Source organism: Pseudomonas typographi, assembly GCF_014694385.1.
GTDB classification, from domain to species: Bacteria; Pseudomonadota; Gammaproteobacteria; order Pseudomonadales; family Pseudomonadaceae; genus Aquipseudomonas; species Aquipseudomonas typographi.
In genome coordinates, this window is record NZ_JAAOCA010000026.1 from 1 (window position 1) to 52,254 (window position 52,254).

Consider the following 52,254-nt stretch of genomic DNA (forward strand, 5'->3'; position numbering starts at 1 on the left):
CGATGGATTGGCCCACGTCCAGCCAGTAATCCGCGTTAGGCGGCGGGGTTTCCTCGGGCACGTCCTGGGTGGCCTGGTAGATCCTGTTCCCGGCCACCACCATGTCGCCAGTGGTGTAGGTCTGGTCTTCCTTGTAGGCCGACAGGCCATCGAGCGCGGCAACTTGGTCGGCAAGATCGGTGATCTTTTCGTTCAACTCCTGGCTCAGTTCGGTTTCGCTGATCTGGCCGGCCAGGTAATCGAGGATAGGGCTAGCATCAGAGCTGGATTGCCCCATCACGCCAGTGCCCGCCGGGTACCAGGGGCCCACATTGCCGGTGCGGTCCACCAGGCGAGCCCAGAAGAAGAACGTCACGCCGGCGGCGAGGCCCTGCAGGGTGTACTCAGCCTGCGGGTAGGCCAGATCGCTAAGCTTGGTCGCATCGTCCAGGCTGTTGGTGGTGCCGTACCAAAGCTCGGTGCGCTGGGTATCTTCGGCGCCGGCCGGGAAAGCCCAGGCGGTACGGATGCCGAAAACCAAGCTGGTCGTAGTGAGGCTGGCGACTGCCGGGGGCTCGCCTTCCTTGCCATTGAGCTGGGTGAGGTCAGAGGTTCGCCAAATCGATGACACATCGTAAGCGCTCACCGCGCGCACGCGAGCCAGGTAGGCGCCCGCGTAGATGCCGGTGATGTCCACGCTGGTGGTACCGGTGCGCTGTACCTTGATCCAATTGCCGCTGTCTTTGCGCTACTCGACGTCGTAACCCACCGCGCCCGCCACCGCAGGCCAGGTAATGGTCATGGTGCTGATCGCGAGGCCCTGGTCGATGGCATAGTTCGAGGTCAGCGTGACACTGGCCGGCGCTGCTACCGTGGTGATCGGAATCACGCTTATCGGGCGATCTTCCAGGCGTGCACCGCTGTCGATGTTGGCGTATTTGCTCGGCTCGTACTGCAGGGCGGTGATATCGAACCTGGCCGCCGTCGTGCCGCTCGCGGCATTTCGTTTCACCGTCAGAACACGGTACAGCGGAATAGCCAGGTCGTCGGAGTCCAGCGCCCACACCAGCTGCGCCCCTGGCGCCTCACTGTAGGCGGTGGTCACGGTGATCACGCGCCCGGCGACGCTTTTCACGGTACGGGCTTGGGCTTGGCCGCTGGGCAAGTTAATGATCAGCCGGTCACCGGCCTTGGCCTGAGTGTCACGGTCCAGCGTCACTGTAGTGGATGTGGCCGCTGAGATTCGCCCGCCCACCGGCCGACCCGCCAGTAGGGAGTCGGCGATGGGAATGACGTACCCAGGAAGCGGAATTTCCCCCTCCATCCCCGTCGAGAACGAAACGGTGCGGTCCTGGTTGTTGCTCAGCACCACCCATTTTCCGCGCCGCTGGGCCTCGGATGCGCGCGTACAGCCAATCGCACTGATCTCGGTTGGCTTGTCGCCGTAGCGCCGCTGCAGCGCCAGGTCGGCGTAGGGAATGACGTCGGTATCGTAGTTGTTATCTGGGTTGTCGTAGCTCACCAGTGCCCGGGTATAGCGGGTCTTCGCCGAGGCGCTGCCGTAGGTGAACTTGCCATCGATGACGTTCGCCCGGGTGAATACATAGTCCATGTCCTGGGCGCGCGGCATGTCGGCCTGCATCACCAGTTGCCCTTGGGCCCAATAGGTCATGCCGCGGTATATCGCCGAGATGTCGCGCAGCAGGCTCCAGGCATCGGCCTTGCCCTGGATGTTCATGTCGCAGAGGAATCGCGGCTCTTGGGCGCCCAGGCCGTTGTCCACCAACTGGTCGCAGTACTGCGCAATGCGGTACAGCTCCCACTTATCGACCATCCACGATTTGATGCGCTTGCCCAGGCCAAAGCGGTCTTGGGTGCAGATACCGTAGGTGATCCAGGCTGCGTTATTGGTCCAGGCCTCTTTGAGCGTGCCGTCCCACGTGCCGGTGTAGGCACGGGCAACAGGGTCATAATTGCTCGGCACCATCCAGCGGCGGCCTTCGGTGTCTACCGTCACCGCCGGGATATTCGTGAACTGTTCGGCATCGAACTCGATGTACAGCAACGCGGTATTCGGATAACGCAGCTTGGCGTCGATCACCTCGGTGATGCCGGCCACCAGCATGGTGTCGGCGATGCGGTTGCTGTTCTGGTTGGCGGTCAGCCGACGCAGGCGGAGCTGCCAGCCGCTGGTGGCCGTGGGCAGATCAATGCGGCGCGAGCGCTCGTAACGCGTTGTGGTCTTGCCATCCACCGCTTCGTTCAGCACCTCCTGATAGGCGCCGCCGTCGGTGGCCACGTCGATGGCGTACTGGATGCGGTAACCGCCAACGTTGCCTTCATCGTCCTGGGATTGCAGCGCCGGCCAGGCCATGCGCACGCGTACCGCCGATAATTGGGTATTGGTGATCGAGCGCGACCACGGCGTGTCGCTGCGTAGCTCAACGTTGACCGTGGTTTCGTTCTCGACCGAGGGGATGCCGGGAATGTAGCTCTGCTCGACGCTGCCCGGCCGCCAGTCCCAATTGACGTTCGGGAAGTTGACGTTGCCGCTGGCGTCCTCGATCGGGGTGTTGTCGAGATAGATATCCCGAGCGGTGGGCGTGCCGTCGAACTCGCCCTCACCCACGGCAATCAGGATCTTGGCCAGGTTAGTGGAGCGCAGGCTGTCGGAGGCCTCCACGGGAGTCTTGGCCTTGCTGCTGCCGCCTTTGGCGCCGCGGATGTCGATGTGCTCTGCTGCGCCCATGCTTTCCTCCGGGCATAAAAAATGACCGCTGTCAAGTCTTCTTCGAGATCAGGCAGTGGCATGAAAGGTCTTACGGGGCAACAGGTTAGGCCAAATTTCGGCCATCGAGTGCTCTTGCTACCTTCCTGGCTAGGTGCCGCATAGGCGCTTCGCGGTAGCAAGCCAAAGGGCGGCACAGCGGGCAAGGTAGTACCGTCATGATAGCCCTGGCTTGTCGCAAGGGACCTCTCAAATCAAAAGCGCAGCCGGTGGGCTGCTTTCGACTTCCGGACGGTGGTGGGATGCGTCCACATCATCAATTTGACTTCGGCGGCGGCGCCTTGCTCACCCCTCCCTTCCTGAATCCCCGATCCCCAGCCATGAACGCCTCCAGCATGTGCGGGATTAGCGTCACGGCATCAACTGCCTCGCCATACGCCTGCGCGTGTACTGCGGCGTACCGGCCGGATCGGCCCCGACCAGGTTGTCGAGCGTGAGCGAAGACGCGTCGGGCAGGATGATCCGATTCCACACCACCTGCACGCGGCTCTGCCCGTAGCTCACCTGGCTGTTGTAGCGGCCCAGAATGCGCGAACCCTGCGGGATCAGCAAAAAGCGCACGGTAACCGTGTCATAGACCGGCTCCGTTACCGTGGCGATCACATCGCCCGGCAAATCCGACTTGATGTCCGTCACCAGTGCCCCGGCGATGACTGTCCCGGCCATCACCTGATACGGCGAAGCAGGCATTTGCAGATTGCCGGAATTACGGGTTTCCGCAGTTCCGGCTTTCTGGAACGCCTCTTTCTGGTCTTGCCGGTTCTGCACCGCCGTCGGGTCGGTAGGCTGCGCCGCCGTCGAGGCCGGTCCGGCCGCCATCGGGTCGAACGCCGCATTGGCGGCGAAGCCCGGCGCGGCAGCGGAGGCCTGCGACTGCGCCACCGGCGCGGTCTTCTGCGTGCCAGAGCGGAAGAACACCGATGATGCCGCGGCCGCTTCGGCTTACTTGCGCAGCGCGTCGTTCGGGTCGTTGCCAGGGGCCGCGTAGGCGGCCGTCAGCGGCTGCTGCGACTTCGTAGCCTCGGCCACTTGATCGCAGACTTTGACGTGATTTCCACTCGAACTGGTGCCCGTAGGTTTTTGCCGACGGATCAATGTTCAACCGTATTACGGGTAGCATTTAAGCAAACGAAAATTCAATTTATAGTTGGCGGATACACTAGAATCGTCTTCGGTTACGAATCCGCCCGGAGCAGACGCGCGCAATCCACTGTGACGCAGAAATTATAGTTATAAGAATATGAGATAAAGACATGGAAAGCGACCGGAAAATTTCTTATGCTGCTCAATTTCACACCTCCCTAAAAGCGATAATACGTGGTGTAGAAGATATTCGTATTCCTACCTCACTGGATTGGCCTGCTGCGAAACTAAGCCTTGCAGACAACGATGGACGGTGGAAGTTTTCTGCAGTTTTGGTGGCGATCGTGGCACGGAATGAGCCATCTATTCTGCTTACACGGCGTTCGTCGGGGCTAAGTGAGTATTCGTCGCATGTCAGTTTCCCAGGTGGACGGCCGGAGGAGTCCGACGGCAATGTTGGCATGACGGCTCTGCGCGAAGCTTTCGAAGAAATCCGCCTTGAGCCCGGTGCGGTCCAACTCGTCGGGTGTTTGCCAATTCACAAAACAAGAAAGCGCAATCACGCTGTTTTTCCTGTTGTCGGCATAGTGACGGATAAAGCCGCCTGGGAGGCATCGCCTGCGGAAGTCGCAGAGATATTCGAGATCCCGTTCACAACGCTACTGAACCCGGAGCTTCCAAGGCAATACACCGATGGAGAGCGCACGGGCTCTTGGTACTGGGCAGATCAAGAGCATGACATTTGGGGAGTGACCGCGGTCATACTCAAATCACTTGCAGGATTAGCCCATCCTTCCATTTCCGGCGCGGATCTGCGTCAGGACCGAACTCACCGAACCATCCTTCGATAGGCTAAGCCGCTTCATGACAACTACAGCCGAAGCCAATGAAGAAGGATTCGAAATACCGCGGCGTTATTTTGCAGCGGCCGCGATTCTGATCGGCGTGCTAATGTCGTCCCTGGATAGCTCTATTGTCAATATTGCGCTGCCGACCATCGCAGCCGATCTTGAGGTCAGTTCAGCCTCTGTCATCTGGGTCGCGAATGGGTACCAGGTAGCCAGTGCCGCGACCATGCTTATCTGTGCATCTCTCGGCTCAAGAATCGGTGAAAGACGCTTTTACACTATAGGGCTGGTGTTGTTTACGCTTGCATCACTTGGTTGCGCACTGGCCTCCACTTTCACTGCTTTGGTGACGATGCGAGTCATCCAGGGGCTCAGCTATGCTGTGCTGATTAGCGTCGGTTATGGCCTCTACCGCGTGATCTTCCCAGCAAGTTCTTTGGGGACGGTTTTTGGCCTGAATGCGCTCACATTTGCTGTAGGAACTGCCCTTGGCCCAGCATTGGGCGGGCTGATCGTCTCTTACGCATCGTGGCCGTGGTTGTTCTACATCAATATCCCTTTTGGGATAGCGGCTATCGCATTTTCAGTCGTGTCCTTGGGAGAGGACACGCACAAGGCGCATGGCTTTGACGTGTTCGGTGCGGTGACCTCCGCTGCGGCGCTTGGTCTCTTTGTGCTCGCCGTCGACCAAATAGGACGATGGGGCAATTACACCGTTCTCCTGCTCGTTGTCGTATCGGTGGTGCTGATGTATTTATTTGGCATCGGTCAAACCAGGGCCAAGAATCCACTTTTACCCTTGGATATTTTTAGATCCCGCCGGTACACATTCGCAGTACTGACATCTATCACGATGTTTATTTCACAGGGAATGGCGCTGGTTGCACTGCCTTTCGTCCTGCAGCACACATATGCCTACAGCGTCCTGGATTCCGCGTTCATATTTACGCCTTGGCCAATGACGGTGGCACTGTGCGCCCCGCTTGCCGGGAGATTGACGAATCGTTTTAATGCGACTCACGTATCGAGCATCGGCGTATTGATTTTTTGTCTGGGAATGGGGTCTCTCGTCTTTTTGTCGGAAAATCCGACTGCTGGAGACTTCCTATGGCGCGTCGCGCTATGCGGTATGGGATACGGTTTTTTCCTCCCTCCAAATAACAAGGAAATGTTCGAAAACACGGCAAAAAACAGAACTGCCACTGCTTCGGGCGTGCTCTCGACGGCGAGAACGACAGGCCAATCCATTGGGGCTGCTCTGGTCGCGGTGGTGATTGCACTTATGGGCGGATTGAGCGGAAGTGCCGAGGGGCAATTCTCGGTATATGTATTTTCTTTGGCCTGCGCCATATCTGCGCTCTCATTGCTCGCCAGCATGGCGCGCATTTACAACGGCATGACCAAGATTTAGCGCACTTCTAAATTGACAGGATCAGAACTTCGGTGGCGTCTCGGAACGCGTATAAGGCACCTTGCCGTCACCGAAGAAGCGCCGGTTCGTGGCCTCGGCAGCTCGATTGCGCAGCACGTCGCCAAGCATGGCGCGATCGGTCTTGCATTGCTGGCGCACCTCTTTCAACCACGCCGGATTGGTAGCGAGATGACGTAGTCGCCCCTGCAAAACCCGTTCGGGATGACACGAACTCCCGGTTTTGGTATCTGGACGGGATGTTTTCTGGAGTTCGCAGCCCGATGTCTAGGCCCGATTTCTTCCGTTCCCGGCTCGATGCGATGGTCGACGTTCGTCCCCGAGTCTCTGCTCAAAACTTACAAGCGCTCCTTGAAGTTAGGGGATTGCGGTCTCGTGACCTCAGGCTTGTCCCGTCGTCTGAATCCTCGATCCCCCGCCATGAACGCCTCCAGCATATGCGGGATCAGTGTCACGGCATCGACCGCCTCGCCATACGCCTGCGCGTGTACTGCGGCGTAGCGGTCGAGGTCAGCTTTCAAGCCGATCGGGCATGAGAATGTGACCTTGGTACTCTCGGTCTTGGGCAGCGGGCCGAGCCGCAGCTTGCGCGTCGTCATCGTCAAGTCCCCTTGTTGAAGAACAACGGCTGGTAGGGCAGCAGCACCAAGTCGCGGTTGGCGATGATGCGAACCGGCAGGCCCGGCCGCTCGGTCAGCGTCGGCTGGATGTTCATGTTGCGACGGGTCATCTCCTGCCCGACCTGATTGATGCTGTCCTGCGCGCTATCGCGCCCGGCAATGATGATGCGGTCGCCATCCTGGCGGTTCTCCGGCGCGGCCAGCTCGGCACCGACGCCCAGTAGCGTGGTCAACGCGGCGCCAGCGAAGATGCGGCCCCAGTGGTAGTCCACGTCGTCTTCCAGTCCGGCATAGCCGGCCGGGTCGGCTCCGACCAGGTTGTCGAGCGTGAGTGAAGACGTGTCGGGCAGGATGATCCGGTTCCACACCACCTGCACGCGGCTCTGCCCGTAGCTGACCTGGCTGGTGTAGCGGCCCAGGATGCGCGAACCCTGCGGGATCAGCAGAAAGCGCCCAGTCGCTGTGTCATAGACCGGCTCCGTCACCGTGGCGATCACATCGCCTGGCAAATCCGACTTGATGCCCGTCACCAGCGCCCCGGCGATAACCGTCCCGGCCATCACCTGATACGGCGAGGCCGGCATTTGCAGATTGCCGGAATTACGGGTTTCCGCAGTTCCGGCTTTCTGGAACGCCTCTTTCTGGTCTTGCCGGTTCTGTACCGCCGTCGGGCTGGCAGGTTGCGCCGCCGTGGAGGCCGGCCCGGCCGCCATCGGGTCGAACGCCGCATTGGCGGCGAAGCCCGGCGCGGCGACGGCCTGCGACTGCGCCACCGGCGCGGCCTTCTGCGTGCCAGAGCGGAAGAACACGGACGATGCCGCGGCCGCTTCGGCTTCCTTGCGTAGCGCATCGTTGGGGTCGTGGCCGGGTGCCGCATAGGCGGCCGTCACCGGCTGCTGCGACTTGACGATGGCCGGGCCAAGATCGCCCGGCAGCGGCGGCCCCAGCTCGGGCACCTTGGGCGGCAGCTTGGAGTAGTCCGCCGGCAGCGCATCCAGTCCTTCGGACTTGGAGACGCGATCGACGTTGTAAAGCTCGGTCTGCTCGCTGGCCCCGCGCCGCTGCGGTTGCAGCGACCACATCAGCGCGCCGAGTACGGCGACCGACAGGCCGCCGGCGAGGATGGCCAGCGTGCGCCGGTTCAGGCGCGTGACCGGGCGCGGCTGGGCGCGCAGCGCCACCGCCTCGAGCGCGATCTTGCCCGCCGCCTGCGGCGCGGCGAGGTCGGGAGTGTCGTCCTGGCTCATTGTCAGTTCCTCCGCGCCACGCCGTCAGTGCGCTCGATCCGCACCACGTCACCACCATCGCCGCCCAGGCGCAGTTCGGCCGCGCCAAAGAGGCGATCCACGATGTAGTACGGCGAACGGAAACGGTAGTTGACGAGCTGGCCGTCACCCTGCGCGCCGATGACGAACAGCGGCGGCAGTTCGCCCTGGGCGATACCCGGCGGAAACTGGATATAGACCTTCTCGCCATCATCGAAGGCCCGCTGCGGCTTCCACGGCGGATTGCTGCCGCTGATCGCGTAGCGGAAGCGGATCTTCTCCAGCGCCAGGCCGGTATCGACCGGCGCGGCGGCGCTGGCCGCCTGCGACTGGCGCTCCAAGGCCAGCATCCGGTCTTTCGGGTAGTCCCAGGACACCGAGGCCATCCATGCCTTCTCGGTCGAGGTCAGTTCCAGCAGGTACGTCCGGCGGCTGGTGGTGATGACCAGATTGGTTTTCAGGCCCGAGCGAGTGGGCTTGACCAGCACGTTGACGCGCAGCGCCTCGCCGCTGCCGCTGGACGTGTCGCCGACGATCCAGCGCACGGTATCGCCAGCGGCGACAGTCACCAGTTCCTCGCCGGGCTGGAGCGAAACCACGGTGACGCGCCCCGGCGCGGCATAGACTTGATACAACGCGCCGTCGCTGTACGGCCACACCTGAATCGCGTTGACGTAGCCCTCGCGGGTCGGCGCGATACGCGCCTCGGCATTGGCGCGCGAGACGCGCACCTTCTCGTCGGCCGGCTCCGGCACGGTCACTGCCTCGTCCAGCTCCGGCAGCGGCTTCAACTGCGCCGGCAGCGCCAGCGGCTCGGGCACGGCGACGACTTCGACCGGCTTGGGCGGCTCGGGTAGCGGCTGCGCCTGCACCGGCTCATCGAGCGAGGTGGACGGCGGTGGATTTCCCTGCGAGGCGCAGCCCAGCAATGACGACGTGGTGGCCGCGAACACCAGCACGAAAGCGTAAAAGCGGAAAGGCAGGTTCATGGCTTGGCTCCTTCGGAGGAATCCAGTTCGCGGCTCCACGACAGGCCATTGACGTAGATCCCCAGTGGGTTCTTGCGCAGGCGCTGTTCGGTGCGCGGGGTTTGCAGGACAGTGGAAAGCACGGCGTTCCAGCGTTCGGTGCCAGCGGGCGCGCCATTGACGAACCGCTGCTCCGTCCAGCGGACGTTGAACGAGGCATCGCTGGCGCGCGTGACGCTGGTGATCTGCACCGTCACCGACTCGCTGCCGACGCGGGCGAACGGATCGTTCTTGCTGGCGTAGTCGTTGAGCACGGCCGCGCCGCGGTCGGTGGTGTAGTCGTAGGCATCGAGCCAGTTCTGCCGCACCACGATGGGGTCAATCGACAGCGAGCGCACCAGCGTCACGAAGCGCGCCAGGTGATGCGCGATCTGCGCATCGGCAGGCCGGTACGGCGTGGCCGCTTCACCCACGGCGCGCACCTGGCCGGACTGATCGACTTCGATGACGTAGGGCGTCACGATGGACTGCGCCGAGCGCCACACCAGGCCGCCGGCCATCAGTAAAGCCAGCACCAGGCAGCCGAAGGCCATCAGCCGCCAATTCTTCGCCTGCACGCGGGCCGAGCCGATACGCTCGTCCCACACCTGCGCGGCGGCTTGATACGGGGTGGCAGGCTGCGGCGTATCGGCATAGCGCACCTGCGGTCGTTTGAATCGCATGGTCAGTTCTCCTTGTGAATCGCTTTAGTCGTCGGAGCCGCGCAGGCTCGGGCCTTGCCCGGAGCCGCCGCCATCGCCGCCGCGCAGCGTGTGTGCGGCAGTGGTCGCGGCATGGGTGATCTGCTGGCGGCGGTGCATCCGCTTGGCCCAGGCAGGCTGCTCTTGCTTCTGCGAGTTGGCGGCGCTGTTTGCGGCTTCGCCTGCGGCCGCCTGGCCGGAGCCAGCCGCACCGGGCGCAGCGCCGCTACCGGCCTCTGTGCCGTTCCATCCAGCTCGGAAAGAGCTGGTCATCTTCTGCGCAGCGCCGGACGCGCCGGATGCGGCGCTGCGCCCGGCAGCCTGCGCGCCGCTCTTGGCGACATTGCCCAAGCCGGCCATCGCGCCCTTGGCCCCTCCGCCCGCAGCGGCGGAACCGGCCTGGAACGCCGAGCGTGCGCTACCGGCCGCCGAGGTGGCGGCACGCGCACCGACGCCGGCCAGCTTCGCGGCTGCCGGCGCCATGCGTGCCCCGGCCACGACCGCACCGCCCACGCCCGTCGCGGCAGCACCAATGGCAACGGCCGTGCCGGTGGCGCCAATGGCAGCACCGGCCATCGCGCCTGCGCCAAGCTGCGGCGCACCGGACACCAGGCCGGTTGCGATGCCCGGCCCATAGATGCCCAGCGCCAGCAGCGCAAGCGAGGCCAGCATCACGACAAGGGCGTGGTCGATGGAGGGTTCGGCGGGGTGAACCTGGAACTCCGCGAATAGGCCCGAACCGATGCCGACGATGACGGCCAGCACCAAGACCTTGATGCCCGACGACACCACATTGCCGAGCACTTTTTCCGCGAGAAACGAGGTCTTGTTCCAGAGCGCGAACGGCACCAGCACGAAGCCGGCGAGCGTGGTCAGCTTGAACTCGATCAGCGTGATGAAAAGCTGGATCGCCAGCACGAAGAAACACAGGATGACGGTGAGCCAGGCGATAAACATCACCACGATGGGGTCGATGTTCACGAAGACTTCGGGGAAGCCCGCCATGCCGCCGATCTGGTCGAGGATCGGCGCGCCGGCGTCGATGCCGGTCTTGGCCAGACGCCCCGGTTGCAGGAAGTTCTCCATCGTCATGGTCGAGCCGGTGGCCGTCAGGCCCAGCCCGGCGAACGAGCGGAAGACGATGCCGGCCAGCCAGTTGAAGTTGCCGATGATGTAGCCGAAGGCACCGACGTAGAGCACCTTGCGCAGCAGCTTGGCGATCACGTCCTCGCCCTGGCCGGTGGCGTGGCTCATGGCCCAATACAAGCCGGCGATGGTCATGTCGATGACGATCAGCGTGGCGGTCAGGAACGCCACTTCACCTTGCAGCAGACCGAAACCCGAGTCGATGTAGCGCGAGAACGTATCGAGGAAGCGGTCGATGATGGTCACGTCGTTCATGGCGTGTCCTCTCCAATGGGTTCATCGAAGCTCGCCGGAATCGGCGGCAGCTCGGCCAGCGTCCGGTATTCATCCGGCCCGGCTTGGCCGGAGAAGAAGCGCCGCCGGAAGGCTTCGGCGGCGGCGCGGCAGTCGTCTTCGTCCACGGCCTGCCGGTCGGCCGCGCACTGCGCACGCAACGCCTTGAGCCGCACAGGGTCTGCGGTCAACGCGTCGGCCAGACTCTCGGCCGACTGCTGGCCGCAAGCGGCAAGCAGCACGGCCAGCAGCGAAACCGACAAGACAGGAGCGCATCGCATGGCCGCCTCCGTCAGTTGTTGTAGAAATTGATGGACTGCGGCGTGTACGGCGTGCCGGTGCCCATGAAGCGCCGGCGCACTTCGCGGGCGCGCTCGGTGGCCGCCGCCTGCCGCGCCAGTTCCAGCGACGCCGCGCGGTCTTGCGTGATCTGGAGCTGCTGGGACTGGATGGACTGCTTGGCCTGCAAGGCAAGAAGCTGGTTGGTCGCCTGCTGCGCCTGCAAGGCGCCGGTGGCCGATTGGCTCTGGCTCACGAGGTCGGCCAGCGCACTTTCGTCTTGGGCCAGGTTCTGCGACACCTGCGCCTGCATCCGCATCGCGGTATGCAAACCATCGAGCGTGTTCTTCCAGCGTTCGCGGGCGTCTTGCGCCATGCGGTCGCCGCTGATGGTCGCGGCGTACTGCTCCGGGTACAGACGGGCGAACGTGGCATCCATGCTCTGCACGTCGTAGGCCAGTCCCTGCGCCTCGGCGATCAAGCGTTCGGTGGTGGCGAGCGTGGAGCGCAGGCGGTTGACGATGTTGAAATCGAGGCTCGTCAGATTGCGGGCCTGGTTTATCAACATCTGCGCCTCGTTTTGCAGTTGATTGATCTGGTTGTTGATCTGCTCCATCGTGCGGATGGCCGTCAGCGTGTTCTGCACAAGGTTGGCGGGGTCGATGAACGTGAGCGCTGACGCGGGCTGCGCGGTCAGCAGCGTCACCGACAGCACGGCAGTCAGGGATACGGAAAGAGCACGGGTCTTCATGGCGAAACCTCCAGTGGTTGAGAAGCGTGGAAAGAAGTCGCCGCCGGTGAAGACGGCAGCAAGTCGGCGGCCCAGTCGAGGCCGCGATGGCGTAGCCACGCGCCGGCCTGCGTCAGTACGCGGTCAATGTCGCGTTGGTCTTGCGGTGTGGACGCGCCCGCGAAGGCGAGCGCGGCCGGCCCCAGGTCGAGGTCGAACAGGCGATTGCCGAGACGCGATTGGTAGTAGTAGTCGCGCTTGGGCTGGGCGGTGGCGACGATCTCGATCTGCCGGCTGTTGAGGCCGAAGCCCTCGTAGATCGTGCGAATCTGCGGTTCGGTCGCCTGCGGGTTGGGTAAGAAAATCCGACTCGGGCAGCTCTCGATGATCGCGGGCGCAATGCTCGAATCCTTGATGTCGGCGAGCGACTGCGTGGCGAAGATCACCGACACGTTTTTCTTGCGCAGCGTCTTCAACCATTGGCGAATGCGCGCGGCGAAAGACGGCTCATCGAGGAACAGCCACGCCTCATCCAGAATCAGCAGCGTCGGCGCACCGTCGAAACGCTCATCGAAGCGGGCGAACAGGTAGCGCAGCACCGCCTGCACGGCGGCGGGGCTGTGCATCAGTTCTTCCATCTCGAAGCCCTGCACGTCACCGAAGCCGAGACGATCGGTGTCCGCGTCCAGCAGCTTGCCGTGCGCGCCACCGAGCACATAGGGCGCGAGTGCCTGCCGTAGCGCGTTCGATTGCAGCAGCACCGAGAACCCGGTCAACGTGCGCTGCTCAACGGGCGCCCCGGCCAAGCTGCCCAGCGCCGACCAGATGACCGCCTTCTCGTCCGGGCCGACCGTCACGCCCTCATGCAGCAGGCGGCCTTCCACCCATTCCCCCGCCCAGGAGCGATAGCTTTCCCGGTCGATGCGCGCGAGCGGCTGGAAGGCAATGCCGCCATCGGCACCCAGGTCGTAGTGCTCGCCGCCCAGGCCCAGGATGGTGGCGCGCATCGAGCGGCCCATATCGAAGGCGAACACGCGCGAGCCGCGATAGCGGCGGAATTGCTGCACCAGAATCGCAAGCAACACCGACTTGCCCATGCCGGTCGGGCCGGCGACCAGCGTGTGGCCTACGTCGCCGATGTGCGTCACCAGCCGGAACGGTGTGGCGCCATCGGTGCGGGTAACGATCAACGGCGGACCGTCCAGGTGGTCGTTCTTCTCCGGTCCGGCCCATACGGCGGACAGCGGCATCATGTGCGCCAGGTTCAGCGTCGAGACGATGGGCTGGCGCACGTTGGCGTAAGCGTTGCCGGGGATGGACGACAGCCACGCATCCACGGCGTTGAGGGTTTCGGGGATGGTCACGAAACCCCGGCCCTGGATGACGCGCTCCACCATGCGCAGCTTCTCGTCGGCCGCGGCCGGATCGGCATCGAGCACCGTCACCGTGGCAGTGAAGTGGCCGAAGGCGACTTGATCGCCGCCCAGCTCCTGCATGGCGGCATCCGCGTCGGCCGCCTTGTTGCTGGCATCGGTATCCACCAGAGGCGATTCCTGCTGGAAGATGGTTTCGCGCAGCAGCGCCACCACGTTCTTGCGTTTGGCGAACCATTGGCGGCGCAGGCGGCCGAGTTCCTTTTCCGCTTCGGCTTTGTCCAGGCAGAGAAAGCGCGTGCTCCGGCGGTAGGCGAAGCCCAGGCGGTTGAGGTCGTCCAGCAGGCCCGGCCAGGTCGAGGTCGGAAAGCCGCGCACCGACACCACGCGCAGGTGCTGGTCGCCCAGCGTCGGCGCAAGGCCGCCGACCAGCGCGGAGTCGGTCAGCAGCGTGTCGATGTGGAACGGCACTTCGGGCACGCTCACGCGGTAGCGCCGCGTGGACACTGTGGAGTGCAGGTAGGTCAGCGTCTCGGCGTCATCGAGCCAGGCGATTTCCGGCATCACACCATCGAGCAAGTCGAAGACACGATCGGTTTCCGCCACGAAGGCATCGAGCCGGCCGCGCCAGTCCACGCCGTCGCCCGGCGAGTTCTCGTAGAGCAGCTTGGCCGCGCGAGCGCGGGATTCCTCCGGTGGCAGGTAAGCCAGTGTCAGGTGATAGCCGCTTTCGAAGTGATGCCCCGATTCCTCGAAGGCCGCGCGGCGTTCCTCGTCCACGAGCCAGGACAGCGGTTCGGGAAAGTCGGAGTGTGGGTAGTCCGCTGCCGACCGGCGGTCGGCCTCGATGAACAAGGCCCAGCCCGAACCCAGCCGGCGCAGCGCGTTGTTGAGCCGCGCCGATGTGGCGATCAACTCGCCGTGCGTGGCACTGTCCAGGTCGGGCCCGCGAAAGCGCGCCGTGCGCTGGAAACTGCCGTCCTTGTTCAAGACGACACCCGACGCGATCAGGCCGGCCCAGGGCAGCCAGTCGGCCAGCAGCGCCGGGCGCTGGCGGTATTCGGCAAGGTTCAGCATGGCGGCATCCCCTCACACGTCCAGCAGCGGTTTGTGCTTGATGTGCCGGGCGAAGACCTGCATGAACTGCGGATCGACGCGCGCACCCCACACCGCCAGCGAATGGCCGACGATCCAGAGCACCGCACCGGGAATCCACAGTTGCAGGCCCAGCCCAACAGCGGCGGCCAGCGTGCCGTTGGCAATCGCCACGGTGCGCGGCGCACCGCCCAGCAGGATCGGCTCGGTCAGCGAGCGATGCAGCGGCACTTCAAAGCCCGGAAGATCGGTGGCCGTGCTCATACGACGGCCCCGCCGGAGAACGAGAAGAACGACAGGAAGAACGAGGACGCGGCGAACGCGATGGACAGGCCGAAGACGATCTGGATCAGCTTGCGGAAGCCGCCGCTGGTATCGCCGAAGGCCAGCGCCAGGCCGGTGGAAATGATGATGATGACCGCGACGATGCGTGCCACCGGCCCCTGGATGGATTCGAGGATCGAGGTCAGCGGGCCTTCCCAGGGCATCGAGGAACCGGAGGCTTTCGCCGTGCCGGCCGTCATCAGCATGATGGCGGCCAGCAGCAGGCCGTGCTGCGCCGGCGCGGCCAGGCGCCGCAGGCGCGCGAAGGCCGAAGCCGGATCAACGGAAATGCGGAAAGCATGGATATGCATCTGCGTCATGGCAGTTCTCCAGAGGGTTCAGGGGACGGGGAAGAAACTGGCGGCAGCTCGGGAAACGGTGTTTCCAGCGCATCCGCCATGCGATAGCCCACGCCGTCGAAGCCGACGACGCGGGCGATGCTTTCGACGTGGCGCTTGCGGCCACGCCCGGCGATGTGGATGACGACGTTGATGGCCTCGGCGATCAAAGCGCGCGGCAGATTCACCGCCACTTCAAGAATCAGTTGCTCCAGGCGCAGCAATGCACCGAGTGCGGAACCCGCATGGATGGTGGCGATGCCACCCGGATGGCCTGTGCCCCACACCTTCACCAAGTCCAGGGCTTCGCCGCCGCGCACCTCGCCGACGATCACGCGATCAGGGCGCAGACGCATCGTGGCGCGCACCAGCTCCTGCATCGACACGACGCCGGCGCGCGTGCGCAGCGGCACATGGTCGCGGGCGGCGCATTGCAGCTCGATGGTGTCTTCGAGCACGAGCACGCGATCACCAGTAGCGGCGATCTCTGCAAGCAAGGCGTTGGCCAGCGTGGTCTTGCCGGTACTGGTGCCGCCGGCGATCAGGATGTTCTGCCGCTCGCGCGCGGCGCGGCGCAGGAAGTCCGCCTGCCCAGCGGTCAGGATGCCGTCGGCCACATAGCGATCCAGGCCGATGATGCTCACGGCCCGCTTGCGCAGCGCGAAGGCTGGCCCCGGTGCGGCGGGCGGCAAGATGCCCTCGAAACGCTCGCCCGTCTCGGGCAATTCGGCGGTCAAGAGCGGCTGGCCGCGATGCACTTCCGCGCCGACGTGGGCGGCGACAAGGCGGATGATGCGTTCGCCGTCGGCTTCGGGCAGTTCGACGCCCAACGGCGCACGGCCCATTGAGAGCCGATCGACCCATAGGGTGCGATCAGGGTTGAGCATGATTTCCACTACGTCCGGGTCTTCCAGCGCGGCGGCGATCAACGGCCCCATTGCCGTGCGCAGCATCTGGATGCGGCGATCCTGTGAAGTAGTGGCCGACGAGCGTGGTTCGGGCGGGATCTGTGGAACGGCGCTCATGAGGCACGCTCCGCAGCACGTTCATGGGCTTCGGCCAGCGCCGCCGCGTCATCCATGCGTGCGGTGTCCGGGTGCAGTTCCTCCACCACGTCGCGCACGAGACTGCGGCCGCGCAGCAGGTGCCTGCCGAGCTGTTCGATGAACTGCTCGAAACGTGCCTTGCCCTGCGCGCGGGCCGCGTCCTGATGCGCCTCGGGCACCGGCGTGCTGACGGTCAGGAAGTAGCGGATGAACAGCGCCAGCGTTTCGATCTGGATGTTCTGGTCGCGCTCCAGTCGTTCGGCCTGCCGCGACAGGCGATCCAGTCGCTTGGCGATGGCGGCCTCGCGCTGGTCGCCCGCGTCCGGCGACAGCCAGGACGCCAGCGCTGCCGCGACGATGGACGACTTGGACACGCCTTTCTTGGCGGCGAGTTCTTCCAGACGCTTGGCGTGCTCGTGCTGGATGAACAGGTTGAGGCGGTATTGGCTCATAGGTCGATTCCGTCGTTAGGGTCGAGAGAGGCCAGCCGGGCCGTGCGCTGCATGGCCGGATCGAGCTGGCCGGGAAGCGGCAGCGGCAGGTCGTAGTCGTCATCGAGCAGCGCGAGGTCATCGGGCGCACCCAGCTCGGGGTCGTACGCGACGGATTCGGAGAGTTCGGGTTGGCGGCGCGGGCCGCCGTCGTCGGTGCCGCCCGGCTCATCGGCGGATGCCGTGACTGATGCGGCGAGGACGGCCGGAATCGCCAGGCCGCTCCAGTCGTCGGCGCGGGCCGGTGGCACGTCGGCGTACTGCCCAGTCGCAAGCGCGGGCGGTGGCAGCACGCGCTGCTTGAAATTGGCGTCGGCGTAGTAGCGCAGCTTCTTGGCCTTGATCGGCGCGACGCTGGACACCATCACCACCGATTCATCGGGCGGGAGTTGCATCACTTCGCCCGGCGTCAGCAGCGGCCGAGCCGTTTCCTGCCGCGACACCATCAGATGCCCGAGCCACGGCGCGAGCCGGTGACCGGCATAGTTGCGCTGCGCGCGCAGTTCGGTGGCGGTGCCCAACGTCTCGGAGATCCGTTTGGCCGTGCGCTCGTCGTTGGTAGCGAACGTCACCCGGACATGGCAGTTGTCCAGAATCGAATGGTTCTGGCCGTAGGCTTTGTCGATCTGGTTGAGCGACTGCGCGATGAGGAAACTGCGGATGCCGTAGCCGGCCATGAAGGCAAGCGCCGTCTCGAAGAAGTCGAGCCGGCCCAGCGCCGGAAACTCATCGAGCATCAGCAACAGCTTGTGGCGGCGTTCGATGCCATCGCTGCCATCGAGCGATTCGGTGAGGCGTCGCCCGATCTGGTTCAAGATGAGCCGGATCAACGGCTTGGTGCGGCTGATGTCCGAAGGTGGCACCATCAGGTACAGCGAAACGGGATGCTCGGACGCAATCAGGTCGGCGATGCGCCAGTCGCAGCGCGACGTGACCTCGGCCACAGTGGGGTCGCGGTACAAGCCCAAGAAGCTCATCGCGGTGGAGAGCACGCCCGACCGCTCGTTGTCCGACTTGTTGAGCACTTCACGCGCGGCGGACGCGACAACAGGATGCGGCGCGTCACCGAGATGGCGCGTGGTCATCATCCGGTGCAGCGTCAGCTCGAACGGGCAAGCTGGGTCGGAGAGGAAGTTGGCGACGCCGCGCAGCGTCTTGTCCTCGCCCGCATACAGCACATGCAGGATGGCGCCGACCAGCAGCGCATGGCTGGTCTTCTCCCAATGATTGCGCTTCTCCAACGCACCTTCGGGGTCAACGAGAATGTCCGCGATGTTCTGCACGTCGCGCACTTCATGCGCTCCGCGCCTCACTTCCAGCAGCGGGTTGTATGCGGCTGACTTCGCATCGGTGGGGTTGAACAGCAGACAATGCGAGAAGCGCGAACGCCAGCCGGCGGTGATCTGCCAGTTCTCGCCCTTGATGTCGTGGATCACTGCCGATGCAGGCCAGGACAGCAAAGTCGGCACAACCAGGCCCACGCCTTTGCCAGAGCGCGTGGGCGCGAAGGTCAGGACGTGTTCCGGGCCTTCATGGCGCAGGTACTGTTCGTCATGCAGGCCGAGAAAGACGCCGGCCGACTGCATCAGCCCGGCCTTGCGAATGTCGGCGGTGTTGGCCCAACGCGCCGAGCCATAGGTCGTGACCAGACGAGATTGCCGCGAGCGCCACACTGACATGGCGATGGCAACCACTACGGCGACCAAGCCGCTGCCGCCCGCAATGGCGCCGCCTATGTCGAAAACGTGCGGCGCGTAGGCATCGAAGAAGAACCACCACTCGAACAGCCGCCACGGGTGATATACCGGCGTACCGAAGAAATCGAACCAGGGCGAGCCAAGGCGTAGTTGGTAGGCCAGAGCGGCGGCTGTCCATTGCGTTGCACTCCACACACCCGCGATCACGATGCTGAAAACAATCGCGATCTGCCCGAATAGCACACCCTGAGCTTGCATTGACTGGCCTCCGATTTCCTCTGCGCTGATTCCTCGTTCACACGCAGCACAAGGACGTGCCGCATGACGCGACGATCGGTGCCGAGTCGGTGCCGGTCAAAGACCGTTATCGGGAGAAAGCTCTAGAAAAAAGAAAGAATTCGCGCAGCGTCGAGCCAAAGAAAAACGCCGCAAGCGAAGGCGCATTGCGGCGTGTATGGCGAGAAAACAGAATATTTTTGGGAATCGCCCGCAATCAGAACTTGGGCGGTTCTTTCGGCGGTGTGTATGGGGTCTTGCCATCGCCATAGAACCGCTTGCGCGTGGCTTCAGCGACTCGATTGCACAACACGTCGCCCAGCCTGGCGCGATCGGTCTTGCACTGCTGGCGCAGTTCTTTCAGGCGCTCGGGATTGGATACCAGTTCCGCAATGGTCGGCACGTCTTTCTGTTGCTGCGTTTCGGATGGACCGCAGGCCGTCAGCGCTACGGCCAGCAGAAACGGGATGGTCTTCTTCATGGCTTGGGTTCCTCCGCACTATCGGGATGACCGCCCGACGCCGGCCTGTTGGCTTCGGGAGATTCGATGGCCTGCACCCGTTCGATGAAGTGCGCCAGCGTCTCCGACGGCTCGCCTATCGGACGCAGCAAATAGGTAGTGAGCAGCGGCGAACGTCCCGCCAGAGGCCGGGCCACCACGCCCGACTCCCGGCTGGCGGCGATGTGGGCCGCGCCAGTGAAACCGAGAGCGAAACCCGCTGATACCAGCGCCATCATCAGGTCGCATGAGGCCACCCGCTCGGCCACCAGTGGCTCCATGTCCACTTGGCGCAACACGCGCTCGATTTGCCGTGCATGGCCCTCACACACCTGCGGGTCGCACAGTACCAGCGGAAAGCGCAGCACTTCCTCCAGTGGAATCCGCTTGTACTTGAGCAAGTCATGCCGTGCTGGCACCGCCACCATCAATAGATCGCTCCAAACCGCTTCTACCACGATGCCATCGCCGACCTCATCAGACTGGGCGAAGCCCACGTCGTAAAGGTCGTCGTGCAGCCCCTTGATCTGCTGCGACAGCGGCACCTCGAATAACCGGATCTCGACTTCCGGCTCCTCCTGCCGACACAGCGCCAGCAAGGCCGGCAGGCGCGATGGCGTGATTCCGTCAGACAATGCAACGCGCAACTGGCGGTGAAAGCCTTTGGCGGCTGCCTTCACGCTGTCGCGGGCCTGCTGCAGGGCGGCGAAGACACGGGGGACGTGCTCCAGAAAGAGTGCGCCCGCGCGAGTCAGCCGTGTGCTGCGCGTGGTGCGGGCGAACAGCACTACGCCCAGTTCTTCTTCAAGTTCCTTGATGGCGCGCGACAGCGGCGATTGCTCGACGTGCAGTTTCTCCGCCGCACGGGCAAAGTGCAGTTCTTCGGCGACGGCCAGGAAGCAGCGAAGATGCCGAAGTTCCATATGTCAGTCCTTGGCGATTCCAGAGTGAAGCGCCGTCAGAAGATCGACCAACGCTTGCACATCCTCGTCACGGGTACGCCAGGACGACACGCTGATACGCATCGCGGGTCGCTCCTGCCAGAGCGTGCCACCGAACCACGCCTCGCCACTTGCCTGTACTGCCGCACACACCGCTAGCGTCTGCGCATCGGTTTTGCAGCGGAACAGCACCTGATTGAGCACTACCTGGTTGAGCACATTGAAGCCGGCCCGAGCCAGGCCATCACCGATGCGGCGTGCCTGTGCGCAGTGCCGCTCGACCAGTTCGGCAATGCCATCACGGCCCAGGCTGCGCAGCGCGGCCCACACCGGGATGCCGCGCGGTCGGCGCGAGAATTCAAGCGTGAGGTTCTTCTGCGCATACGCACTGGCGCTGGAATAGACCGCATCGCTGTTCATGGCCTCTGCCAGCGTCTGCGCATCGCGGCAGATGGTCATTGCGCAGTCGTAGGGCGTGTTCAGCCACTTGTGCGCATCAGTCGTCCAGCTATCGGCCAGTTCGATGCCTTGGGTCAGATGGGCTAGTGAGGACGCCCGCGCCCACAAACCAAAAGCGCCATCCACATGCACCCACGCTCCGGATTCTCTAGCAAGTGGAATGATTCCGGCGAACGGATCGAAGGCGCCGGTATTCACCTCGCCCGCTTGCAAGCAGAGGATGGTGCGATCATCCAGTCGTGGAAGCCGGGCAGCATCAACCCGGCCTTGAACATCGACCGGAGCATGGATGATCCGGTTCAGCCCAAAGCCTAGCACGCGCAATGCCTTCTTGACCGTGATATGGGCCAGCTCGGATACCACGACCCTGATTTCCGGCGCACCAAGCAGGCCATCGCGGTCGAAATCCCAGCCTTGCCGTGCCAGCAGGGTGCGCCGTGCAGCCACCAGTGCGGCTAGCGTGCAAGCCGTGGCGCTGGTGCCGAAGCCCACGGCGCTATCACCTGGCAGATCCAGTACATCAAGTACCCAGCGTGCGGCGACGCGCTCCAGCGTGGCCGATACCGGCGAATTGTCGAAGGTCGAGGCGCATTGATCCCACGCCAGCATCAGCCGCTCCACCGCCGCTGCGGCGGGCAATGCCGCACCGATCACGAAACCGAAGTAGCGTGGGCCGTTGGATGCCGTGGTGGCGGGTGATCCCACTTCGTCCAGCAGCGCCAGCGTGTCTTCGGCCGGCGGACCATGATCGGGCAGCGGCTCGTCAAAGGCCGCCAATGCGGCAATGGCTTCGTCCGACGGGAACACCCGGCGACGTTCATTCGCTTCGGTATAGCACCGACCGCGTGCATCTGCGTGGGCCAGCAGTTCCAGTTCATCCATTCCATACTCTCCCATTCGCGTTTCAAGCCTGAGTTGCCGCAGCGGGTATGCAGCTTTTCGTCATCCACCAGAACAGCAGCGCCAGCAGGCTGACCGTTGCGCCCAGCAAGCACACGCCCTGCCAGCCGGCGTGGGCATACGTGACGGTGGTACTGATCGCACCAAGCCCGCTTCCGACTGCGTAGAACAGCATGTAGAGGCCGACCAGCCGGCTATGCGCTTCGGGGCGGGTGCGGAAGATCAGGCTCTGGTTGGTGACGTGCAGCGCCTGTCCGCCCAGGTCGAGCAGCACGATGCCGATCACCAATGCCCAGAGCGACCATCCCATCAACGACAGCGGCCACCAGGCCAACAGCAGCAGCACAAGCGCCGCCGCGCTGGTGCGCTGGCCGTGCCCGCGATCGGCCCATTGCCCGGCACGCGCGGCGGCTAGCGCACCGACCACGCCGACCAGCCCGAAGGCGCCGATGACGGTGTGCGAGAAGCCATAGGGCGGCGCGCTCAACGGCAGCACCAGTGCGCTCCAGAAGATGTTGAACGCCGCGAACATCAGCAGCGCCAGAACGCCACGTACTTGCAGCACCTTTTCCTGACGCAGCAGCGTCAACATGGATGCGATCAGGCGCGGGTAGCCCATTGGGTTCGGGGCTGCGGGCAACGCCGGCAGCCGCCTCCATAGCGGTAGCGCGATCGCCAGCATCAGCACGGCGGCGCAGAAATAAACGCCCCGCCAACCCACCAGGTCACTGACGCCACCGGCGAACACTCGCGCTAGCAGTAGGCCGATGAACACACCGCTCTGCGCCGCGCCCACAACACGCCCTTGCTCATGGGGCGCGGCCGCACTGGCCGCATAAGCGATCAGCCCCTGCGTCATTGCCGTGCCCAGCAGGCCCACGGCAAGCATGCCCGCCAGCAGGGCCGGCGCGGACTGCGCCATGCCGACCGCCGCCAGTGCGGCCGCCAGCGCCAGAAGTTGCACGGCCATCAGGCGGCGGCGATCCACCCGGTCGCCCAGCGGCACCAGCAGCAGCAAGGCCAACGCGCAGCCGACCTGCGTGGCCGTGACCACGCCGCCGACAGCCGCATGGCTGATGCCAAAGTCCCGCGCCAATGCGTCCAACAAGGGCTGCGCGTAATAGACGTTCGCCACGCTCAACCCGCTGGCCGTGGCAAACAGCCACACCAGACTGCGCGGCAATGCTGTCGAAATGGAAGAAGCCTTCATTACCCGACACCCATCCAATCTAGTTGCAAAACAAAACTGATTGAATGCTAGGCCATGTAGTTTTAAAATGCAACCAAATACTTTCCCCTTGTTGGCCCGCCAGGAGATGCCATGCCGCCCCGCAAACCCGTGAATGAAGAACCTTGTCCCGTTGCGCGCTCCGTCGATCTGATCGGGGATCGCTGGTCGCTTCTCGTCGTACGCGATGCCTTCGATGGCATGCGCCGCTTCGGTGATTTCCAGCGCAGCCTGGGCGTAGCTCGGAACATCCTCTCCGACCGGCTGCACAAGCTTGTCGATGCCGGTATCCTTGAAACGCAGGCAGCCTCGGATGGCACCTCCTATCAGGAGTATGTGCTGACGGCCAAGGGGGGAAGTCTGTTCCCTATCGTGGTGGCATTGCGGCAATGGGGCGAACAGCATCTGTTCGAGCGTGGTGAACGCCACTCGGTGCTGATCGACAAGCGCACCGGAAAGCCGATTCCGCGCATGGTGCCGCAAGCCAAAGATGGCTCTGTGCTGCTGCCCGCCGCTACTGAAGTACGGAAAGTGCCGTAAGGCGATACGCGGCTGGCTATGCAAGCCAGCCGCACGAGCGAAGTGGAGTTCTTCGGCAACCGCGTGAGAACGATGCAAATGCCGAAGCTCCATCATTTACCTATCCATGAAGTCTTGCGCCCAGGAACGCGGGACACCGCATCTGCCAGAGCATCCACACAATCCCCAGGCCCACGGCCACGGCACCGACCCAGGCCGTGCTGGTCAGGCCCATCGCCTCCAGGCTGGCACCGCCCAACAGCGAACCCAGCGCGATACCGCCATTGAAGCCGGCGATGTTCAGCCCAGCCGCCACCGCCGGCGCCTGCGGCGCGTGGACGTGCGACAGCCCGATCACCCGCGCCTGCAAGGCCGGCACCGCCGCATAGGTCAGCGCACCCAGCAGGCCCGTCAGCAACACCATCAATGGCAACGACGGTGCCGATGCCCAGATCGCCAACAGCACCACAGCCAGGCCGACCAGTACGGTCATCACCGCGAAGTCCGCGCCCTTGCGGTCGGTCAGGCGTCCGCCCCAGATGTTGCCGATGGCGGCCATCACGCCGTAGCCCAGCATCAGCAGGCTGCTGGTGCTTTCGCTGATCCGCGTGACCTGCAACAGGAGCGGCGAGATATAGGTGTAGAGCGTGAAGGACCCCGCATAGGCCAGCACCGTGATGCCAGCGCCGGCCAGCAGGCGCGGATTGAACATCGCTTTCAGGCCATCCATCGCATTGGCCTGCGCCGAGGCGTCCTCCCGATCCGTCGGCATCAGGACCAGCAGGCCCAGGAAGCCTACGCCGCCGCTTGCGGCCACCGCCATGAAGATGATCTGCCAGCTCAACACGCTGCCCAGGTAGGTGCCGAGCGGAACGCCCAGCGCCAGGGCCAGCGTCAGGCCGCCGAAGACCACAGCCACCGCCGCGCCGGCCCGATGCCGGCCCGCCAGTTGCGTAGCGACGCTGGAAGCCACGGCGAGAAATACTCCATGGCCCAGGCCCGAGGCAAAGCGGGCAATCAGCATCGGCGTCAGTGCATCGGACAGGCTGACCACCGCATTGCCCAGCGTGAACAGCCCCATCGCCACGAGCAACAGGCGCTTGCGCGGCCAGCGGGTCGCCAGCGCGGTCAGGCCCGGCGCACCGATCACAGCGCCCAGCGCATAAGCTGTGACCGCCGTGCCTACCTGCGCGACGCTGGCATGCAGGTGAGCGGAAATGGTGGACACCAGCCCGATGGTGACGAACTCGGTAAAGCCCAGGGCAAACGCGCAAAGCGCGAAGACGTAGATGACGAAAGGCATGCGCTCGTTCATGGCTCAGGCCCGATCCACGATTGCGGTTGCCGCCGCCAGCAGCGGCAGTATTGCTTCGGCCACGCCCTTGGCCGAAGCCGGGTTCTGGCCCGTCACCAGCCTGTCGCTGACCACCACCTGCGCCTGGAAGTTCGGTGCTGGCAAATGACGGGCACCGCGATCCTGCAAGGCATCGGCCAGCAGGAACGGCACCGTGTCGTACAGGCCGACTGCGCGTTCCTCGTCGTTGGTGAAGGCCGATACGTCCTTGCCCGCGACCAGATAGCCGCCATTGGACAGCGTGAGGTTCACTAGCCCGGCCGGGCCGTGGCACACCGCCGCGACCACACCGCCGCGCTCGTAGATGTGCCCCCCGATTGCGGCCAGTTCGGTGTTGTCCGGAAAGTCCCACATCGTCGCGTGGCCGCCGGCGTAGAAGATCGCGGCGTAGGCATCGGGATCGACCTGCGCGGGTGCCAAGGTGTTCTCGGTGGCACCGCGCAGTGCCGCATCGTTCCAGAACGCGGCATTGATCGGATCGTCCAGGTCGAGTCCATCGACGTGCGTCTTGCCGCCCTTGGGGCTGACGAAATCGACCGCATGGCCGGCGTCGGCCAGGACGCGGTGCGGATGTGTGACCTCGGAGAGATAGAAACCGCTGGGCGCGGCGTCGGCGGCGCCGGCCGGTCCCTTGCGGTCGTGGCTGGTCAAGACGAAAAGAATGCGTTGGGTCATCGGAGGCTCCTGCAAGCGAGTCGAGCACACCGCCGAGCGCCTCCGGCGGAGGCGTGCGCGTTGCGGCATGCGAAGTAAGGAACCTCATTTTGGTGAATCCGGTATATCCTTTAAATGACCAAAATAGACAAACACTTTCCCCGGAATGACCCAAATGGCCCTGCGCAACCTCGATGACCTGGCGGTGTTCGTGCATGTGGTGGAGCGCCAAAGCTTTTCCGCCGCCGCACGCGACCTGCACCTCGCACCCAAGACGGTCAGCAAGCAGATCGCCCGGCTGGAGCAGGCCTTGGGCACCACGCTGTTCGAGCGCAACACCCGCAACCTGCGCATCACAGGCGAAGGCCGCGCCATCGCCGAGCGCGCGCGGGTGGCCCTGGCGGTGCTGGAAGAAGTGCAGGAACTGGCGACTGGCGGCAACCAGGAACTGAGCGGCACCATCCGCTTGACCGCGCCCACGCCGTTCGGGCGCAAGTTCGTGGCCCCGGCGATCCACGATTTCTGCCGCCTGCATCCCCGCGTCGGCTTCGACCTGCGCCTGTCCGACCAGGTGCAGGATCTGTATAGCGGCGACCTCGACTTGGCGATCCGCATGGGCGAGTTGGCCGATTCGCGTCTGGTGGCGCGGCGCGTGGCCGATAACCGGCGCATCCTGGCGGCGTCTCCCGCCTACCTGAAAGCGCATGGCAGTCCCGCGCAGCCGGAAGAACTGGAGCGGCACAACTGCCTGGTGTTCGCCTATCCGGGCCTGCTGCAAAGCATCTGGCCGCTGCGTAAAGGCCGCCGGGAGAAGCCTGTTGCAGTCAGCGGCACGCTGTGCAGCGACAGCGGTGACGTGCTGCACGCATGGTGTCTGGCCGGGCTGGGCATCTCGCTGCGTGAAACCTGGGACATTCACGAGGAGCTGCGCGACGGGCTACTGGTGCGTGTGCTGCCGGAATGGGAAGCCACGCCCTCGAAGATCAGCATCGTGCGGGCACGGCGAGAGCCGGTGCCGCGCCGACTGACGGCGTTCAGTGATTTTTTGTTTGATCGCTGGCAGGAGGCGCCGTGGGATCGTTGACGCTGTTCGCCGCCACCACAAATAGGTGTCAGCGAATATGAGTTGTTCATGTCGAAAATTCATGCCCAACTACCTCGCTGATCGTTCAGTTCACGCGCCCACGTCCGTGGCGCGTTCCGGGGCGATGCGGTTGACCAGCACCATGCCGATGATGGTCCACCATTCGCCGGCTGCCGGGTCCGTCATCCGTGCCTCGTCCTCGGTGATCGCTTTGTGTTCCGGGCTGCGCAGAAAGTCCTCCAGGTCGTTGATGCTGGCACAGCCCATCAGCGTCACTCCGTCGATGCCGCTGGCCTGCGGGTGATACAGTGGCTGCCCTGGCTCCGTCGGGCCGATGTTGTGAAGCTGCACGTAGCGCCTGACCCAGCCCTTGGATTGCGCCACCGCGAGCGGTGCATGCTCGCGCAGCCACCACTGCTGGAAGGCTTCGCGACCGACCGCCGGGTTGCGTACATGGAGCTTGACCAGCGTGACGGCCTCGTTGCCGTTGGTGCTGGGCACGATGACGTACTGGCGCGAGAGCACCGGTGCAATGTCGCGGAAGATCGCCTGGTCTTCGGGTAGGATTTTCTCGCGCACACGGGCATTGCCCAGCACCACGGTAATGTCCTCGGGACCGGCGAAGTTCAGGTAGGCAATACCGTCCCAGCGCGGGCGTCGGTAGGCTTCGATGTGGCCGACGACGGTGGGCCACAACTTGCCCTCGTCATCGACCGGCGCGCGGTACGGCGGCGCGTCGGTGTGGGTCGGCCCCGGCGCGAAGCGATGCAATTGGTCGTAGCGCAACAGCCGCTCCAAGCTGCGGTCGTCCGGCTCCTCGGCATGGATGAAGCGCACGCCATGCACCTTGCGCCAGTACTCGCACCAGTGCTCGAAGTTGAGATTCGGATTGCCCTCGAAGGCGTTGGCGGCAGCATCGGCGGCCGGGTCGTCGATGACGTTCCCGGCATGGTCGAGCACGTGTCCGTCGGCGCGCCGGCGCTCGGCCAATGGCGTGTTGTCGGCGCGCGAGAGCAACGAGCACAACACGGTGAGCGGTCGGTCGCTGCCGGGCTCGGGTTGCAGGTACGGAGCGCGGAACAACCGTTCCTCGATAGTCTTAGTCATGAGAATGATCTCCAAGTGGATGGTGAAGAAAGGACACGGCCAGCGCCGCCAGCGCCGCTGCTGCGGCGAAACCGTAGAGGCCCAGCGTGCCGGTATGTGCCCACACGAAGCTGCCGATGGCGGCACCGGCCGCCATGCCGGCCATGGCGCCGGTCATCAGCAGGCCGTTGAGGCGGCTGCGGGCCTGCGGGTCCAGTCCGTTGACGATGGCTTGGTGCGAGACCAGCGGGATTACCTTGAGCGAGTTCGTGCCTTGCTCATGAAGCAGCCAGGCTTTAAGCCCATCCTTTTCTTGCTCGCGGTAGGTCGCCCATCCGCCTGGCGTCAGTACCCGCACCTGGGGAATAAACTTAGTACCGAACTCGCCGTCATCTTCCTCGATCAACTCCAGGTACCGGAACTGGGTCAAGACGTGCTCACCGTTGTTGCTGGTCGACCTCCAGCCCAGTACTTGTTGTGGGCGGATCAGGATGGCGTATGGTCGAACGTTCGTAGCCTTTTCGTCCGCCTTGGTCCGCACTATCACGTTACCCTGCTCATCCACGGTCTTCGGATAGTCGATCAGCACGTGGCACAGGCCATAGGCCAATGCAGTACTGAAGAACGTCTGTGCCCAGACCTGCAGATTGTTGTTCTGGCGGTCGAAGTTCTCCGCGTAGGCCTTGATGTCCTCGGGAATGTCGTCACCGAGCGTCAACGGCTCAGCGAACACACGCCCGGTCATGTTCTTGACCGTCTCGCTGTAGGCTGGCAGCAACGTGGATTGCTTCAGACGGTTGTCGTAGTCCTCACGCTCTTCCTTAGGCCATTTTGGTAGCAATGCCGTACTGGCGGCGCGCATAGCCCGGGTGCCGCCCATGAGCGGATCGACAACGGCCCAGTCCTGGCGCATATCGTTCACGGCGGCCAGGGTTTTGCTCGGGTCGTTGCTCATGGGTCAGATTCTCAGTGTCTCGGTAGAGGCGGTGCGAACTTTGATCGGATAGCGCTTGGCGATGAAGTAGCCGGCCGCGTCGTTCATGTGGTCGTGCCCTTTCTTCGGGTCTTTGTCCGGCTCGCCCTTGTCGGTATAGGTCTGCCGCTCCAGGCACTGCGTAAGCTGCGGGCACTGGTCTATGTTGACCTTCAGCCGGCGTTCGCCATAGGTGTTCAGGAACATGGCATTGAGCGCGTTCACACGGTCTTTCACGCCAGGGTTGGTCGAGTCCACCACCACGGTGAACCCTGCCTTCCTGAGCAGCGACAGATCGGACTCGCTTGCGTTTTTGCTGCTGGTGCTCTGGCCGCTGGCGTCTGGGTATACCGCAACGCTATGTCCCGGGAAGCGCGCCTTGATCTTCTCGATCATCTCCGGCGTGTCGCGCACTGCGTGGAACTCGTCCAGGGCCAGCGGCAGGTCATCGCGCACCACGTACACCACGGCGCTCATCTTCATGACGTTGAAGTCCATGCCGATGTGCAGCGCTTCGCCGGGCTTGATGCGCTCGGTGGTGCGGCACTCGTCGCGGTTGAACGTGTAGTAGACGACGCCTGCATAGTTCTCGAAGCTGGCTTCGTACTCTTGGCGGAACGTCCGCGGGTCCATCTTGCGACGGGCCGCTTCCAGTTCTTCGGGCGGAACGTTGCCGCCATCGAGCGAGGTGTAGAGCCAGCTCTTATGGTCAGGCTCATGGCCTGGGCGACCGTCCTGGAACGTGTCGTAGCAGTGGTTGAAGCCCTTGGGTGTCCCGATGCGCAGCGCATGGCCACCCTTGCGCGTCTCGCCACCAGGAAGCACGTACTGGCAGGTCGAGAGCATCGGCCGCAGGACTTCCTCCCACGCTTCCCACGGGCAGTCGGCCCATTCGTCCACCAGGACGAAGAACAGGCCAGAGCCGCGCAGGTTGTCGTAATTATCCAGCCCGACCACGCGCATGACGTGGCCGCTTTTGAGCGTGATGGAGCACTCTGTCTCGTTCGGCCGGTGCGCGCGCCAGGCTTCCGGTATGGATTGCTTCATCCGGCGCCAGAACACACGCTTTGCCTGCTTGAACGTCGGCGCGCCATACCAGATCTCATCCTCGACGCTGACGCCCCACTCCGCAGCCAGCCGGGCCGCGCGGCGCATCTCTGCCTTGCCGAGGAAGGTCTTGCCGAACCGGCGGCCGCAGACCGCGTCACGGAAGCGCGCCTCGGGCTGGAACCCCCAAACGTAGATGTTCGCCTGCTTGGGCGTCAGCTTTACCGGCGGGTCATAGGTACGGGGTAGCCGGGACATTCTCATCAGGCTCCAGGGTGTACTCGGCGGTGGCGTGCTGCTGGTCCGCCCGGGAGCCCAAAGGTTTTTCAGGATCGAGGCGGCGGTTCACGTAGACATCGCCTACCTCTTTGGCGGCCTGCTCCAGCAACTGGGCAGTCAACGCCATGTTCTTCATGTGCTCGGCTCGCTCTGCCATCCGGCCAAGCGTCCTGAGCCGGTGTGCCCGGTTGGCAATGGGTATATCCATCGTCTCTTCACGAAAGCGCTTGCGGGAGGCGTGGAACAGGTCCGCCCGATTCTTCCCGAGCTTCTGGCCGGCGTACTTCGTGGGGTCGTGAGACTCGCACTGCTGGCGGGTGATATCGATACCGAATTCGGTCTTGACCGCGGCTACCACTTGAGAAGGCGTGTCGAAACAGGCCAGGGCCTGCACGATGAAGGCTTTGACCTCGCTTCGTAGCACTGCCATAAGTTTGCCATCCGTCAAATCCTGTCACTGAATCAGGCCGACTTGAGCAGACAGGTTCCGCAGGCCCTCGAAATGTTGATTTTCGCCACCTCTGGCGGCCTGCTGGCAGCATCGATCAGCTGCTGTACGTCCTGGCCGGGGCCATACCTGCGGACCACACCGACGAACTCTTCCACGTCGTGGCCCTGCAGTTTGAGCTTAGGGCTTCCGTCCTTGGTGAAGGCCGGTGCACCGTATTGATCGGTCGCTTGGGCGATGTGATAAAGTTCGTGCTCGATCAGAGCGCAGAACTCGGCATCGCTGCACTGGGCGCAATAGTCGGCGGCCAGGGTGATGATGAATGCCGGCACTTCGCCGAACCATTCGAACATCTGTTGTTCCATCCGGGCCTTCTGCCAGCCTCCCGCACGGAAACCCACCTGCTCGGCCTGGCCAAGAACTTCGCGACCAGCCTTCTCGAAGCTGGACGATGCCCACATGACCTTGACGTCCGCATCGATCAGGTGCGCGTGGTCTTCGTTGTGGATGCTGCCGGTATCGGCGAGGATCTCGGCCTGAATCCATCTCCAGACATCAGAAGCGGGGGTCAGGCTAATACCGAAGCCGGACAGTTCCGACAGCTTAAGCAAAGACGGTGGAGGGTACGGTCTGCGCATGAAAGCTCTAAGGCCTCTTGGCTGTTCTAGCAGAGAATCAATCAACTTGTGAGCGCCCCAAAGCGAAGCGACAAGCGGCAGCGATTAGAAACGAACTTTTTCTGTAACCCAAAGCTCAATCCATCTCAACTCATCCATAACGGAGTTAGTAATGGTACGAAAGCTAGCAGTGAACGAGAACGTTTCCCAGGCTAAAGACCTTGGTTACGAGCAGCTTCAGAAGCTTCTGAACGAAGCCAATGACTTACTCTCCGATGGAGAATCATTTGTGGGAGACAAGGCTGACGCTGCGCGCAAGAAGCTTGAGGGTATCCTAGACAAAGCAAATAGCGTAATTCCGAAAAATGCTGAGGAAGCCGTTGAGAAAGGCAAAGAAGCGCTCGGTACGGCAGCGAACCATGTAAAAGAAAAACCCTGGCACACCGCGGCGATCATAAGTGGCCTCGCCGTTGGACTCTGGCTTTTGCTGCGAAGATAAGGTGATGCCGTTGAACGCCGCCAAATTCAGCGTTGAACAATACACCATATGCCTACGTGAGCAAGGAAATGGCACATGAACATATTTGAAGCGCTTAGAGAGAGCCATGACAGGCAAAGGGAAATGGCTGACGCCGTCATTCAAACCATCGGTAACTCACCTGATCGCGTTTCTCGGTTTAAAGCCTTGAAGGACGAGTTGCACGCCCATTCAATAGCAGAAGAAAGACACTTTTACATTCCGTTGATGAGTGACGACAACGGTGTAGATTTGAGCCGACATGCAATCGCTGAGCATCACGAAATGGATGAGCTCATTGAGAAGCTAGAGGAAGCCGACCTGTCCAGCCCTGGATGGCTACCGTTAGCCAAGTCGCTCAAGGAAACAGTACTGCACCACCTGAAGGAAGAAGAACAGAAGTTCTTTCAGATGGCGGGAAAGATTTTATCCGATAAAGATAAGACATCTCTGGCTAAGAAGTACCAGGCCGAATACGAAAAGCTGTTAGCGGATGGAAGTTAGCGACCTGCACAGCACATGGGACATTGTGCCGCACTAACCCTGCGGCATACCTACCTTGCGGCCATCTTCGCTGTCTCGCTATGCACGCCCGGCAACACGATCAGTGTGCGCACCTTACCGCCCGTGCTGGTATCACGTTTCTTAGCCATTTCCACCGCTTCAGCCGCGGTAGCGCCCATATCCATTGCCGTGATCGCGTGATCACCACCGCTGCCCATCACATACGGCCGCTCGGCCCAGATCGGCGTCTTGCACAGGCCTTGCTGCGGGCTTGCGCCGACATACCATAGGCTCTCACCGTCGTAGGCCAGGGCCGCGCACTCAAGCTCGACCGTAACCGGGCCGCCGAACCATGCGTCAATAAGCTTCGGGTAGTCGCAGACCTTGCCCGACAGCACAAACTGCACGCCCTTTACTTCATGGCGCTTGTCGTAATCGTCGTGAATGATGAAGCTACCGTCACTGATGCGCGAGTCGTAGGCGATCACGCCGTCCTTGTAGGCGATCGTCGTCATGGGCCCCCTCTCAGGCGGCCTTCTTGGCCAACGCCACCAGATGCTCCCACTCGGCCTCGATGTCGTGGCCCAGGGTGATCAACAGCGCCTTCAGCTTGTCGGTGTCGATTGCTGTGGTTTCAACGATGGCTGCGGTTTCGGGGACGGCTGTGGTAGATGCGGTATCGGCCATGGTTGGCTCCTCAGTGGTTTTGGTGAAAAACGATTTGATCTTGGTCAGAATGCTCATGAGCAGGCCTTCTCCAGCCACGCGTTGATGATGCTTTGCAATACGGGCTCGGTCAGGACGGAGCTGGGCTTCTGGCCCCGTATTACCGCTTGCAGGAGCAACACCGGGATGACATGCACCCCATCTGCGGCTTCGAGTGCCACATGCGGCGTGTGATCTGCGAACTCAGCGACATTGCTCATGGGTATCCCTCCAATGGCTCGCGATCCCCACCCCACTGCTCAGGCAGCGCGCAGCGGGTCACCTGCAGGGCATAGAGCTTTTCCGGGAGCGTTCCGGCCAGGGCCTCATAGCCGGGGGCGGCGACGTAGACCCGCACCTCATCGCTCTGACACAGGTAGGTCCGGCCCACATAGCCGATGCCGTTGCCCGTGAGGAATATGATCAGCCCACCGACTGCCCAGCGGGCCAGGCCCTTGGCATATCTCATTCGACCGGCCTCCGAACGCGGCGCTCGGTTCCATCGTCTTCAGCGCGGCGGAATTGTTTGCGCCGCTCACGTCCGTTGATCAACGCACCGATGCGTCGGAAGAAGTAACCAGCGTTAAAAATGGTAAAGCCCACGAAGATGGTGCTGGCCGGCGTGTTTGCCGTCAGCTTCCAGGGTTCGTACATCCATAGGCACACGAACGACATCACGTAGCAGAACGAGGCGGCCATGATGAACGCTACCTCGCAGCTATCGGCTTGGCGGTGGTGCCCGGCCTGGACCGCGAACACCGCGCCATGGATGAACACCATCAGGAAGCTGATCAAGGCCAGGATGGACACGATAAGCATCACGGCGGACCTCTTGGGTTGTAGTTCTCAACCCAGCCCTTCACCTTGACTTCGAGTACTGCCAGGACCGGATAGGCGAAAAAGCCGAGCAACATCACGTAGCCCGACTTGTAGGTGTTGGCGTCGGGGATGAATTCGCCGGCCACCTTGCCGACGAAGAACGCCAGGACCAGCTTCGAAATGAACATGCGCGCAGTGAAGCGCGGATCAGTGGAGCCGCTGTAGAAGTAGCTGGCAATGCCGCCAACCACGCCCAGGACGCCGAACTGGGTCCAGGCGATAGGCTGGATCAGGTAATCGGGCACTGGTCGATCCTCTACTTCGCCTCCTAAAGGGGCCGGGCTTTTAAAGGCGCCAAATGCGCGAATGGTAACGTGCGTGTCTTCCCACGCTGCCCACCGAATCAGCCCCTGGAGTCTTGAGAGCAAGAGCCTTCGGCTGCCGACGTTTTCTGCAATCGCCACACTGATCGGCTAGCGGCGTCCTGGCTCTCCCCGAAGGGTCCACCCAGGCAGTGGCAAACCACAAAGTAAAAACCCCGCACTTGGCGGGGTCGGCCTGCATCACACAGGGGCTGTACATCATCCGTGGATCAACTTGAATGGGCTGCCAAAGCAGGACGTTACTTGAAATTAGGAAAGCTGGGATTGTAGAAACCGTCCCAGGGGATCAGTTAACGATCATCAGCCAGCAAGCATCGATGAATCAATCCTCCAGCCGCTCCTCCAAGCAGAGGGACGACCCAGAACACCCACAGCTGCGACAACGCCCAACCTCCCTGAAAAATGGCTACCCCTGTACTGCGAGCCGGGTTTACCGACGTATTAGTCACGGGAATACTGATCAAGTGAATCAAGGTCAGCGCAAGACCGATAGCGAGCGGGGCAAAGCCTGGTGGCGCCTTTTTATCGGTAACGCCGAGGATGACCAACAGAAAAAAGGCCGTCAGGACAAACTCTGTAACGACCGCCGACAGCAGGGAAAATCCACCCGGAGAATGCTCTCCGTAGCCATTGGTAGCAAACCCAGCAGTGACGTCAAAGCCAGCCTTGCCACTGGCAATCAAGTACAGGACAGCACCCGCAGCAATAGCACCAACAACCTGACTCACGACATAGGGAATAACATCTTTGACATTGATCCGCCCACCCGCAAGAAGGCCGATGGTGACCGCTGGATTAAAGTGCCCCCCGGATATATGTCCGACAGCGTAAGCCATAGTTAGCACGGTCAAGCCAAATGCTAAAGCGACCCCCACAAAACCAATACCAAGCTCTGGAAATGCTGCAGCAAGAACGGCGCTACCACAGCCACCCAACACAAGCCAAAAGGTGCCGAAAAACTCGGCAGCCAAACGCTTAGCCATCATCAATCTCCTTAAATTAATAGCAAGGAGAGAAGACTAGCATTGCTTAGTGATTGATGGTTTTTTTTACTATGCGGACTGACATCGACGCCCAGGCCTCGACTCGCACCGCTTTACGCCCGCAGAGCAAGGAGCCGGGGCTTTCGCCTTGATTCGCAGAGCGAACCCTTGCTGTATCTGCCGCATGCGCAAAATTTGGGCATAAAAAACCCGACTTTTTGAGCCGGGTTTTGAATGCTTTGCGCGCTGGTGTGACTCGCGCACTATGGGAAGATTACCTAGGTTTTCCCGTCATGTCAATGTGATTATGCCGCACTTTCCTCTTTTTCCGCGTGTATCACCTTCCAGACCGGGTGCTGGGCCTCGATATCGGCTTGTTCGATGACGTCGCGCAGGGCATCCCACAGGTCCATCCAGTCGCGCGTCCAGTTCTTTGGATCGATCGACACGCCAAAGAACGAATGAATGTCCTCGGCGACCCTTGCGGGCCCCCATTGAGGGCCGCCGCGGACTTCGGATTTGTAGGACTGCAAGGCCATGGTGATCAGGCAATAGGCCTTCTGGCGCTTCTGCTCTGTCAGGTACGATAGATCGGCTCGGGCGGTGATCAGCGCGACAGCATTCATCACGTGCTGCATCGTCGGCATCGGGTGGTACATGAAGTGCCCGAATTGCTGCACCTGGAACGGCAGCGTGCCGATTGCGCGCTGGATCTTACCCATCATGGCCAGGTGAGCAGCACGGGCCGTGGAGCGGCCCAGGGGCGTCCGGCGCGTCTCGGCAATGCTGATCCGCTGGCGAGCCACCTTAATACGGGCCTCTTTATCCTCGCCCACGGCGGCGAAAACGACCTCATGGCGCCTCATGCGGGGCGCCTTCATCTTGGTGGCCGATGCCGCAGCTTCAAGCGCCGCGCCGGTGATGGATGCGTTTGCTTCGTGCTGGGAATCTGCCCAGGCTTGGCGTGCTCCGATGAGTTTCATGCTGCCTCCCCTTCTACTGCTTGAATGCGAACGCGCACGGCGCCGCCCTTGGTGGTTTCTTTGCTCACCCGGATCTGTATGGCAAACAAGTTGTCATCGATGCCCAGGGCGTCGGCCAGTCCGTCGCGGCCGGCTTTGAACATGGCCACCAGGTTATCGTCGTCACGGCGGCGCTTGTCCGGAGGCACGAACTCAAGAATCAGCAGCGTTTCACCGCGAGGCACTGCGATCTTGGCCTGCAACGCCAGCAGGTGGCAGTCCGCCCGGTACTTGCGCGCCGCCCTGGCCTTTTTGGACCAATGCACGCGCTTGTTCGGGCTGCAGGCCGCCGGCGGCCATGGCAATTCCAGCATCGTCATTTCTGAACCTGCGCCTTGTACTGGTTGATCTGCGCGTACAGCGGTGCGCGGTCCTTGTCGGACGTCAGGCTGGCTACCTGCTTCGAAAGGGCGTTGAGCGCCACCAGGGTGTCGTGGCTGGAAACGGTACCGGCCTGCCAGGCGTTGAAGGCGTCCGTGATCTGGTCGGCCAGGGTGGTGGCCGGTGTTGCGACCGTAGTGACCGGCACCGCGGCCGCCCCATGGCACACCGTCAGCGCGGAGAAGGTGGTCCGCCCTACCCCTGTTCCGCCGACCTTCTCCTGGCTGTAGACGCCAGCCTTGAAATACCAGGTGTCGTTGGCATATGAGGCCATGTCGAACTGGTAACCATCGGCCGGCAGGGTGTCGTTCACCACCTGCTGGCCATTGATGAAGAACTTGGCCTTGCCGTCCTTGGAAACCTCGGCGCGGTAGGTGAATTGCTCGCCCAGTTTGTAACCGGTCAGGAGCTTGGGCTTGTCCTCTGTGCCATCGAGCTTGCGGCGCAACTGGGCGTAGATCGTCGTTCCGGTGATCTGGATCTTCAGCGGTGGGTGGTTTCCATCGCCGTGGATCTGGCCGATGATGGCCTTCTTGCTCGCGGGCAGCTCGTCCACCGACAGCGTGGCTTCGATGCTGTGCAGATCAGCGCTACCGGCCTTCCAATTGGCTTCCTTGTCGTCGCCATTGGCCAGCGTCTCGCGCAGCTCCGAGCGCGGGTAGGTGCTGTTCTTGGTTGATTTGATGTTTTCCCCACTCGACGGCGCGATGAAGATCAGGGCCCCATCGGACTGCCGGACGAAAAACTGATCGGTGTAGCCAGCATTGAGCGCCTTGGTCGGAATGACCTTGGCGCCGGCTGGGACGGTCAAATTCCAAAGAGAAAGGTCGATCATGCTGCCACCCCCTGCACCTTCATGAGCCCCTGGCCAATCCAGTAGGCTTGTGTTTCAGCTACGGCGCGGATCACGTCGCGCCAGTCCACCGCCACGCGCGTGCCGTCGAATGCGTTGCGGGCCCGGCCATCCAACAGGTCGTGGCAGCTCGAGCAGGCGAAACAGGCCATGTAGTCCGGGCCCTTCATCCCCATGCCCTTCTGGCCGCAGGGCACGTGGGCAAGCACGGTGGTTTCCGGGTTGCGATTGCATATGCCGTAGAAGCGCAAGGCACATTCCTGGCCCCGGGCGCTGTCGCGAAGTTTCTTGCTGACCACTTTCATGCAGCCCTCCCCCGGCGCTCGCCGTAGATCGCCATCATCAAATCGTCTGGATGCGGCAGCAGCAGTTGCAGGTGCTCCGCGCAGTAGGAATCCAGCAGCTCCAGGTAAGTGTTCATCTGCTGGGTGTTGAACTTCCGGGTCTTTGCCCGGCCAACGCCGTACCGGGTGCCATCGGGCAATTCGACGGGGTGAACCTCGGCGGGCCAGAGCTTAGCCACCAGGATCTCGTGCCATTCTTCGGCGCTGGCGACCTGGCCAAACGAGTCCCGCAGGTGCGCCTGGATAAGCCCGTTCCACATCCAGAGCAGGCGGTTTTGTGCATCGCTGCGCTTGTTTCGCACTTCGGTGATGGCGATTTTCCGGGGTTTGGATAGGTCCAGGCTGGTGAGGTAGCCAATCAGCCGGTTGCGATCGGATTCGGTACGGAGCATGAGGTCAGCCATGCGCCACCCCCAGGAGCAGCCAAGGCCCTAAATAGTGCCCAAGTACCTCACCGATCATGGCGAGGATGCACAGCAAGCCCAGCGCCAGGGTCGCGAAGGCGCACACCATAGCGGCGCAGCAGCAGGCGTATTTGAGGCGGGCGTAGAAGGTCATGCCGCACCTCGCTTGGCGTTCAGCTCGGCGAGCGCGGCACGTAGTTGGCGCTTGCGCAGGTAGGTGTCCACTAGGTCGGCCTGGGCTTTCTTGCGGCGCGCCTCTTCGGCCAGCGCCTTGCCCTTGGCTATTTCTTCCCGCACGGCTTGAAGCTTTTCGCGCACCGCCGGCGATGCGGGGCGCACCTCTCCGCTCAACAGGCCAGCAATGGCGCCGCCGTCCTGCGTGACAGGAGCGATGCTCATGTCAGCCAAGTACTTCGTGGCGCGCTCTGGCGGGAGCAGTTGCATGCGCACAGCGGTTTCGATGGCCAGGACGCGGCCGGCTGGATCGAAACCTAACGAGACGTCCCAGCGAGCTGGCTTGGCTTCAGCGCGAGCCTGTGTAACCAGGCGTTCGTAAGCGCTCATGAATGCCATACGAGCGCCCACCTTGTCGCCGGCCTGGAGGATTGGGTCGGAAGCGTTCATGGCCACGCGGATTTCTTCGGTCAGCACCACGGTTTGGTATTCGTCCGAGGCGGTTAGCGCGATTGCCCATGCTTCGTCCTTGCCCGGCCGGCCGTCGGCGGCTTGAATGCGCTGTAGGATCGCCGCCAGCGTGAGGCGCCCCGATAACTCTCGGCGGCAGGCCCGGAGCGCATTGGCGATGGCGGCCGGCTCATGCTCTGCCAGATCCTCGGCCATCAACTGCGCCGCGTTGGCGCTGATCGTCTGCCCGAGCGTTTCGGCGGTCGCACAGATAGCCCCGGCCAACTCTGCAATTTCGTCAGAGGAAAGCATTGCGAATACCCCCGGCACGGATGTTTTGGGCGGCCTGCTTGGCGGCGTTGAGATTGGCTTGGGTGTCCTCGATCTGGCGGGCCGTGCGGGCGTTCATCTGCCGGCCGGTGGCCCACTGCGTGTGATACGCCTCGGCCTTGGCCAACAGGTCGCCGATGCTGTGGCACCCGTTGATCAATCGGGAATCGTTGATGGTCAGGAAGTAGGCCGCGACGTGGTGGGCGACATCAGCGCCGAGCCGGTCAACGAGTTGGCCAAGCTGGCCACCAGCCTTGGCGTTCCAGACCGGCCAGGCTTCGTAGCGCTTGCGGTAAGCCATGGCGTAGTTGGCCCAGGCCTTGAACGTCTTGCAGGTTTGGTCTTTCGGGCCTGGCATGTCATCGGGGATGGCACACCGCGGCGCATCGTTCTGCGCGACCAGGGCCAGCGCGGCAGGTTGCGGCGGCGCAGCCGGGGCTTCCTGCAAACTGTGACTGGTATCCTGATTGGTACCCTGATCACTGGTATCCTGATTGGTACCCTGATCACTGGTATCCTGATTTGTCGGAGATTTTTCCGACCCTGGATCGGATTTTTTTCCGACCTTGCTCGGATATTTTTCCGAGGTAGATCGGATTTTTTTCCGAGGTGCATCGGATTTTTTTCCGACCCTTCCCGCGTTAGAGGTCGGATATTTTTCCGACCCATCCTGCTTGCGGTTCCACTGCTTGCCCTTCTCGGTAAGACGCACCAGGGTGACGCTGGCGGTGCTAGAAAGCATGATCAGACCGGCTTGAGCCAGCGCCTTCAGCATGCGGTAGGCGGTGTCGGGCTTGTCGGTCAGCAGCGGTAACTCGTCGATGATCTTGCCCTTGCTCAGGGCATAGAAAGTGCCCTGCTCGGTACGCATGGGCTTGGCCCAGCTCGGCGCCTCGTAGACGAACGCGAACAGCAGCGCTTGCTGGGCATTGAGCCCCCACTCAAGCGCCTTGGCTTGATTGATCGTTACGGTGAACTGCATGATCAATGGGGCTCCATTTGGCCGATGGCCTGTGTTCTTGCTGGCCAGCGTTGCGGCCAAGTGCAGTGAGCAGATTCGGCCGGGTCAGCCTGGGGGTTGTGCGTTCGGTTTCCAGTTGCCATAATCGGCCTCGATGATTTGCTGTAACGAATGAGCCGCCCTGCCAGGCGGCTTTTCTTTGCCTGAAATTCAGGCGTTATGGGTGTCCGGCGTATCCGCGACAGCTTTTGGCTTCCACACGAAAAGGCCCAGGAGGCCGGACAGATGAAATTGGATAGAAGGCTCCAGAAGCGAATCTTGGAGGCCGCAGCGGAGGCGTATCCGTTTCCTGCTCCGCACGGCCTGTACATCGAGCTTGGGGCGGCAGAGACCAAGGAAAGGGTTGACGCGAACCTCTTCTACTTGGCGGAGCACGGACTCATCAGAAAATGCATTGAGCTCACTAGCGATGGGTTCGCTCTTCCAACCAGCAATGGCATTCAGTGCACAAAGTCCGGAATGGACTTCCTGGCCGATGACGGAGGGCTTAGCGCAGTCCTTGGAGTGGTCACGATCAAGATTCATGAGGACACCCTCCGCGAGCTGCTGGAGAGAAAGATTCGTGACAGCGATATCCAGCCGGAAGAGAAGAATCGCCTCGCTCAACGGCTGAAAGGACTCTCTGCCGAGGCCATAAAACACCTGACATTGAAATTATTGGATGAGGGGGTTGGGCATCTGCCGGAAGCAGTTGCGCTAATTGGTAAGTACCTTCACCAACTCCCCCTATGACGTCCACCTTTGCCAATTCAAATTTGGCGTAGCCAATTTTTGAACGCTGGCCGCCCGCATAGCCCCACAACTCAAGCCAAAATGCTGGAATGTCCAAGCCGAGGATGGATGGAATAATTTCAGTGCTATCGGGGCTGCAACGGCCCGCGATAGAGACCTGCACGACTTGGTTCTGAGTTAGCCGCATCACGCCCGCGCCTTGTGCAGTTCAATCACCGCACCGATAGCCTCAAGGCTCGCCGACATGTACTTGGCGTGCAGGGAACGGATCTTCTTGGCCTCTGCTGCATCGATCTCCCCGTCTTCCAGGGCGTGGGCCACCATCTGGTCGAGAGCGCCACGCTGGGCAGATGCGTTCAGCGAGCGCTGGTACAGATCGACGTTGTCCAGTTCCGCCGCATCCCCACCCAAAAACGGCTGCGTATTCGCTTGATGGTAGATGGTGCGGCAACTGGTCTTGGCTCGTTTATCGACGGTTTGATGGAGCGTAGGGCACTGAAGGGAATAAAGAACTCTGCGCTGATAACGAATGAGTCGGGCTTGCGCATGAGCTACCCGATGCTTCGCAACCGGTGGGATGAAGCCAGGGCCAAGGCTGCTGCATTAGCCGACGAGAATGGCGACAGTGCCTTGGCTGCGAAAATCAGAGGCTTCAGGTTCGCCGACATACGCCCGAAGGCCGCCAGCGAAATCGAGGATATAACTCATGCAAGCCGCCTGCTCGGACACTCTAAGGAGTCCATGACAAAGCAGGTTTACCGGCGGGTAGGCGAAATAGTCAGGCCCACCAAATAGCAGGCTTTGCGGAAATGGTTTCATATCATGCGGAAATGATCGGCATTTTGTCGTCCCAATAAAAAACCCCGCAGACGTTAATCTACGGGGTCTTAAGGGGTGGAGGCCGAGGTCGGAATCGAACCGGCGTAGACGGATTTGCAATCCGCTGCATAACCACTTTGCTACTCGGCCCCTGAACAGCAGGCATAACACCTGATGCTTTTTAAACTAGCATAAGGGCGGGACCGGACTCCAAGCTCTAACCAATTGATTAAAAAAGGATTTTCCGCCACCCCAGCGCAGGAATGGACGCAATTCTGGACTGGTTCGGCTGGCCTGTCAACAGCTGGGAGAAAAATGTACCGGTTGGCACCTCTGCCGACCCACTGCCCTTTCGCAATGGGAGGGCCAGATCGCCTGAAATGACCGATGCCATGATGAGCATCTGGCCTGGCCCCAGCGCACCGCTGCTTTCGTTTTGCTTAAGCTCTGCTTCGTTAAGCCGTAACTTACCGGCCATGCAAATTTCTCTATGCTCTGCTTGCATAAACGCCGCTCAGTCCACCTGGCGATCTGAACCCGGGATATGAGCGCGAATAATGAATGGCGGGTAAACGCACCCCATCGCCACACCTTGATCGGCATCACACCTTGAGCCTGCTAACGCTACGCCACGTTGTTCCCACATTAGCCAGTAACGAGGTGCGCTTTGAACCCTTCGACTATCGGTTTCGCCCTGTTCGCCAGCCTGTTTTTTTCCACAACCGTAGCCTCGGCTGAACAGCTTGTTTTTGGCAATGAAGGAAGCTACCCGCCCTTCAGCTTGGTAGACGCATCGGGCAAGCTGACGGGTGTCGAACCTGAACTGGCGCGGGAAATGTGCAAGCGCATGAAGGCCGACTGCGAGATCGTGGTCATGGATTTCAAGGCCCTCATACCCGCCTTGCTTGCCAAGAAACTCGATGGGGTTACCACCCAGATCAAGCCTCTGCCCGAGCGCAAAGAGAAAGCGCTTTTCGGTATGCCGATCGTCTATAACCCGGACTCCTATATCGTGCGGGCCGACAGCCATTACCAGTTCACCAAAACGGGCCTGCAGGGCGTTCGCTTCGGTATTCAACGTGGCTCTGCCCAATCGCGCTATCTGACCGAACACTTTGGCGACGCGATTCAGTTGACCAATTACGACAACCCCGACCAGATCCGCCTTGACCTGCTTGCGGGCAGGATCGATGCGACGCTGGGGCCAAAAATCAACTGGACCCTGGAATTGATCAGCAAACCCGAGGGCAAGGACTGGAAACTCGATGGCGGTGAACTCTGGACCGGTGACCCGTCCATTCCCGAGGCCGAGCGTGGGTCGAGCTGGATCGTGCGCAAAGACAACCCCGAGCTCGTCAAAAGAATGAATGAAGCGCTGGCCTCGATGCTCGCCGATTGTACGTTCACGCACATCCGCGAGCGCTTTATCCCGGTCGCGATCGTTCCGGCTGAGAGCGCCTGTACCAAGCCGTCCTGAGCAGGGGAATCACCATGTTGGGACTGCTGAGCTGGGGCGACACCGGATACGGTGACGAGCTGTTCTTTGGCGCCGGGGTGACGATCAAGGTCGCCGTGCTCGGCTATATGATTGCATTAAGCCTGGGTACAGCCATCGCCCTTGTGACGCTGAACCCACGGGGCTGGCGCTGGCGTTGTTGGCGTGTCTATGCCTCGCTGTTCATGGGGGTGCCGGCCTTATTGGTAGCGTTTTTGTTGTATTACGGTGGTAGCGAAATCATTACCTCGCTGTTCGGGGCACTGGGTATGCGAGTGAATATCGACGTGACACCGACCGCGGCGGGGGTCACCGCGCTCGGCCTGGTTTACAGCGCCTATCTCGCCGAGTTGATCAGAAGCACCATTCGCTCATTGCCTCAGGGGCAGTTCGAAGCCAGCGCCATGCTGTTGATCCCGCGCCGGAAAATGTGGACCCAGATCGTTTTTCCACAAACGATACGCTTGGCGCTGCCCGGCCTGACCAATATGTGGATTGTCGTACTTAAAGACACCGCATTGATCTCCCTGGTCGGCATCAAAGAAGTAATCGCCCAAGCCAAGATGGCCGCGGGCAATACGAAAGAACCCTTTCTTTTTTACTGTGCGGTGTCCTTGTTCTTCCTGGCCTTTAGCCTGGTTACAGTTTGGATGATCGGCCGACTAGACCGGCGCAAAGGCTACGGCAAGGTCGCCGTGAAATCGGTACCCGCCCCTGCCTTGTTGCATCGAGAATCCTGAGCCACAAGCCAGGGATTGCCGACTGGCCGTAACGGGGTAAACCGATAATTATCCCTGCGGCGACGGCCCTCCACACACACGAACAAACAGTAAATATTAATAACTTAACAATATGAGGATTTATCGATGAAAGATTACACCGGTTGGCGCGCCAAGATCGGCCTGATTTATATGGCGTCCAGTACGGTCATGGAGCCCGAGTTCCAGGCGATGGCACCCGAGGGCGTATCGGTTCACACAACGCGGATTCCGTTTCTGAATGCGTCAAGCGAAGGCATCCGCACCATGATGAGCGAAGGCCCACTGGAGGATGCCGCACGCTTATTGGCAACGGCGCCATTGAGCGCTGCCGTTTTCGGCGGCACCAGTGCCAGTTTCCTCGAAGGCAAAGGGTTCAACGATGTGGTGGCCGACCGGATGCGCGCGGTAATGGGCAATATTCCGGTCACCACCGCCTCGAGCGCCGCGTTGGCAGCTTTACGCAGTTTTGCGGTGAAGCGTATTTCATTTGTGGGCCCTTATATAGAAGAAGTCACGCAGCGCGGGCAGGCTTTTTTTGGCGCCAACGGCTTCGAGGTTCTGGCCGCTGACGGCCTTGGCATCACAGGCGATATCGAGCTGGGGGAAATTCCATTGGAACGGGTCTACGAATTCGCTCGGCGCACCGTCCATCCCGCTTCGGAAGCAGTGTTCATCAGTTGCACCAACATGCGCAGCGTTGGCGCCATTCAGGCGCTTGAACAAGACCTCGGCATCCCGGTGATTAGCGCTATCCAGGCCTCCTTTTGGCACGCCTTGATGTTATCGGGCGTACACGCCTCCATCGAAGGTTTCGGTTCGCTGTTCGGCCAACGCCTCGATTGATTCCGCCCTATGGCAAGCAGGAAAACCTATGCACTACGACATCGCGCTGGCATGGAGCACCTTGCCACAACTGTTAAGGGGTGCCGCCATGACCCTGGCGGTGCTGATACCAGTGTTGGCACTGGGGCTAGTGATAGCCATCCCGCTGGCGTTGCGCCGTGCATCACCTGGTCGCCGCTGGATCGCCGCGGGTTATGTCGGGTTCTTTCGTGGGGTGCCGAGCCTGATTTTGCTGTATGCGATCTATAACGGCCTTCCACAGTTAGCCGGTATCCGTAACGGCCCGTTGTGGCCGTTATTTTCCAATGCCTACTTCTGTGCGGTGGTAGGGCTTTCGCTTACGCATTCGGCGTACCTGGCTGAAATCCTGCGCGCAGGGTTGCAGGCGGTACCCCAGGGGGTGGTCGAAGCGGCGACGGCGCTGGGCATGCGCCCGAATGTTATTTTCTGGAAAGTGCGCTGGCCGATCGCCGCGCGCCATGCACTGCGCGCCTATCAAAACGAGATACTGATCATGGTCAAAAGTACAGCAGCGGTCGGCGCAATCACACTGGTTGAGCTCAACGCGGCAGCCAATGAGGTGTTCGAATTCACCTATGATCCCTTTACCCCGCTACTGACCGCTGCGGCGATTTACTGGGCCATGATCAACATCATCCGTCTAGGCTTCGATGCCGCGGAGCGTTATCTCAATGCGGGGCAAACGCGAGCGCTTATTTCATGACCGCGACCGCCCCCGCATTGCCCATCCCAAAAGCCGCGCCCACAGTGCCAACGCCCATAATCACGTTAAGGGGCGTGGGCAAAAGTTATGGCAACCATCAGGTTTTGCATGGCATCGACCTGAGTATCCATAAAGGTGAAACGGTGGTGATCTGCGGCCCCTCCGGCTCGGGTAAATCAACCCTGATACGTAGCATCGCTCACCTTGAGCCCCACGATAACGGGCAAATCATAGTCGCCGGTATCCACTTGACCCATGAGCCACAAAGCATTCAAGACGTGCGCCGGGAGCTGGGCATGGTGTTTCAGCAGTTCAACTTGTTCCCGCACATGACCGTATTGGGTAATTGCACCTATGCGCCCAGGGTTGCGCTGGGTATGTCGGAGCGCAGCGCAACCGCGCTGGCAATGCGCCTGCTTGAACGCGTGCGCCTGGTTGATCAGGCGCGCAAGTACCCCAGCGAACTCTCAGGGGGGCAGCAACAGCGGGTGGCTATAGCGCGCGCCCTCTGCATGCAGCCGCGCATCATGCTATTTGATGAACCGACATCGGCACTGGACCCGGAGATGGTGAACGAAGTGCTTGCGGTGATGGAAGAGCTGGCCCGTGAAGGCATGACAATGCTCTGCGTCACACACGAGCTGAATTTCGCCCGGCGGGTTGCCCACCGCTGTGTGTTCCTCGAACAGGGCACTGTGAATGTCGACGCGCCAACCTCCTCGTTCTTCGATGCGCCCCCCACACCACGGTTGGCGGCATTTCTCGACAGCCGCCTGTAACCCTGCGCGTCGAGTGTGGTGCCTCGGCAGGCAGCTGCATGCTTTTGCCGGTGAGGCATGCTGAGGTAAAACCAGCTGCGAATCTGAGATCAAGGCGCTGGGCAGGCCGAGGAACAACGCGCAAGGCCCATTCTCAGGCTGCGTCAGCGGACAGGCGGCTCAAGGCTGTAATGGCGGTGGCCCTGATGTGGCCTTGCGGTCACGGCGATAAGGTACGAAGCTACGCGTTCCGCCCCCGGCAAGGACTCCTCATGTGCGCCTACCCTCCCTGACCGCCTTGCGCACCTTCGAATGTGCCGCCCGCCACGCCCATTTCGGCCGCGCCGCCACGGAGCTGTGCGTCACCGACAGTGCGGTGAGCCACCAGATCCGACAGCTGGAAAGCGAGCTGGGCGCCGAGCTGTTCGTGCGCGAAGGCCGCCAGGTCCGCCCCACTCACGCCGCCCAGCGGCTGTTGCAACGCCTGCAGCAGGCCTTCGAGCTCATTGGCGACGCTTGCGATGAATTGCGCGACCCTGCCTCCCAGGCGATGCTGCGCATCGCCGTCACCGCCGAGCTGGCGCAGAAGTGGTTGGTGCGCCGCCTTGCCGACTTCACTGCCCAGTGCCCGCACATCACCCTGCATTTGCACGAGCAGCCCATCGACGCCAGCGCGCCGGGCGAGGATATCGACATCGCGATTACCTACGGCGCCGGGCCAGAAGACGGTAGCGCCTATTGGGTCAAACCCTTGCCGGTGCTGGTGTTCTTCCCGGTGTGTAGCCCCGTGCTGTTCAACCAGGGCACGCTCACCGAGCCGCGCGATGTGGCCCGCCATGGTCTGTTGCATGACGATCAGGACGGCACCACCTGGGCCACCTGGTTAACCGCACACGCAGGTGATGTTCAGGCCGGCCGGCATTTGTATTTTGCCCATGCCGGCCTTGCTCTTGAAGCCGCGGCCCAAGGGCAAGGTTTGGCCATGGGCGACAACCTCACCGCCACCGAGGACCTGGCCAGCGGTCGCCTGGTTCGGCCGTTCAGCGCCAGCGTCACCGCGCTGGGGCAGTACGCTATCGTCTGTGACCGCCTGCGCCTGGAACGGCCAGCGGTGGCAGCGTTTCTGCAGTGGCTGGTAGGGCAGTTGCACATTGACTGAATTTAACTCACCTATTCCTTAGAAATGCTCGTTGGAAGCCTCTGATACGCGGATGGTAGCGTGCCTGTCATCCCAACCGACGGAGCGTTGCCATGACCTGTTCCCTGCTCACCACCCCCAAGGCCGATGGTTTCCGCTTGCCCGGCGAATTCGAGACCAAGAGCCGTTGCTGGCTCGGCTGGCCCGAACGCCCCGATGTATGGCGCAATGGTGGCAAGCCGGCGCAGCAGGTGTGGGTACAGATTGTCTGCGCGATTGCCCAGAGCGAGCCAGTGACGGTCTGCGCGTCGGCGGCGCAGTACGTCAATGCCCGGCGGTTGCTCCCAGAGCAGGTGCGGGTAGTGGAAATGACCTGCAACGACGCCTGGTTCCGCGACAGCGGCCCATGTTTCGTGGTCAATGACGGCACCGGCGAGGTCCGCGGGGTGGACTTCCAGTTCAACGCCTACGGTGGCCTGGACGGCGGCCTGTACTATCCCTGGGACAAGGACGATCAAATCGCCCAGAAGATTCTCGAGATTGAAAACCTCGACCGCTATCGCGCGCCGTTGATTGCCGAATTAGGCGGCATCCAGAGCGATGGCCAGGGTAGTATTTTGACCACGGAACAGTGCCTGCTCAATCGCAACCGCAACGCGCATCTGGGCAAGGAAGAAGTCACCCGCCGGTTGGCCGACTACCTGGGCGCCGAACAGATCATCTGGCTCCCCCGCGGCTGCAAGTTCGATGAAACCGACGGCCACGTGGACGACTTGGCCTGCTTCGTGCGCCCCGGCGAAGTGCTGCTGCAGTGGACCGACAACCGCGACGACCCGCAGTGGGAAATCTACCAAGAGGCCTACGATATCCTGCGCAGTACCCGCGACAGCCGCGGCCGCGAGCTGTTGGTGCACAAACTGGCGCAGCCCGACGTGCTGGAATGGACCGCTGAAGAAGCGGCCGGCCTGGATCATATCGAAGGCACCCACGTGCGGGAGGCGGGCACGAAGATTTGCGCCTCTTACATCAACTATTACGTGGGCAATTCGGTGATCGTGGTGCCGCTGTTCGGCGGCCGTCACGATCATGCCGCTCAGGCGACCCTGGCCGAGCTGTTTCCCCAGCATCGCATCATCGGCATCCACAACTCCCGGGAAATCCTGCTGGGCGGCGGCAACGTGGCATGTATCACCATGCCGCAATACGCCGCCGGGGTACGGCCATGAAACGGCTGTTAGCTGCCGCGGCGCTGACCGCCGCCCTGAGCGCGGCCGCCGCCGAGCCGCCAACAGTCAACCTGTATATCTGGGGCGAATACCTGGCGCCGGATACGCTCAAGCGCTTCGAGGCAGAAACCGGCATCCGCGTGGTCGAGGACCATTTCGATTCCCTGGAAACCATGGAGACCAAGCTGCTCACGGGCGGCAGCGGCTACGACTTGGTGCTCAGCGCCGGCCAACACTTAATCCGCGCCATCGAGGCGGGGGCGATCCAGCCGATCGACAAATCAGCGCTACCGCATTTCGCCGGGATCGGCGAGGAATACCGCCAGCATATGGCGGTATTCGATCCAGGCAACCGCTACGCCGGGATCTATGGCTGGGGCACCACCGGCGTGGGATATCAACAGGAGGCAGTGAACAAGCGCCTACCCAACGCACCGGTGGGCAGTTGGGCCATGCTGTTCGACCCGGCCGTGGTGTCGAAATTCGCCGACTGCGGGGTTAGCCTGCTCAACGACCCCAACGAACTGTACGCGGCGGTGATGCGCTACCTTGGCTTGGACATCAACAAACAGAACCTGGCCGACCTCAAAGCCGCCCAAGCCCAACTGATGAAAATCCGCCCCTACATCCGCTACTTCGACAACGACCGCAACATCAATGACCTGGCCAACGGCGACACCTGCGTAGCGATGTCCTGGAACGGCAATGTCGGCATCGCCGCAAGCCAGGCCAAGCAGGCGGGCAAACCGTTCAGCCTGCACTACAGCATTCCGAAGGAAGGCACACTGATCTGGTTCGACGCCATGGTCGTTCCAAAAGACGCCCCGCATCCAGCGGCGGCGTTGAAACTCATGGACTTCCTGATGCGCCCGGACGTGATTGCGCCGATCACCAACACCATCCATTACGCCAATGCCATCAGCGCGGCCGATGCGCTAGTGGACCCGGAGATACGCAATGACCCGGGCACCTATCCGCCGGCCGCGGTGCGGGCGGCGCTGTTCAGCAAGAATGACAAAGGTAAAGCCTTCAACCGCGCCCTGACCCGTGCGTTCACCAGCCTGAAAGCCGGCGAGTAAGAGGCCACAGCGGCCTTATCCGCGAAGGCCTCACCGCGCAAATGCCTGATACAGCGCGATGTTTTCTTCGCGGGCAACGCCCATACCGCCAAGCCCGCCCCACTGCCGCTCACACATTTCCGGTTCAAGCGGTTGGTTTACCATGCCGGTGGCGCAGCGCCAGAACAGCCATGGCTGGCCAGGGAGAAAGGCCGCCGTGTCGCCGAGGGTGTGGTCGTCACCGGCTGCCCTAACTTGGCGAACGGCCATCGCTGCAACCCATAAGCCGAATTTGAGCGAGATCCGAGTCTCGCCTACCGCTCCGGCCGGGTAAGAAAGCGGAGCCTGACATGGCCGGCTTTATGAACTATAAAATGGCCTTAGCGCCGGATGGAGGGCTTGCAGTGAACTTTTGCTGAAACGAAAAAAGGACCCGAAGGTCCTGATTTCAATGAATTAGAAAACCTATGGAGTTCTGTAATTCATAAATTGGAGCGGGAAACGAGACTCGAACTCGCGACCCCGACCTTGGCAAGGTCGTGCTCTACCAACTGAGCTATTCCCGCAGAGTGTTGCGGGCGCCATTCTAGCGAATCCCCCTGCCGCGTCAAGCCTTTGATTCAAAAACTTTATTAGTCGCCAGCCAGCGGAGAAAGGTGTGGCCAAGCGGCGCGTAGGTAGTTGACCATCGACCACAGGGTGAGCCCAGCGGCGATCATCAGCAGGCTGTAGCCAAGCAATACCCACCACGACATCGCCGCAGGGTTGGCCAGCAGAATCACCAGCGAGGCCATTTGTGCCGCGGTTTTCCACTTACCCAGGTTCGACACGGCCACCTGGGCGCGGGCACCGATTTCGGCCATCCATTCGCGCAGTGCCGAAACCACGATTTCACGGCCAATGATCACCGCCGCCGGCAAGGTGAGCCAGATGTTAGCGTGCTCCTGCACCAGCAGCACCAGCGCCACCGCCACGATCAGCTTATCGGCCACGGGGTCGAGGAATGCTCCGAATGGTGTGCTCTGGCCAAGCCGCCGTGCCAGATAGCCGTCTAGCCAATCGGTGGCGGCGGCAATGGCGAACACCGTGCTGGCAGCCACGTAGCTCCATCCATACGGCATATAGAACAGCAGTATGAAGCACGGGATGAGCAAGACACGAAGAACAGTGAGCAAATTAGGGATATTCATCGGCACGACTGGCTACAGGTGGAAGGGGCATTCTACTCGCTGTGTAGGTTGGCATAAATCGACTCGGCCAGCTTTTTGCTGATACCGGGTGCTTTGGCAATTTCTTCGACACTGGCGCGCGCCAACTCCTGCAAGCCACCGAAGTGCTTGAGCAGCTCACGCCGGCGGGTAGGCCCTACCCCTGCTACGCCCTCCAAAGTGGAGGTACGCCGGGTTTTGCCGCGCCGGGCGCGGTGGCCAGTGATGGCGAAACGGTGGGCTTCGTCGCGAATCTGCTGGATCAAATGCAGCGCTGGGGAGTCTGCCTTGAGGGTGAATTCGTGGGCGGCGTCATTGAGGTACAGGGTTTCGAAGCCCGCCTTGCGCGTCACCCCCTTGGCCACCCCCAGCAAGATCAAATCGGGCACCGCCATCTCCTGCAACACCTCGCGAGCCATGTTCAACTGGCCCTTGCCGCCATCCACCAACAGCACGTCGGGCAATTTGCCTTCACCGGCCTTGAGCCTGGCGAAGCGGCGGGTCAGCGCTTGGTGCATGGCCGCGTAATCGTCGCCGGCGGTCACACCTTCGATGTTGTAACGGCGGTAATCGCTCTTGATGGGGCCTTCGGGGCCGAACACCACGCACGAGGCCACCGTCGCCTCGCCGCTGGAATGGCTGATGTCATAGCACTCCAGGCGCTGTGGCGGTTCGTCGAGGTCAAGCACTTCGGCCAAGGCGTCGAAGCGCGCGGCCAGGTGCTGGCGGTTGGCAAGGCGCGCGCCCAGCGCCTGCTCGGCGTTGGTGACGGCCAACTGCTGCCAGCGCGCACGAGTGCCCCGCACTCGGTGGCTGGCGGCCATTTCACGGCCACGCAGGCCGGCCAAAGCCTCCACTAGCGCTTCGATATCATCCGGGAGCACGTTGAGGATCACCTCAGCGGGCAATTCGCGCTCCCCGGCACCCAGGTAGTACTGCGACAAGAATGCTGACATCACCTCGCCCAGTTCTTGTTCGATGCCCACCTGGGGAAAGAAATTCTTACTGCCCAGCACCCGGCCGCCCCGCACGCTGATCAAATGCACGCAGGCGCCGCCTGGGTTGATGAATGCGGCGATCACGTCCACATCGCCGTTGCCACCTTCCATACTTTGCTGGTCTTGCACGCGGCGTAGCACTGCGAGCTGGTCACGCAGTTGGGCGGCCTTTTCGAACTGCAGGCTCATGGCCGCCTGTTCCATTTCTTGCGACAGCTCTTGGGTCAACTGGTGGCTGCGGCCTTCCAGGAACATGATCGAGTGGCGTACGTCCTCGGCGTATTCGGCCGGTTCTACCGCCGCCACGCAGGGGCCTTTGCAACGTTTGATCTGGTATTGCAGGCATGGCCGGGTGCGGTTCTTGAAGTAGCTGTCTTCGCACTGGCGAACCTCGAAGGTCTTTTGCAACAGGCTCAAGCTCTCGCGGATCGCCCCCGCGCTGGGATAGGGGCCAAAGTACCGGCCCTTGCCCTTTTTCGCCCCGCGATGGATCGACAGCCGCGGGTACTTGCCATCGGACAGGTACACGTAGGGGTACGATTTGTCATCGCGCAGTAAAATGTTGTAGGGCGGCCGCCACTGTTTGATCAGCGTTTGCTCAAGCAACAGCGCTTCGGTTTCGTTAGCGGTAATGGTGGTTTCGATGCTGGCGATGCGCCCCACCAGCGCTGCGGTTTTCGGCGCCAGCCCGGCTTTGCGAAAATAACTCGCCAGGCGCTTCTTGAGGT

The 52,254-nt window shown here is 62.0% G+C and carries 59 protein-coding genes, 2 tRNA genes and 4 pseudogenes (1 of these 65 only partly in view); 15 read left to right on the forward strand and 50 right to left on the reverse strand.

Annotated elements, in window-relative coordinates:
- The 3 pseudogenes from HAQ05_RS19305 to HAQ05_RS19315 all read right to left on the reverse strand — a co-directional run.
- Positions 1-2,728, reverse strand: a pseudogene (locus HAQ05_RS19305) (TipJ family phage tail tip protein); the annotation flags it as partial.
- 295 nt (positions 2,729-3,023) lie between these two features.
- Positions 3,024-3,170, reverse strand: a pseudogene (locus HAQ05_RS19310) (DUF2274 domain-containing protein); the annotation flags it as partial.
- A pseudogene (locus HAQ05_RS19315) lies at positions 3,167-3,781 on the reverse strand (TraB/TrbI/VirB10 family type IV secretion system protein); the annotation flags it as partial. The pseudogenes HAQ05_RS19310 and HAQ05_RS19315, both read right to left, overlap by 4 nt.
- Before the next feature lie 239 nt (positions 3,782-4,020).
- On the opposite strand from HAQ05_RS19315, the gene HAQ05_RS19320 reads away from it, so the two are divergent.
- Both HAQ05_RS19320 and HAQ05_RS19325 read left to right on the forward strand, forming a co-directional pair.
- Complete coding sequence (locus HAQ05_RS19320) at positions 4,021-4,701, forward strand: NUDIX hydrolase (protein ID WP_190423512.1); 681 nt, start codon at positions 4,021-4,023, stop codon at positions 4,699-4,701.
- A 13-nt stretch (positions 4,702-4,714) separates the two neighbouring features.
- Entirely contained in the window at positions 4,715-6,109 is a 1,395-nt protein-coding gene (locus HAQ05_RS19325) for an MFS transporter (RefSeq protein ID WP_190423514.1), read from the forward strand.
- A 21-nt stretch (positions 6,110-6,130) separates the two neighbouring features.
- Here the strand turns inward: HAQ05_RS19325 and HAQ05_RS28760 are convergent.
- The 18 genes and pseudogenes from HAQ05_RS28760 to HAQ05_RS19410 all read right to left on the reverse strand — a co-directional run.
- Positions 6,131-6,298 (reverse strand): annotated as a pseudogene (locus HAQ05_RS28760) (entry exclusion lipoprotein TrbK); the annotation flags it as partial.
- Between the two features lie 167 nt (positions 6,299-6,465).
- Complete coding sequence (locus tag HAQ05_RS19330; protein ID WP_190423516.1) at positions 6,466-6,726, reverse strand: DUF2274 domain-containing protein; 261 nt, start codon at positions 6,724-6,726, stop codon at positions 6,466-6,468.
- A 2-nt stretch (positions 6,727-6,728) separates the two neighbouring features.
- On the reverse strand, positions 6,729-7,994 hold the full coding sequence (locus tag HAQ05_RS19335) for a TraB/TrbI/VirB10 family type IV secretion system protein (RefSeq protein ID WP_190423518.1): 1,266 nt from the start codon (positions 7,992-7,994) through the stop codon (positions 6,729-6,731).
- Between the two features lie 2 nt (positions 7,995-7,996).
- Positions 7,997-9,001: a P-type conjugative transfer protein TrbG gene (gene trbG, locus HAQ05_RS19340; protein WP_190423520.1), complete on the reverse strand. Its 1,005-nt coding sequence runs from the start codon at positions 8,999-9,001 to the stop codon at positions 7,997-7,999.
- A complete protein-coding gene (trbF, locus tag HAQ05_RS19345; RefSeq protein WP_190423522.1) occupies positions 8,998-9,702 on the reverse strand; it encodes a conjugal transfer protein TrbF in 705 nt (234 codons plus the stop codon). The genes trbG and trbF overlap by 4 nt, the downstream gene beginning before the upstream one ends.
- Positions 9,703-9,726: 24 nt before the next feature.
- Positions 9,727-11,121 carry a P-type conjugative transfer protein TrbL gene (trbL, locus tag HAQ05_RS19350; RefSeq protein ID WP_190423524.1) on the reverse strand — a complete coding sequence of 465 codons (1,395 nt, stop codon included), beginning with the start codon at positions 11,119-11,121 and terminating at the stop codon, positions 9,727-9,729.
- Positions 11,118-11,420 (reverse strand): EexN family lipoprotein, encoded by a 303-nt coding sequence (locus tag HAQ05_RS19355; RefSeq protein ID WP_190423526.1) that lies wholly within the window; start codon positions 11,418-11,420, stop codon positions 11,118-11,120. Before HAQ05_RS19355 ends, trbL begins: the two co-directional genes overlap by 4 nt.
- A gap of 11 nt (positions 11,421-11,431) precedes the next feature.
- On the reverse strand, positions 11,432-12,169 hold the full coding sequence (trbJ, locus tag HAQ05_RS19360) for a P-type conjugative transfer protein TrbJ (RefSeq protein ID WP_190423529.1): 738 nt from the start codon (positions 12,167-12,169) through the stop codon (positions 11,432-11,434).
- Entirely contained in the window at positions 12,166-14,598 is a 2,433-nt protein-coding gene (gene trbE, locus HAQ05_RS19365; protein ID WP_190423531.1) for a conjugal transfer protein TrbE, read from the reverse strand. The genes trbJ and trbE overlap by 4 nt, the downstream gene beginning before the upstream one ends.
- A 12-nt stretch (positions 14,599-14,610) precedes the next feature.
- The gene (locus tag HAQ05_RS19370) at positions 14,611-14,880 is read right to left on the reverse strand and encodes a VirB3 family type IV secretion system protein (protein WP_190423533.1); all 270 of its coding nucleotides are present in this window, start codon (positions 14,878-14,880) and stop codon (positions 14,611-14,613) included.
- Complete coding sequence (locus HAQ05_RS19375) at positions 14,877-15,260, reverse strand: TrbC/VirB2 family type IV secretion system protein (protein ID WP_190423535.1); 384 nt, start codon at positions 15,258-15,260, stop codon at positions 14,877-14,879. Before HAQ05_RS19375 ends, HAQ05_RS19370 begins: the two co-directional genes overlap by 4 nt.
- On the reverse strand, positions 15,257-16,303 hold the full coding sequence (trbB, locus tag HAQ05_RS19380; RefSeq protein ID WP_190423537.1) for a P-type conjugative transfer ATPase TrbB: 1,047 nt from the start codon (positions 16,301-16,303) through the stop codon (positions 15,257-15,259). Before trbB ends, HAQ05_RS19375 begins: the two co-directional genes overlap by 4 nt.
- Positions 16,300-16,776, reverse strand: coding sequence for a CopG family transcriptional regulator (locus tag HAQ05_RS19385; RefSeq protein ID WP_153334623.1), 477 nt, complete (start codon positions 16,774-16,776; stop codon positions 16,300-16,302). Before HAQ05_RS19385 ends, trbB begins: the two co-directional genes overlap by 4 nt.
- A complete protein-coding gene (locus HAQ05_RS19390) occupies positions 16,773-18,770 on the reverse strand; it encodes a conjugal transfer protein TraG (protein ID WP_190423539.1) in 1,998 nt (665 codons plus the stop codon). The genes HAQ05_RS19385 and HAQ05_RS19390 overlap by 4 nt, the downstream gene beginning before the upstream one ends.
- 235 nt (positions 18,771-19,005) lie before the next feature.
- Positions 19,006-19,269, reverse strand: a complete 264-nt coding sequence (locus HAQ05_RS19395; protein WP_190423541.1) for an EexN family lipoprotein — start codon at positions 19,267-19,269, stop codon at positions 19,006-19,008.
- Positions 19,266-20,210, reverse strand: a complete 945-nt coding sequence (locus HAQ05_RS19400) for a LysR family transcriptional regulator (RefSeq protein WP_190423543.1) — start codon at positions 20,208-20,210, stop codon at positions 19,266-19,268. The genes HAQ05_RS19395 and HAQ05_RS19400 overlap by 4 nt, the downstream gene beginning before the upstream one ends.
- Before the next feature lie 3 nt (positions 20,211-20,213).
- Positions 20,214-21,569, reverse strand: a complete 1,356-nt coding sequence (locus tag HAQ05_RS19405; protein WP_190423545.1) for a pyridoxal phosphate-dependent decarboxylase family protein — start codon at positions 21,567-21,569, stop codon at positions 20,214-20,216.
- A 22-nt stretch (positions 21,570-21,591) separates the two neighbouring features.
- Positions 21,592-22,797, reverse strand: a complete 1,206-nt coding sequence (locus HAQ05_RS19410) for an MFS transporter (RefSeq protein ID WP_190423547.1) — start codon at positions 22,795-22,797, stop codon at positions 21,592-21,594.
- Between the two features lie 111 nt (positions 22,798-22,908).
- Here HAQ05_RS19410 and HAQ05_RS19415 point away from each other — a divergent pair, with 111 nt between their 5' ends.
- Positions 22,909-23,355 (forward strand): winged helix-turn-helix transcriptional regulator, encoded by a 447-nt coding sequence (locus tag HAQ05_RS19415; RefSeq protein ID WP_190423549.1) that lies wholly within the window; start codon positions 22,909-22,911, stop codon positions 23,353-23,355.
- A gap of 100 nt (positions 23,356-23,455) precedes the next feature.
- Here the strand turns inward: HAQ05_RS19415 and HAQ05_RS19420 are convergent, their stop codons facing one another.
- A complete protein-coding gene (locus HAQ05_RS19420; protein ID WP_190423551.1) occupies positions 23,456-24,649 on the reverse strand; it encodes an MFS transporter in 1,194 nt (397 codons plus the stop codon).
- 3 nt (positions 24,650-24,652) lie between these two features.
- On the reverse strand, positions 24,653-25,363 hold the full coding sequence (locus HAQ05_RS19425) for a type 1 glutamine amidotransferase domain-containing protein (RefSeq protein ID WP_190423553.1): 711 nt from the start codon (positions 25,361-25,363) through the stop codon (positions 24,653-24,655).
- Between the two features lie 154 nt (positions 25,364-25,517).
- Between HAQ05_RS19425 and HAQ05_RS19430 the strand changes: the two genes are divergently transcribed.
- Positions 25,518-26,426 carry a LysR family transcriptional regulator gene (locus HAQ05_RS19430; RefSeq protein ID WP_190423555.1) on the forward strand — a complete coding sequence of 303 codons (909 nt, stop codon included), beginning with the start codon at positions 25,518-25,520 and terminating at the stop codon, positions 26,424-26,426.
- A 90-nt stretch (positions 26,427-26,516) separates the two neighbouring features.
- Here the strand turns inward: HAQ05_RS19430 and HAQ05_RS19435 are convergent, their stop codons facing one another.
- Genes HAQ05_RS19435 through HAQ05_RS19455 form a run of 5 tightly spaced genes read right to left on the reverse strand, consistent with a single transcriptional unit; the run spans position 26,517 to position 30,897 of the window.
- Positions 26,517-27,533: an EthD domain-containing protein gene (locus HAQ05_RS19435; protein WP_190423557.1), complete on the reverse strand. Its 1,017-nt coding sequence runs from the start codon at positions 27,531-27,533 to the stop codon at positions 26,517-26,519.
- A complete protein-coding gene (locus tag HAQ05_RS19440) occupies positions 27,526-28,467 on the reverse strand; it encodes a hypothetical protein (protein ID WP_190423559.1) in 942 nt (313 codons plus the stop codon). The genes HAQ05_RS19435 and HAQ05_RS19440 overlap by 8 nt, the downstream gene beginning before the upstream one ends.
- A gap of 3 nt (positions 28,468-28,470) precedes the next feature.
- Entirely contained in the window at positions 28,471-29,790 is a 1,320-nt protein-coding gene (locus HAQ05_RS19445; protein WP_190423561.1) for a phage terminase large subunit family protein, read from the reverse strand.
- Entirely contained in the window at positions 29,765-30,241 is a 477-nt protein-coding gene (locus tag HAQ05_RS19450; protein WP_190423563.1) for a DUF2280 domain-containing protein, read from the reverse strand. The genes HAQ05_RS19445 and HAQ05_RS19450 overlap by 26 nt, the downstream gene beginning before the upstream one ends.
- Positions 30,242-30,273: 32 nt before the next feature.
- Complete coding sequence (locus tag HAQ05_RS19455; RefSeq protein WP_190423565.1) at positions 30,274-30,897, reverse strand: putative metallopeptidase; 624 nt, start codon at positions 30,895-30,897, stop codon at positions 30,274-30,276.
- A gap of 169 nt (positions 30,898-31,066) precedes the next feature.
- On the opposite strand from HAQ05_RS19455, the gene HAQ05_RS19460 reads away from it, so the two are divergent.
- On the forward strand, positions 31,067-31,375 hold the full coding sequence (locus HAQ05_RS19460; protein WP_190423567.1) for an ElaB/YgaM/YqjD family protein: 309 nt from the start codon (positions 31,067-31,069) through the stop codon (positions 31,373-31,375).
- A gap of 75 nt (positions 31,376-31,450) precedes the next feature.
- Positions 31,451-31,897 carry a hemerythrin domain-containing protein gene (locus HAQ05_RS19465; protein WP_190423569.1) on the forward strand — a complete coding sequence of 149 codons (447 nt, stop codon included), beginning with the start codon at positions 31,451-31,453 and terminating at the stop codon, positions 31,895-31,897.
- Positions 31,898-31,947: 50 nt separating this feature from the next.
- Here the strand turns inward: HAQ05_RS19465 and HAQ05_RS19470 are convergent, their stop codons facing one another.
- From HAQ05_RS19470 to HAQ05_RS19540, 15 genes are all read right to left on the reverse strand, one after another.
- Positions 31,948-32,412: an Ntn hydrolase family protein gene (locus HAQ05_RS19470; RefSeq protein WP_190423572.1), complete on the reverse strand. Its 465-nt coding sequence runs from the start codon at positions 32,410-32,412 to the stop codon at positions 31,948-31,950.
- Positions 32,413-32,422: 10 nt separating this feature from the next.
- A complete protein-coding gene (locus HAQ05_RS19475) occupies positions 32,423-32,641 on the reverse strand; it encodes a hypothetical protein (protein WP_190423574.1) in 219 nt (72 codons plus the stop codon).
- The gene (locus HAQ05_RS19480; protein ID WP_190423576.1) at positions 32,638-32,823 is read right to left on the reverse strand and encodes a hypothetical protein; all 186 of its coding nucleotides are present in this window, start codon (positions 32,821-32,823) and stop codon (positions 32,638-32,640) included. The genes HAQ05_RS19475 and HAQ05_RS19480 overlap by 4 nt, the downstream gene beginning before the upstream one ends.
- Positions 32,820-33,071: a hypothetical protein gene (locus HAQ05_RS19485; protein ID WP_190423578.1), complete on the reverse strand. Its 252-nt coding sequence runs from the start codon at positions 33,069-33,071 to the stop codon at positions 32,820-32,822. The genes HAQ05_RS19480 and HAQ05_RS19485 overlap by 4 nt, the downstream gene beginning before the upstream one ends.
- The gene (locus HAQ05_RS19490) at positions 33,068-33,421 is read right to left on the reverse strand and encodes a hypothetical protein (RefSeq protein ID WP_190419091.1); all 354 of its coding nucleotides are present in this window, start codon (positions 33,419-33,421) and stop codon (positions 33,068-33,070) included. Before HAQ05_RS19490 ends, HAQ05_RS19485 begins: the two co-directional genes overlap by 4 nt.
- Complete coding sequence (locus HAQ05_RS19495) at positions 33,421-33,726, reverse strand: hypothetical protein (RefSeq protein WP_190419093.1); 306 nt, start codon at positions 33,724-33,726, stop codon at positions 33,421-33,423. Before HAQ05_RS19495 ends, HAQ05_RS19490 begins: the two co-directional genes overlap by 1 nt.
- Positions 33,727-34,094: 368 nt before the next feature.
- Complete coding sequence (gene aqpZ / locus HAQ05_RS19500) at positions 34,095-34,787, reverse strand: aquaporin Z (protein ID WP_190423580.1); 693 nt, start codon at positions 34,785-34,787, stop codon at positions 34,095-34,097.
- 305 nt (positions 34,788-35,092) lie between these two features.
- Positions 35,093-35,770 (reverse strand): hypothetical protein, encoded by a 678-nt coding sequence (locus HAQ05_RS19505; RefSeq protein WP_190423582.1) that lies wholly within the window; start codon positions 35,768-35,770, stop codon positions 35,093-35,095.
- Positions 35,767-36,129 carry a RusA family crossover junction endodeoxyribonuclease gene (locus tag HAQ05_RS19510; RefSeq protein WP_190423584.1) on the reverse strand — a complete coding sequence of 121 codons (363 nt, stop codon included), beginning with the start codon at positions 36,127-36,129 and terminating at the stop codon, positions 35,767-35,769. The genes HAQ05_RS19505 and HAQ05_RS19510 overlap by 4 nt, the downstream gene beginning before the upstream one ends.
- Positions 36,126-37,025: a polysaccharide lyase family 7 protein gene (locus HAQ05_RS19515; RefSeq protein ID WP_190423586.1), complete on the reverse strand. Its 900-nt coding sequence runs from the start codon at positions 37,023-37,025 to the stop codon at positions 36,126-36,128. The genes HAQ05_RS19510 and HAQ05_RS19515 overlap by 4 nt, the downstream gene beginning before the upstream one ends.
- On the reverse strand, positions 37,022-37,348 hold the full coding sequence (locus tag HAQ05_RS19520) for a nuclease domain-containing protein (RefSeq protein WP_190423588.1): 327 nt from the start codon (positions 37,346-37,348) through the stop codon (positions 37,022-37,024). Before HAQ05_RS19520 ends, HAQ05_RS19515 begins: the two co-directional genes overlap by 4 nt.
- Positions 37,345-37,791, reverse strand: a complete 447-nt coding sequence (locus HAQ05_RS19525; protein WP_190423590.1) for a recombination protein NinB — start codon at positions 37,789-37,791, stop codon at positions 37,345-37,347. Before HAQ05_RS19525 ends, HAQ05_RS19520 begins: the two co-directional genes overlap by 4 nt.
- Positions 37,784-37,945, reverse strand: a complete 162-nt coding sequence (locus HAQ05_RS19530) for a hypothetical protein (protein WP_190423593.1) — start codon at positions 37,943-37,945, stop codon at positions 37,784-37,786. Before HAQ05_RS19530 ends, HAQ05_RS19525 begins: the two co-directional genes overlap by 8 nt.
- Complete coding sequence (locus HAQ05_RS19535) at positions 37,942-38,727, reverse strand: hypothetical protein (RefSeq protein WP_190423594.1); 786 nt, start codon at positions 38,725-38,727, stop codon at positions 37,942-37,944. The genes HAQ05_RS19530 and HAQ05_RS19535 overlap by 4 nt, the downstream gene beginning before the upstream one ends.
- Positions 38,714-39,727: a phage replication protein gene (locus HAQ05_RS19540; RefSeq protein WP_190423596.1), complete on the reverse strand. Its 1,014-nt coding sequence runs from the start codon at positions 39,725-39,727 to the stop codon at positions 38,714-38,716. The genes HAQ05_RS19535 and HAQ05_RS19540 overlap by 14 nt, the downstream gene beginning before the upstream one ends.
- A 264-nt stretch (positions 39,728-39,991) precedes the next feature.
- On the opposite strand from HAQ05_RS19540, the gene HAQ05_RS19545 reads away from it, so the two are divergent.
- Positions 39,992-40,498, forward strand: a complete 507-nt coding sequence (locus HAQ05_RS19545) for a hypothetical protein (protein ID WP_190423598.1) — start codon at positions 39,992-39,994, stop codon at positions 40,496-40,498.
- A gap of 186 nt (positions 40,499-40,684) precedes the next feature.
- On the opposite strand, the gene HAQ05_RS19550 is transcribed toward HAQ05_RS19545, so the two are convergent.
- The 3 genes from HAQ05_RS19550 to HAQ05_RS19560 all read right to left on the reverse strand — a co-directional run bounded on the left by HAQ05_RS19550 (position 40,685) and on the right by HAQ05_RS19560 (position 41,822).
- Entirely contained in the window at positions 40,685-40,909 is a 225-nt protein-coding gene (locus tag HAQ05_RS19550; protein ID WP_238936553.1) for a phage regulatory CII family protein, read from the reverse strand.
- A gap of 484 nt (positions 40,910-41,393) precedes the next feature.
- Positions 41,394-41,467 (reverse strand) — tRNA-Cys (locus tag HAQ05_RS19555).
- Between the two features lie 79 nt (positions 41,468-41,546).
- Positions 41,547-41,822, reverse strand: a complete 276-nt coding sequence (locus HAQ05_RS19560; protein ID WP_190423600.1) for a hypothetical protein — start codon at positions 41,820-41,822, stop codon at positions 41,547-41,549.
- Between the two features lie 162 nt (positions 41,823-41,984).
- On the opposite strand from HAQ05_RS19560, the gene HAQ05_RS19565 reads away from it, so the two are divergent.
- From HAQ05_RS19565 to HAQ05_RS19600, 8 genes are all read left to right on the forward strand, one after another.
- Positions 41,985-42,794 carry a transporter substrate-binding domain-containing protein gene (locus HAQ05_RS19565; protein WP_190423602.1) on the forward strand — a complete coding sequence of 270 codons (810 nt, stop codon included), beginning with the start codon at positions 41,985-41,987 and terminating at the stop codon, positions 42,792-42,794.
- 14 nt (positions 42,795-42,808) lie between these two features.
- The gene (locus HAQ05_RS19570) at positions 42,809-43,552 is read left to right on the forward strand and encodes an ABC transporter permease (RefSeq protein ID WP_190423603.1); all 744 of its coding nucleotides are present in this window, start codon (positions 42,809-42,811) and stop codon (positions 43,550-43,552) included.
- A gap of 126 nt (positions 43,553-43,678) precedes the next feature.
- On the forward strand, positions 43,679-44,416 hold the full coding sequence (locus HAQ05_RS19575) for a maleate cis-trans isomerase family protein (RefSeq protein WP_190423605.1): 738 nt from the start codon (positions 43,679-43,681) through the stop codon (positions 44,414-44,416).
- Between the two features lie 28 nt (positions 44,417-44,444).
- On the forward strand, positions 44,445-45,140 hold the full coding sequence (locus HAQ05_RS19580; protein ID WP_190423607.1) for an ABC transporter permease: 696 nt from the start codon (positions 44,445-44,447) through the stop codon (positions 45,138-45,140).
- A complete protein-coding gene (locus HAQ05_RS19585; protein ID WP_190423609.1) occupies positions 45,137-45,919 on the forward strand; it encodes an amino acid ABC transporter ATP-binding protein in 783 nt (260 codons plus the stop codon). The genes HAQ05_RS19580 and HAQ05_RS19585 overlap by 4 nt, the downstream gene beginning before the upstream one ends.
- Positions 45,920-46,172: 253 nt before the next feature.
- Positions 46,173-47,057: a LysR substrate-binding domain-containing protein gene (locus tag HAQ05_RS19590; protein WP_190423610.1), complete on the forward strand. Its 885-nt coding sequence runs from the start codon at positions 46,173-46,175 to the stop codon at positions 47,055-47,057.
- 92 nt (positions 47,058-47,149) lie between these two features.
- Positions 47,150-48,262: an agmatine deiminase gene (aguA, locus tag HAQ05_RS19595; RefSeq protein ID WP_190423613.1), complete on the forward strand. Its 1,113-nt coding sequence runs from the start codon at positions 47,150-47,152 to the stop codon at positions 48,260-48,262.
- Entirely contained in the window at positions 48,259-49,341 is a 1,083-nt protein-coding gene (locus tag HAQ05_RS19600) for an extracellular solute-binding protein (protein WP_190423615.1), read from the forward strand. Before aguA ends, HAQ05_RS19600 begins: the two co-directional genes overlap by 4 nt.
- Positions 49,342-49,371: 30 nt before the next feature.
- On the opposite strand, the gene HAQ05_RS19605 is transcribed toward HAQ05_RS19600, so the two are convergent.
- From HAQ05_RS19605 to uvrC, 4 genes are all read right to left on the reverse strand, one after another.
- Positions 49,372-49,590, reverse strand: a complete 219-nt coding sequence (locus HAQ05_RS19605) for a hypothetical protein (protein ID WP_190423617.1) — start codon at positions 49,588-49,590, stop codon at positions 49,372-49,374.
- A gap of 220 nt (positions 49,591-49,810) precedes the next feature.
- Positions 49,811-49,886, reverse strand: a tRNA-Gly gene (locus HAQ05_RS19610).
- 66 nt (positions 49,887-49,952) lie between these two features.
- Complete coding sequence (pgsA, locus tag HAQ05_RS19615; protein WP_190423619.1) at positions 49,953-50,510, reverse strand: CDP-diacylglycerol--glycerol-3-phosphate 3-phosphatidyltransferase; 558 nt, start codon at positions 50,508-50,510, stop codon at positions 49,953-49,955.
- A gap of 32 nt (positions 50,511-50,542) precedes the next feature.
- Positions 50,543-52,254: the 3' portion of an excinuclease ABC subunit UvrC gene (uvrC, locus tag HAQ05_RS19620; protein WP_190423621.1), read on the reverse strand. The gene runs 112 nt beyond the window's last position; 1,712 of the gene's 1,824 nt are visible here — the last part of the coding sequence; its start codon lies off the right edge, out of view; it ends in the stop codon at positions 50,543-50,545.

What these genes read in the sequence shown, in the direction of transcription:
- HAQ05_RS19585 (WP_190423609.1), top strand. Translation starts at nt 45,137, where the DNA reads ATGACCGCGACCGCCCCCGCATTGCCCATCCCAAAAGCCGCGCCCACA.
- HAQ05_RS19320 (WP_190423512.1), top strand. Translation starts at nt 4,021, where the DNA reads ATGGAAAGCGACCGGAAAATTTCTTATGCTGCTCAATTTCACACCTCC.
- trbL (WP_190423524.1), bottom strand. Translation starts at nt 11,121, where the DNA reads ATGAACGACGTGACCATCATCGACCGCTTCCTCGATACGTTCTCGCGC.
- trbG (WP_190423520.1), bottom strand. Translation starts at nt 9,001, where the DNA reads ATGAACCTGCCTTTCCGCTTTTACGCTTTCGTGCTGGTGTTCGCGGCC.
- HAQ05_RS19570 (WP_190423603.1), top strand. Translation starts at nt 42,809, where the DNA reads ATGTTGGGACTGCTGAGCTGGGGCGACACCGGATACGGTGACGAGCTG.
- HAQ05_RS19400 (WP_190423543.1), bottom strand. Translation starts at nt 20,210, where the DNA reads ATGGAACTTCGGCATCTTCGCTGCTTCCTGGCCGTCGCCGAAGAACTG.
- HAQ05_RS19540 (WP_190423596.1), bottom strand. Translation starts at nt 39,727, where the DNA reads ATGCAGTTCACCGTAACGATCAATCAAGCCAAGGCGCTTGAGTGGGGG.
- HAQ05_RS19600 (WP_190423615.1), top strand. Translation starts at nt 48,259, where the DNA reads ATGAAACGGCTGTTAGCTGCCGCGGCGCTGACCGCCGCCCTGAGCGCG.
- HAQ05_RS19580 (WP_190423607.1), top strand. Translation starts at nt 44,445, where the DNA reads ATGCACTACGACATCGCGCTGGCATGGAGCACCTTGCCACAACTGTTA.
- pgsA (WP_190423619.1), bottom strand. Translation starts at nt 50,510, where the DNA reads ATGAATATCCCTAATTTGCTCACTGTTCTTCGTGTCTTGCTCATCCCG.
- HAQ05_RS19485 (WP_190423578.1), bottom strand. Translation starts at nt 33,071, where the DNA reads ATGAGATATGCCAAGGGCCTGGCCCGCTGGGCAGTCGGTGGGCTGATC.
- HAQ05_RS19395 (WP_190423541.1), bottom strand. Translation starts at nt 19,269, where the DNA reads ATGAAGAAGACCATCCCGTTTCTGCTGGCCGTAGCGCTGACGGCCTGC.
- aqpZ (WP_190423580.1), bottom strand. Translation starts at nt 34,787, where the DNA reads ATGGCTAAGCGTTTGGCTGCCGAGTTTTTCGGCACCTTTTGGCTTGTG.
- trbJ (WP_190423529.1), bottom strand. Translation starts at nt 12,169, where the DNA reads ATGAAGACCCGTGCTCTTTCCGTATCCCTGACTGCCGTGCTGTCGGTG.
- HAQ05_RS19335 (WP_190423518.1), bottom strand. Translation starts at nt 7,994, where the DNA reads ATGAGCCAGGACGACACTCCCGACCTCGCCGCGCCGCAGGCGGCGGGC.
- HAQ05_RS19475 (WP_190423574.1), bottom strand. Translation starts at nt 32,641, where the DNA reads ATGAGCATTCTGACCAAGATCAAATCGTTTTTCACCAAAACCACTGAG.
- HAQ05_RS19490 (WP_190419091.1), bottom strand. Translation starts at nt 33,421, where the DNA reads ATGCTTATCGTGTCCATCCTGGCCTTGATCAGCTTCCTGATGGTGTTC.
- HAQ05_RS19530 (WP_190423593.1), bottom strand. Translation starts at nt 37,945, where the DNA reads ATGACCTTCTACGCCCGCCTCAAATACGCCTGCTGCTGCGCCGCTATG.
- HAQ05_RS19545 (WP_190423598.1), top strand. Translation starts at nt 39,992, where the DNA reads ATGAAATTGGATAGAAGGCTCCAGAAGCGAATCTTGGAGGCCGCAGCG.
- HAQ05_RS19425 (WP_190423553.1), bottom strand. Translation starts at nt 25,363, where the DNA reads ATGACCCAACGCATTCTTTTCGTCTTGACCAGCCACGACCGCAAGGGA.
- HAQ05_RS19415 (WP_190423549.1), top strand. Translation starts at nt 22,909, where the DNA reads ATGCCGCCCCGCAAACCCGTGAATGAAGAACCTTGTCCCGTTGCGCGC.
- HAQ05_RS19605 (WP_190423617.1), bottom strand. Translation starts at nt 49,590, where the DNA reads ATGGCCGTTCGCCAAGTTAGGGCAGCCGGTGACGACCACACCCTCGGC.
- HAQ05_RS19370 (WP_190423533.1), bottom strand. Translation starts at nt 14,880, where the DNA reads ATGAGCACGGCCACCGATCTTCCGGGCTTTGAAGTGCCGCTGCATCGC.
- trbF (WP_190423522.1), bottom strand. Translation starts at nt 9,702, where the DNA reads ATGCGATTCAAACGACCGCAGGTGCGCTATGCCGATACGCCGCAGCCT.
- HAQ05_RS19465 (WP_190423569.1), top strand. Translation starts at nt 31,451, where the DNA reads ATGAACATATTTGAAGCGCTTAGAGAGAGCCATGACAGGCAAAGGGAA.
- HAQ05_RS19535 (WP_190423594.1), bottom strand. Translation starts at nt 38,727, where the DNA reads ATGCTTTCCTCTGACGAAATTGCAGAGTTGGCCGGGGCTATCTGTGCG.
- trbE (WP_190423531.1), bottom strand. Translation starts at nt 14,598, where the DNA reads ATGCTGAACCTTGCCGAATACCGCCAGCGCCCGGCGCTGCTGGCCGAC.
- aguA (WP_190423613.1), top strand. Translation starts at nt 47,150, where the DNA reads ATGACCTGTTCCCTGCTCACCACCCCCAAGGCCGATGGTTTCCGCTTG.
- HAQ05_RS19525 (WP_190423590.1), bottom strand. Translation starts at nt 37,791, where the DNA reads ATGGCTGACCTCATGCTCCGTACCGAATCCGATCGCAACCGGCTGATT.
- HAQ05_RS19520 (WP_190423588.1), bottom strand. Translation starts at nt 37,348, where the DNA reads ATGAAAGTGGTCAGCAAGAAACTTCGCGACAGCGCCCGGGGCCAGGAA.
- HAQ05_RS19575 (WP_190423605.1), top strand. Translation starts at nt 43,679, where the DNA reads ATGAAAGATTACACCGGTTGGCGCGCCAAGATCGGCCTGATTTATATG.
- HAQ05_RS19330 (WP_190423516.1), bottom strand. Translation starts at nt 6,726, where the DNA reads ATGACGACGCGCAAGCTGCGGCTCGGCCCGCTGCCCAAGACCGAGAGT.
- HAQ05_RS19325 (WP_190423514.1), top strand. Translation starts at nt 4,715, where the DNA reads ATGACAACTACAGCCGAAGCCAATGAAGAAGGATTCGAAATACCGCGG.
- HAQ05_RS19480 (WP_190423576.1), bottom strand. Translation starts at nt 32,823, where the DNA reads ATGAGCAATGTCGCTGAGTTCGCAGATCACACGCCGCATGTGGCACTC.
- HAQ05_RS19385 (WP_153334623.1), bottom strand. Translation starts at nt 16,776, where the DNA reads ATGAGCCAATACCGCCTCAACCTGTTCATCCAGCACGAGCACGCCAAG.
- HAQ05_RS19450 (WP_190423563.1), bottom strand. Translation starts at nt 30,241, where the DNA reads ATGGCAGTGCTACGAAGCGAGGTCAAAGCCTTCATCGTGCAGGCCCTG.
- HAQ05_RS19410 (WP_190423547.1), bottom strand. Translation starts at nt 22,797, where the DNA reads ATGAAGGCTTCTTCCATTTCGACAGCATTGCCGCGCAGTCTGGTGTGG.
- HAQ05_RS19375 (WP_190423535.1), bottom strand. Translation starts at nt 15,260, where the DNA reads ATGACGCAGATGCATATCCATGCTTTCCGCATTTCCGTTGATCCGGCT.
- HAQ05_RS19505 (WP_190423582.1), bottom strand. Translation starts at nt 35,770, where the DNA reads ATGAAACTCATCGGAGCACGCCAAGCCTGGGCAGATTCCCAGCACGAA.
- HAQ05_RS19440 (WP_190423559.1), bottom strand. Translation starts at nt 28,467, where the DNA reads ATGAGCAACGACCCGAGCAAAACCCTGGCCGCCGTGAACGATATGCGC.
- HAQ05_RS19405 (WP_190423545.1), bottom strand. Translation starts at nt 21,569, where the DNA reads ATGGATGAACTGGAACTGCTGGCCCACGCAGATGCACGCGGTCGGTGC.
- HAQ05_RS19560 (WP_190423600.1), bottom strand. Translation starts at nt 41,822, where the DNA reads ATGCAAGCAGAGCATAGAGAAATTTGCATGGCCGGTAAGTTACGGCTT.
- trbB (WP_190423537.1), bottom strand. Translation starts at nt 16,303, where the DNA reads ATGAGCGCCGTTCCACAGATCCCGCCCGAACCACGCTCGTCGGCCACT.
- HAQ05_RS19445 (WP_190423561.1), bottom strand. Translation starts at nt 29,790, where the DNA reads ATGTCCCGGCTACCCCGTACCTATGACCCGCCGGTAAAGCTGACGCCC.
- HAQ05_RS19435 (WP_190423557.1), bottom strand. Translation starts at nt 27,533, where the DNA reads ATGACTAAGACTATCGAGGAACGGTTGTTCCGCGCTCCGTACCTGCAA.
- HAQ05_RS19430 (WP_190423555.1), top strand. Translation starts at nt 25,518, where the DNA reads ATGGCCCTGCGCAACCTCGATGACCTGGCGGTGTTCGTGCATGTGGTG.
- HAQ05_RS19470 (WP_190423572.1), bottom strand. Translation starts at nt 32,412, where the DNA reads ATGACGACGATCGCCTACAAGGACGGCGTGATCGCCTACGACTCGCGC.
- HAQ05_RS19515 (WP_190423586.1), bottom strand. Translation starts at nt 37,025, where the DNA reads ATGATCGACCTTTCTCTTTGGAATTTGACCGTCCCAGCCGGCGCCAAG.
- HAQ05_RS19455 (WP_190423565.1), bottom strand. Translation starts at nt 30,897, where the DNA reads ATGCGCAGACCGTACCCTCCACCGTCTTTGCTTAAGCTGTCGGAACTG.
- HAQ05_RS19390 (WP_190423539.1), bottom strand. Translation starts at nt 18,770, where the DNA reads ATGCAAGCTCAGGGTGTGCTATTCGGGCAGATCGCGATTGTTTTCAGC.
- HAQ05_RS19420 (WP_190423551.1), bottom strand. Translation starts at nt 24,649, where the DNA reads ATGAACGAGCGCATGCCTTTCGTCATCTACGTCTTCGCGCTTTGCGCG.
- HAQ05_RS19355 (WP_190423526.1), bottom strand. Translation starts at nt 11,420, where the DNA reads ATGCGATGCGCTCCTGTCTTGTCGGTTTCGCTGCTGGCCGTGCTGCTT.
- HAQ05_RS19510 (WP_190423584.1), bottom strand. Translation starts at nt 36,129, where the DNA reads ATGACGATGCTGGAATTGCCATGGCCGCCGGCGGCCTGCAGCCCGAAC.